The sequence below is a fragment of the Nocardioides sp. YIM B13467 genome, assembly GCF_042788075.1.
Classification (GTDB): domain Bacteria; phylum Actinomycetota; class Actinomycetes; order Propionibacteriales; family Nocardioidaceae; genus Nocardioides.
Map to the genome: position 1 here is coordinate 1 of NZ_JBHZPJ010000046.1, position 56,937 is coordinate 56,937.

Here is a 56,937-nt window from a genome sequence, read left to right on the forward strand (position 1 = left end):
AGGAAGCCGCCGATCACGGCACCCGCGCCGAGCGCGATCGCGGCCGGCCAGTCCACCGGGGCGAAGAAGACGTACGCGATCGCGGCGGTGCCGTTGGCCACGCCGGTGGCGACGTTCTTGACGGCGTTGGTGATTGCCAGGGCCTCGGTGCGCTCGAGCACCAGGACTGCCAGCGCGATGATCCCGACGCCGGCGCCGAAGTAGCCGCCGTAGATGCCGAGCACGAACACGATGACACCCCAGCCGAATCCGCGGGCGAGCGTACGTCGCCCCTCGACACCTGTCGACGAGTCCTGCCGTGGCGGACGCGCGGCCGNACGATCACAGCCCCTGGGCGACCCGGTAGAACACCTGGTTCCAGCGCACCTGGTCGGCGAAGCCGCGGCGGGTGGTGGACTCGTCGATGACCAGCAGCTCGGTGCGGGCGATGTTGGCGAAGACCTCGAAGGCCTCGATCCCGGCGGCGGTCGACATCACCGTGTGGTGCGCGCCGCCGGCGGTCAGCCAGGCCTCGGCCGAGGTCGCGAAGTCGGGACGCGGCGCCCAGACGGCACGCGCGACCGGCAGGTTGGGCAGCGCCTGCGTCGGCGGGACGACGTCGACCACGTTGGCGGTGAGCCGGAAGCGGTCGCGCATGTCGGCCAGCGAGACGACGACAGCACCCTCGCCGGCGTCGGCGTCGAACACCATCCGGACCGGGTCCTCGCGGTCGCCGATCCCCAGCGGGTGGATCTCGACGCGCGGGGTGGAGGTGGTCAGCGAGGGGCAGACCTCGAGCATGTGGGCGCCGAGGATCACCTCTGCGCCGGGGGTGAGGTCGTAGGTGTAGTCCTCCATCAGAGAGGCGCCACCGGGCAGCCCCTCCCCCATCACCTTCGCGGCGCGCACCAGGACCGCGGTCTTCCAGTCGCCCTCGGCGCCGAAGCCGTAGCCCTTGCTCATCAGCCGCTGCACGGCGATGCCGGGGAGCTGGCGCAGGCCGCCGAGGTCCTCGAAGTTGGTGGTGAACGCCTTCGCGTCGCGCTCCACCAGGAACGCCTCCATGGCGATCTCCTGACGAGCGGCGTAGCGCAGCGAGTCGTGGCGCTCGCCGCCCTTGCGGAGCTCGGGGACCACGTCGTAGAGGTCCTCGTACTCGGCGACGAGCGCGTCCACGGCCTCCTCCGACACCGCCTCGACGGCGGCGACCAGGTCGTTGACGCCCCAGGTGTTGACCGAGACGCCGAAGCGCAGCTCGGCCTCGGTCTTGTCGCCCTCGGTGACCGCGACGTTGCGCATGTTGTCGCCGAAGCGGACCAGGTTGAGCCCGTGGGTGGCGGCCCAGCCGGCGGCGCCGCGGACCCAGGTGCCGACACGGCGGGTGACTGCCGGATTGGAGACGTGGCCGACGACGGTGGTGCGGGCGACGCCGAGGCGGGTGGCGATGTAGGCGTACTCACGGTCGCCGTGGGCGGCCTGGTTGAGGTTCATGAAGTCCATGTCGATCTCCGACCAGGGGAGCTCGACGTTGGCCTGGGTGTGCAGGTGCAGGAGCGGCTTCTGGAGGGCGTCCAGACCGGAGATCCACATCTTGGCCGGGCTGAAGGTGTGCATCCAGGTGATGACGCCGAGGACGTTGTCGTCGGAGTTGGCCTCGAGCATCGCGCGGCGAATCGCAGCGGAGTCCTTCAGGACGGGCTTCCACACGACCTTCGCCGGTACGTCCGAGGAACCGTCGAGGGCGCGGGCGACCTCCTGGGACTGCTCGGCCACCTGACGAAGCGTCTCCTCGCCGTAGAGGTCCTGGCTGCCGGTGAAGAACCAGACCTCGCGGTCGCCATAGGGTTTCGACGCTGTGGGCTTGCTCATGTGGGGGTCCTTCCAGTGCTGAGATGTGGGTCGGGGCGGGCAGCTCAGTGCTGGCCGTAGACGTTCTGGTAGCGGTCGTAGAGCGAGTCGATGTGGCCCTGGTCGATCGGCAGCGGCTGCCCGAGCTGGCGCGCGATGTGCACCGTGCGGGCGACCTCCTCGCACATCACCGCGGCCTTGACCGCGGAGCGGCCGTCCTTGCCGATGGTGAAGGGACCGTGGTTCCGCATCAGCACCGCGGGGCTGCGCGACTCCCGCAGCGTCTCCACGATGCCGCGCCCGATCGAGTCGTCGCCGATGATCGCGAACGGGCCGACCGGGACCGGTCCGCCGAACTCGTCCGCCATCATCGTGAGCACGCAGGGGATCTCCTCCCCGCGGGCCGCCCAGGCGGTGGCGTAGGTGGAGTGGGTGTGGACCACTCCCCCGACCTCGGGCATGTTGGCATAGACGTACGCATGAGCGGCCGTGTCCGAGGACGGCGACCGCTCGCCCTCGACGAGGTTGCCGGCCAGGTCGCACACGACCATCGCCTCGGCGGTGATGTCCTCGTAGGCGACCCCGGAGGGCTTGATGACCAGCAGGTCCTCACCGTCCGGGTTCGGAACGCGCTCGGAGACGTTGCCTGCGGTCCACACGACCAGCTCCCAGCGGGGCAGCTCGGCGTGCAGCGCGGCGACGCGCTCCTTGGCGGCGTCGACGGCGGTGCGAAGAGCGGCGGGGACGCCCGTCATCACTGGTCTCCTTCTTCAGCGTCTCGTGCGCTGTCTGGGATTTCTGCGGTGGGGGCGAGCGAGGCCACGGCGGCGCGCTCGATGTCCAGGCCGGCCTCGTAGCGTTCGAGGTAGGTCCGGAACCCGGCGAGGTCGGCGGCGTCCGGCTCGACGACCTCGAGGTCGATGTCGCCGAAGACGCGCTCGGCGAGATAGGCGCTCAGGCTCAGGTCGCCCTCGGCCGCGGCGGCCCGGGCGTACGCAGCCAGGACCGCGATCCCCCAGGCACCGCCCTCGCCGGCGGTGCGGCCGACCGCGACCGGGGCGCCGATGGCCGCGGCGAGCAGCCGCTGCGCGACGCCGGCAGTGCGGAACAGGCCGCCGTGGGCGAACATCGCGTCGATCTCGACGCCCTCGTCGGCGAGGACGCGCATGCCGAGGGCGAGGGTGCCGAAGACTCCGTAGACCTGGGCGCGGGCGAACCCGGCGAGGTCGAGGCGGCTGCCGGGAGTGCGTACGAACAGCGGGCGGCCCTCGTCGAGGCCGGTGATCGGCTCGCCTGCCAGGTAGTTGTAGGCCAGCAGGCCGCCGCCGTCGGGCGAGCCCTTCAGCGCCGCGGTGAGCAGGGCGCCGAAGACGGCGTCGGGCTCGCAGGGGTGACCGAGCGCGGCGGCGAACTCACCGAAGACCCCGGCCCAGGCGTCGAGCTCGCTGGCGCCGTTGTTGCAGTGCACCATCGCGACCGGGTCGCCGGCCGGGGTGGTGACGATGTCGATGGCGTGGTGGACGGTGGCCAGCGGCGCCTCGAGGACGACCATCGCGAAGATCGAGGTGCCGGCGCTGACATTTCCGGTGCGCTTGGCGACGGAGTTGGTGGCGACCATCCCGGTGCCGGCGTCGCCCTCGGGCGGACACAGCGGGATGCCCGGCTGGAGCGTGCCGATGGGGTCGAGCAGTGCGGCGCCGTCGGGGGTGAGCCGGCCGGCGTCGGCGCCTGCCGGCAGGACCTGCGGGAGCAGCCCCTCGACCCGCAGACCGGGGCGCTTGGCGGCAGCCAGGTGACCGAGCTGCTCGAGCATCCGCTGGTCGTAGGTCCCGGTGGCCGGGTCGATGGGGAAGACGCCGGAGGCGTCACCGACGCCGAGCACGTGGTTGCCGGTCAGCGCCCGGTGGACGTAGCCGGCGAGCGTGGTCAGCGAGGCGATCTTGGGCAGGTGGGGCTCGTCGTCGAGGATCGCCTGGTAGAGGTGGGCGACCGACCAGCGCAGCGGGATGTTGGTGCCGAAGATCTCCGACAGCTCGGCCGCGGCGACGGCGGTGTTGGTGTTGCGCCACGTGCGGAAGGGCACCAGCAGCGCGCCGGCATCGTCGAAGGCGAGGTAGCCGTGCATCATCGCCGAGACGCCGATCGACCCGAATGTGGTCGGACGGGTGCCGTAGCGGCGCTCGACCTCGTCGCCGAGGGCGGCGACGGCGCCCTGTACGCCTGCCCAGACTGCCTCGAGCGAGTAGGTCCACAGGCCGTCGACGAGCTCGTTCTCCCACAGATGGGAGCCGGTGGCGAGGGTCGCGTGGTCGGGCCCGATCAGGCACGCCTTGATGGTGGTGGAGCCCAGCTCGATGCCGAGCGCCGTCTCTCCGAGGTCAGGCAGGCGGCCTGTTCGCTGCGTCATCACGGCTCCGTTTCTGCCCGACGGCTCGGGGTGGGGTTTCGAGGCGATGTGAACGCTAACATATGACGAGCGGGTTACCGGCGTGTTCCTGGCAGAGCTCTTTGCGGAAGCGCTAGTCGCGCGGGTGCGGCGCGGCCGAGGAACGCACGACCAGCTCGGGCTCCAGCAGCGGCGGCACCTCGACGCTCCCCTCGGCGATGGCCTTGATGGCCACCTCGACCGCGAGCTCGCCCAGTGAGGCGAAGTCCTGCCGGACCGTGGTCAGCGGCGGCCAGAGGTACGCGGCGTCCGGGACGTCGTCGAAGCCGACGACGCTCACGTCCTGCGGGACCCGGCGGCCGGCCTCGTGCAGGGCCCGGATCACCCCGAGCGCCATCGAGTCGTTGGCCGCGAAGACCGCGGTCACCGAGGGGTCCCGGGCGATCTCGGCCCCGGCCTCGTAACCGCTCTTGCTCGACCAGTCACCGAAGATCTCGGGCCCCGGTTGCACGCCGCTGTCCCGGAGCGCGGCCAGCCACCCCTCCCGGCGTTGGCGGGCGTCGATCCAGCCGACCGGACCGGCCACGTGGGCGATGTTGCGGTGGCCGATGTCCAGCAGATACTGCGTGGCCAGCACGGCTCCGGCGTGCTGGTCGATCCCCACCGAGCGCACTCCCGCCGGCGGATCGCTGTGGATCATCACGACCTCGACCGTCTCCGTGAGCTGGGCGACGAGGTCCTCGAACGACTGGTGCGAGACGCCGAGGAGCACGGCCTCGACCGCGTCGTCGAGGAGCGCCTCGATCGCGCGCTCCGCCGAGGTCGCCTCCAGGTGCGGCACCGGGCTCAGGATGATGTCGTAGCCGGCCCGCTGGCCGGCCTGGTGCACCGAGGCGGCCAGCGTGCCCGGTCCGTAGAGGTGCGGCTGGGTGTAGAGCAGGCCCAGCCGTCCCGACTTCCGCGTCACCAGAGCCCGCGCCGACTTGTTGCGCCGGTAGCCCAGCTCCTCGATCGCCGCCAGCACCCGGTCGCGGGTGTCGCCGCGTACGGCGTCGGAGCCGTTGACGACGCGGGACACGGTCTGGTGCGAGACCCCTGCCAGGGCCGCGACATCTGCCATGCTCGGCGCGTTCTTCGACTCCCCGTTGACCATGCGGTGATCCTAGGCGGGATCACCGCGGGCAGCGGGACTGCCTCAGTTCTCCTCGAGATCGGGAAGCCCGTGACGTGCTCGGGTGAGGGCCGCCGCGAGCGGGGCACAGCGGCCGCCGGGGACCAGCGACGCGAGCTCGTCCGGGTCCCCGGGCAGGCCGAGGTCGCGAGCCTGGTCGAGGAGCGGGCCGTCGAGGAAGGGTGACAGCTCGGGCCACACGTCCTGCACCTCACGGCAGAAGATCCGGGCGCCCACCGGGCCGATGCGGGGCGAGTCGGTCAGTGCGTCGATCAGCGCGTCGGCGCCGTCGGGCGAGGTCGGGCGGAGCCGGCGCAGGTCGCCGCGACAGGTCTCCAGCAGCCACCGCGCCTGCTCCTCGAGCTTGGTCGCGGTGCTCTCGTCGTAGCGGCGGTAGTGGGCCCGGCCGAGAGCGTCCACCCGCTGCTGCCAGGTCGAGTCGAGCAGCCGTTGCGGCGTACGCCATCCGGCGGCGGACAGCTCACGGGCCGCGGCCACCGCGATGTCGGTCGAGATCCGGGTCGAGGAGAGCATCGCCAGAACGAGGAGGCGATAGAGCGGGGACGGCTTGTCCCGGAGCCGGATGCCGGCCTCCTCGGCGTACGTCGTGCCGCCGGCGTCCAGCAGACGCCGCACCACGTCGCGGTCCCGTTTGCTCACCCTGTCGAGGTACCCGCCGCGAGCCGGGCCCATGCGCTGCCGCCGCAGGCTGGGATCGGCAGACCCTGGATAGATCCTGGTGGGCGTCCGAGGATGGATCCGACCCAAGAGCCTCTCTCCAGGAGCAGACCGATGCCACGTCGACCCATCGACATCACGATCCCCGACCTGTCCGGCAAGCGAGCCCTGGTCACCGGAGCCAGCGACGGCATGGGCCTGGTGATGGCCACCCGCCTGGCGGCGGCCGGCGCCGAGGTCGTGATGCCCGTACGCAACGCCAGCAAGGGTGAGAAGGCGCTGGCCACGATCCGCGGGCACATGCCGGAGGCCAAGATCTCGCTGCGCGACCTCGACCTGTCCTCGCTGTCGTCGGTGGCGGCGCTCTCCGAGACGCTGCTGGGCGAGGACCAGCCGTTCCACCTGATGATCAACAACGCCGGCGTGATGACGCCGCCGGAGCGGCAGACGACCGCCGACGGGTTCGAGCTCCAGTTCGGCACCAACCATCTCGGCCACTTCTCCCTCGTCGCCCGGATCCTGCCGCTGCTGCGAGCCGGGCAGGCCCGGGTGACGTCCCAGGTCAGCGTCGCCACGAGGCGCGGCGCGGTCAACTGGGAGGACCCCAACTGGGAGCAGAGCTATGAGGACATGAAGGCCTACAGCCAGTCCAAGATCGCTGTCGGTCTCTTCGGGCTCGAGCTGGACCGGCGCAGCCAGGCCAACGGCTGGGGCATCACCAGCAACCTCTCCCACCCCGGCGTCGCGCCGACCAACCTGCTGGCCGCGCGACCCGAGATCGGCCGCACGACGGACACCTTCTCCGTACGCATGATCCGCTGGCTCTCGGCCCGCGGGATCCTCCTCGGAACCCCCGAGACCGCCGCCCTTCCCGCGCTGCTGGCCGCCACCTCGCCCGAGGCGACCGGTGGCCGGCTCTACGGCCCCAGCGGCCCCGGCCACCTCGGTGGCGCCCCCGCCGAGCAGGCGCTCTACCGGCCGCTGGTCAGCACCGAGGACGCCACTCGGCTGTGGGAGATCTCCGAGAGCCTCACCCGGACCGCGCTCCCGACGTCCTGACCCGGCGGCGCGGGAGCCTTATGCTGCCGTCGTTCTCGGGCGCGGCCCGATGTCCATCGAACGGAGCCATGGATGCGCGTGCTGTTGTCGACGTACGGGTCGCGGGGAGACGTCGAGCCGCTGGTGGCGCTCGCGGTGCAGCTGCAGCGGAGAGGCGCTGAGGTACGGATGTGCGCGCCGCCGGACGAGGAGTTCGTCGACCTGTTGGCGCGGGAGGGTGTGCCGCACGTGCCGTTCCTCAAGCCGTGGCGGTCCTGGGAGCGTCCGCCGACCTCCGAGGAGCGGCACCAGCGGATCACAGACTTCATCTCGGCGCAGTACGAGACCGTCGCCGAGGCCGCTGCTGGCTGCGACGTGGTGGTTGCCACCGCGATGTCGCAGTTCGTCGCCCCCTCGGTCGCGGAGACGCTGGGCATTCCCTACCGCTACGTCCTGTTCTGCCCGGACGTCGTCGACGGCCTGGACGGACGCGGCTTCAACGAGCTGTTCAAGGAGCCGATCGACGCCCATCGGGCCGCGATCGGGCTGCCGCCCGTCAACGATGTCACCGAGTTCATGTTCACCACCCGTCCCCTCCTCGCTGCCGACCCGTCGCTCGGCCCGTGGCACGGGTCTTCCAGCCTCGGGGTCGTGCAGACCGGCGCCTGGACGCTCGAGGACGAACGCCCGCTCCCGGCCGACCTGCTGGGCTTCCTCGACAGCGGCGAGGAGGCGGTCTATGTCGGGTTCGGCAGCATGCGCACGGTCGGCGAGGAGAGTGTGCGGGTCGCGATCGAGGCCATCCGCGCCCACGGTCGGCGGGTGGTCATCGGGCGCGGCTGGGCCGGGCTGGACGTCATCGACGGTCGTGACGACTGCTTCGTCGTCGGCGAGGTCAACCACCAGCGGCTCTTCGGCAGGGTCGCCGCGGTCGTCCACCACGGTGGCGCGGGCACCATGACCACGGCCTACCGCGCCGGCGCCCCGCAGGTGGTCGTGCCCCAGGCCGGCGACCAGACCTACTGGGCCGGGCGGGTGGCCGAGCTCGGCATCGGGGTCGCCCACGACGGCGCCGCACCGACGGTCGGATCGCTCACCGCCGCTCTCGGCGCCGCGTTGGCGCCGGAGGTCCGAGCGCGGGCGACCGCTCTGTCTGCCGACGCCCGGGGCGACGGAGCGGCCGTGGCCGCGGAGCTGCTGCTCAGCGGCGAGGCCTGACCTCAACGACCGAGTACGTGACGCAGCGCCGCCTCCAGCGTCGGGTGACGGAACTGGTGCTGGCTCCCGAGAGCGGCTGGCTCGACGCGCTGGCTCGCCAGCGCCATCTCCTCCGCGCCCTCCTTGCCGAGCAGGAGCCGAGGGCCGAGGGTCGGCGTGGGCAGGAGCGCGGGCCGGTGGAGCACGTGCGCGAGCGTCTGCGCGTAGACCCGGCCGTTGACCGGCTCGGGGGCGACCGCGTTGACCGGGCCGACGAGCGTCTCGTCCAGGAGGGCGCGGTGGTAGACGTCGACCAGGTCGTCGATGCCGATCCAGCTCAGCCACTGCTCGCCGCTCCCGAGCCGGCCACCCAGACCGGCCGCGAACAGCGGTCGCTGCAGCCGCAACGCGCCCCCGGCGGGCGTCTGCACGATCCCGGTCCTGACCTGGGCCACCCGTGGCCCGTCCACCCTGCTCGCCGCCTCCCAGTCGGCGACCACGTCGGCGAGGAAGCCCGTGCCCCGCGCCGAGGCCTCGGTGAGGACCTCGTCGCCCCGGTCGGCGCCGTAGATCCCGATCGCGGAGGCGCTGACGAAGGTGCGTACGCCGCTGCGTGCCGCCGTCTCGGCGAGCCGTCGGGTCGGCTCGATCCGGGAGTCGCGGATGGCCGTCTTGTGCGCGGCGGTGAAGCGGCCCGCGATGGATGCCCCGGCCAGATGGACGACCGCGTCCACGCCGTCGAGCAGGTCCGGGCCGGGCGCCGACGGATCCCAGCGGCGCTGGTCGCCTCGGGCTCCGCTTCGGCCATGCTCGTCCTCCCCGGCAGGCGCATGACGGACCAGCCGGATCACCCGATGGCCACCCGTGGTGAGGAACGGGACCAGAGCCCGCCCGACGGTGCCGCTCGAGCCGGTGACCGCGATGGTGAGTGCCTTGCCCTCTGCGTACGTCCTGTGGTGGGCGGCGAGGTCGGCGACCAGCTGAGCGTGGCGGTAGCCGAGCATCCGGTCCACCATCCGCCCGAGCACGTTCGTCTCGACCCGGTCGGTGACCAGCGTCGCGTCGCCGTCGGCGGCGAACTCGTGCCGGTGGGTCCATGTCAGCGGCCGCAGCGAGGCGAGCCGGTCGGTGAACAGGTGGGGCGCGTCGTAGGCGTCAGGGTCGTGGCGGGCCACCCAGTCCACCCCGCGCCCCAGCGAGATCACCGCGGTCCCGTTGGCAAGATCCGTCGCCTCCACCCGCACCTCCCCCGGCGTCCACGGCGGCGTCAGCCGGCGGATCGCCCCCGGACGCCGATGCCACGCGAAGACCTCCTCGACCGGCGCCTCGACGCGCGTCGTCAGCGTGTGGACCCGGACCAGCGGGGACGTCATACCTGAAGCGTCGCGCGGATCGGCCGGACGTACAACCGGCACGCCGTCCGGCCTCAGACGCTGATGAAGTCCGGCCTCCGGCGTTCGAGGAAGGCCGACCGGCCCTCGGCGAACTGCCGGCCCGCGAGCAGCTCGACCTGGAGGTCGGCCTCGGCCGCGAGTACGCCGTCGAGGCTCTGGTCGGTCTGGGTGAGGATGTGCCGGGTGCCGGCGACCATCGGCGCCGAGAGCTCGGCCAGGCGCGAGGCCAGCTCGACCGCGTGGTCGAGGGCGGTGCCGTCGTCGACGACGGTCTCGACCGCTCCGATCCGCTCGGCCTCGGCCGCGTCGAAGGTGCGTACGGTCAGGAGCAGCTCGCGCGCTCTCCCCTGCCCGACGCGCCGCGGCAGCGTATAGGCGAGCCCAGTGTCGGGGCCGAGCCCGATCTTCCCGAAGGACGTCGAGAAGGTCGCCGAGCGGCCGGCGACGACGAGGTCACAGGCGGCTGCCAGCGCGAGGCCGAGCCCGTAGGCGCCGCCCTCGACCGCGGCGAGGACCGGTCGGTCGCCGGTGACCAGCTGACGTACGACGGCGTTGACGACCTCGAGCCGCTGCCGGGCGACGTCGCGGTCCTGCGACATCGACCGGATGTCGCCGCCCGCGGAGAACACCGAGCCCGCGCCGGTCAGGACGACGGCGCGCGCCTCCTGGTCGGCGGCCCGGAGCGCCGTCAGCAGGTCCAGCCGGTCGGCGAGGTCGAGCGCGTTGCGACGCTCGGGACGGTCGAGGGTGAGGATCCGGACGTGGCCGCGGTCCTCGACCCGGACCGCCCCGGTCCGCTGCTCCTCGCTCACCCCTGGAACTCCTTCACCATCTGCTTGGCGATGATCAGCTTCTGGATCTCGCTGGTGCCCTCGTAGAGCCGAAACAGCCGCGCGTCGCGGTAGAACCGCTCGACCGGCACCTCGCGCATGTAGCCGAGGCCGCCGTGGATCTGGACCGCGCGGTCGGCGATCCGGTCGACCGCCTCGGTGCAGAACAGCTTGCACAGCGACGGCGCCGTCCGCCGGTCGCTGCCGTCGTCCCAGCTGCGGGCAGCCTCGAGCACCATCGCGCGACCGGCGTACGCCTCGGTCCGGCTCTCGGCGAGCATCGCCTGGATCAGCTGGAACTCGGCCAGCTTCTGGCCGCCCTGGCTGTTGGTCGTGGCGTGGCGCAGGCTCTCCTCGATCAGCCGGTCCGCGAGACCGACGGTCAGTGCCGCGATGTGCAGCCGGCCCTTGGCCAGCGATCGCATCGCTGCGGAGAAGCCCTCACCCTCGACCTCGCCGACAAGGTTCTCGGCGGGCACCCGGACCCCGTCGAGGAAGATCTCCGACGTCACCGCACCGCGCTGGCCCATCTTGTGGTCCTTCGGACCGATGGTGACGCCGGGGGTGTCGGTCGGCACCACGAACACCGAGATGTTCTTCGCGCCCTCGTCGAGGTCGCCGGTGCGGGCGAACACCATCAGCAGGTCGGCCCAGATCGCGTTGGTGATGAAGCGCTTCTGCCCGTTGATGACGTACTCGTCGCCCTCGCGGACCGCGCGCGTGCGCAGTCCGCTCGGGTCGGAGCCGGCCTCGGGCTCGGTGAGCGCGAACGAGGCCACCAGCTCGCCGCTGGCCAGCCCGGGCAGGTACTGCTGCTTCTGCCGCTCGGTGCCGCAGTTGACCAGCACCTGACCGGCGATGCCGTTGTTGGTGCCGAACATTGAGCGGAACGACGGCGTGGTCCAACCGAGCTCCATCGCCAGCCGGACCTCCTCGGACATGGTGAAGCCGAGACCGCCGTACTCCTCCGGGATGGCATAGCCGAACAGCCCCATGGCCGCGGCCTGCTGCCGGAGCCGGTCCGGGATCTGGTCGGTCTCCTCGATCTCGTCCTCGGCCGTGACGACCTCCTTGCGGACGAACGCGCGGACGGCGTCGAGGATCGACGTGAACTCGTCGGGCTCCATGGGTGCTGCTCCTTCGTGCGGGACGGTCAAGGCGGGGTCAAGGCGTGGGAACGGGTACGTCGGCGGGCCGGCCGACCACGCCACCGGCGGCCAGCCGGTCGATCGCGCCGGCGTCGAGACCGAGCTCGGCGAGCACGGCATCGGTGTGGGCGCCGAGCTCCGGGATCGCGCCCATCGGCAGCTCGACGTCACGGAACGTCATCGGAGGCAGTACGCCGCGGACCGGCCCGGCAGGAGTGGCGACCTCGCGCCACCGGTCGCGACCGGCGAGCTGCGGGTGCTCGACCAGGCCGGACATGTCGTTGATCTGAGCCGCCGGAACGCCGGCGGCGGCGAGCCGGACGTCGAGGTCGGCGGTGGCGAAGCCACGGGTGTGCTCGGCGACGACCGCGTCGCACTCCTCACGGTGGGCGACCCGCAGCGGGTTGGTGGCCAGCCGGGGGTGGTCGGCGAGATCGGGCCGGTCGAAGACGTCGGTCACCAGCGCCCGCCAGCCGCGGTCGTTCTGGACCCCGATCAGGATCTCCCCGTCGGCGGTCGGGTAGGCGTCGTACGGTGCGATCGAGGCGTGGCTGAGCCCCATCCTCGGCACCTGGCGGCCGCCGTACATCTGCATGTACATCGGGTGCCCGAGCCACTCGACGGTCGCGTCGAACATCGACACGTCGACGATGCCGCCCTTGCCGGTGCGCTCGCGGCGGAACAGGGCCGCGACGATCGCCTGGCTCGTGTAGAGGCCGGCGGCGATGTCGGAGCTGGGCACGCCGGTCTTGGTCGCCGTCTCCGGGGTGCCGGTGACCGAGATCAGTCCGGACTCCGCCTGGATCAGCATGTCGTACGCCTTGCGGTCGCGCAGCGGGCCGCCGGTGCCGTAGCCGGAGATGCCGGCGACGACGAGTCTCGGGTGCCGTTCGGCGAGCTCGTCGGCGCCGAGCCCGAGCCGCTCGGCAGCTCCTGGCGCGGCGTTCTGCAGGAACACGTCGGCGCGGGCGACCAGCTGTCGCGCGAGCTCGGCGCCGTCGGGCGACTTGAGGTCGAGCGCCACCGACTCCTTGCCGCGGTTGAGCCAGACGAAGTGGGAGGCGAGGCCGTGCACCGCATGGTCGTAGTTGCGGGCGAAGTCACCCTCGCCGACCCGCTCGAGCTTGATCACGCGGGCGCCGAGGTCCGCGAGGTGACGGGTGGCGAGCGGGGCCGCGACGGCCTGCTCGAGGGCGACCACGGTGATGCCCTCCAGCGGCAGCAGGTCGCTGGCCAATTCGGTGGTCATGCAGAAAGCATCCCGCGACTTCTTATGCTCGTCCAATACCTAATCCTTGGATGATTGTTCCAAATGATGCAAGAGTTGTCCCTATGGACCTGCACCACCTCGAAGCCTTCCTGGCCGTCGCCGAGGAGCTCCACTTCGGCCGCGCGGCCGAGCGGCTGCACATCGCCCAGCCTCCGCTGAGCCGTACCATCAAGCAGCTCGAGCGCGACCTCGGCGCCCAGCTGTTCGACCGCACCACCCGGAGCGTCCGGCTGACCTCGGCCGGCGAGGCACTGGTCCGGCCCGCCCAGGAGGTGCTCGAGGGCCTGCGCACCGCGCGCCGGGCGGTCCGCTCGGCAGGCCGGGGCGAGACCGGCCGGGTCCGGATCGGGTTCGCCGGCCCCTCCTCCCACGTGCTCGTCGGCCAGCTCGGCCGGATCGTTCGCGAGCAGCACCCCGGGATCGAGCTGATGCTGCAGAGCACGACGTACAACTACGAGGCGCTCCGCTCGCTGCAGGACGGCGAGCTCGACCTGGCCATCGCGCGGTGGCGGATCGAGCCGCAGGGCCTGGCGCACCGCGTGATCGCGGTCGAGCACTACGTGCTCGCCGTCCCCGCCGGCCACCGGCTCGCCGGCCGCGGGGAGGTCAGCATGGCGGAGTGCCGGGACGAGCCGTTCGTGGCGCTGCCCGCCGACCCCGGCTCGAGCGTGCGCGACGCCTTCATCGAGACGGCGTCCCAGGCCGGGTTCGTGCCCAACATCGTGCAGACCGCGCCGGACAGCTGGACCGCGGTCGCGCTGGTCGCGGCCGGCGTCGGCATCACGTTCACGCTCGACACCGCGATCGCGAACGTCGTGCAGACCGGCATCGAGGTGGTCAGGATCAGCGAGTGCGACCGCCCCACGTTCCAGCAGCTCGCCTGGCGTCAGGAGGATCGGAGCCCGGCGCTGCACGCGGTGCTCCGCGCCTCGGAGGAGGCACTGCCGACACCGGAGCTGCCGTCGACCCCGCCCGCCTGATCATCGATCATTGGTCGGTCGCCACCTTCACCAGGCCGACCTGCGAAGCGGTGGCGACATGGCGACCGGCCGCGTCGAACAGCTCGCCGACGCCGTGGGCTCGCCCATGCGCGATCGACTCCACCCGGCAGTCGAACTGGTGCCAGCCGGTCAGGTCGGGGGCGGCATGGAACGTCAGCGCATGGGTCAGGCTGAGGATCCGGGCGCCAGGCTTGTGCCGTGCTGATCCGAGCGCCAGGAACGACGCCTCGAGGATGCTCATGTCACTCACGTAGGCGACCAGTGCCGCCCGCAGGACCGGGTCGTCCGGCAGCGGGCCGGTCGCCCGGAAGAAGGTGGTCTGCCGGTCGTTCGGCTCGGCGACGGTGAAGTACGGCGGGGCCACCGCGTGCCGGAAGTGGACCGGTCGGCGCAGCCGCCACCAGGGCGGGATCCGCTCGTCCGAGCCGAACCGGTCTGCCAGGTCCGGCAGCGTCTCGGGGTCGGGAGCGGGCGCCGGCCGGACGGAGCTGTAGGAGGGCAGGTCGGCACGGATCGTCGCCCACCGGGTGACCGCACCGAAGAGCTCCTCCCCCGTGTCGTCGAGCAGCCGGCTGCGCCGGGTCGCCAGCGACGGCGCGTCCGAGACGACCGAGACCTCCCAGTGCAGCGGCCGGTCCGTCGGCACTCCGCCGACGAAGTCGGCCTGCAGGCTGATGATCCGCTGGTCGGCCCCTACCCCTCGGCCGGCGGCGACCAGCGCCTGAGCCAGGAGGAGGCCACCGAAGAGCCTGCCTGCGGGATGCTTCTGCGGCTCCCCGACCCAGTGGCTGATCCGGTCGGTCGGCTTGTCGACGCAGCTCAGGTCGAGGAGGTCGAGCAGCTCGTCGAGGGTCACGGCAGCACGGGCGTCAGCGATAGGAGAGGCAGGGTCCACCCGGCTCATTGTGCCGTCGTTTGTCATCACTTTCGATATCTGTCTCGAACTATTCATACGTATCCGTCAACAGTGAGCGGCGGAAGAAGTATTGGAGTTCGGCATGCGGCTGGCGGCAGGCTGGGGCCACTGACCAATCCCCGTCCGCCCCCGAGGAGCACCCATGGCCGCGCCCGACAAGGTCACCGATCTCAGCTCGGCGGTGGCCGCCCACGTACGGGACGGCATGACGGTCGCGCTCGAGGGCTTCGGCCACCTGATCCCGTTCGCCGCGGGCCACGAGATCATCCGCCAGGGCCGTGGGGACCTGACGTTCTGCCGGATGACCCCCGACCTGCTGGCCGACCAGATGATCGCCGCCGGCTGCGTCTCCAAGCTCGTGGCCTCGTTCTTCGCCAGCGGCTCGGCCGGCTCCCTGCACGAGGTGCGGCGGCGGGTCGAGAACGCCGACCCGAGACCGCTCGAGGTGGAGGAGTACAGCCACTACGGCATGGTCTGCCGCTACCAGGCCGGCGCCGCCGGGCTGCCGTTCTTCCCGCTCCGCTCCTACGCCGGCAGCGACCTCCCGAAGCTCAACCCGCTGATTCGCAAGGTCTCCGATCCCTACGGCGGACCCGACATCTACGTCGTTCCGCCACTGCGACCGGACGTGACCATCATCCACGCCCAGCGCGCCGACCGCTCCGGCAACGTCCAGATGTGGGGCATCGTCGGGGCCCAGCAGGAGGCGGCGTACGCGGCCGAGACCGTGATCGCGACCGTCGAGGAGATCGTCGAGGAGGACGTGGTCCGCTCAGACCCGAACCGCACCGTGCTGCCGTCCCACGCGGTCACCGCAGTGGTGGAGTGCCCCGGCGGCGCGCACCCGTCCTACACACAGGGTCACTACGACCGCGACAACGCCTTCTACCGCGAGTGGACACCGATCAGCCGCGACCGCGAGGCGGTGCTCGGCTGGCTCGAGGAGTGGGTGCACCGGGTGCCGGACCGCGCCGCATACCTCGACAAGCTCGGAGCGGAGCGCTGGGAGGGTCTCGGCGTCGCGCCACGGCCGTCGCAACCCGTCGACTTCGGCCGCCGCCGGGTGGCCGGTCAGGAGGCCTCATGAGCTCCCCGCTCTCGGACGTGGCTCCGTCCAGCACCGAGTTCCTCGCCGGGGTCGCGGCCCGACAGCTCGTCGGCAAGCACCGGGTCTTCGCGGGCGTCGGGCTGCCGACGCTCGCCGTCGACCTGGCGCGCCGCACCGTGAACCCCGACGTCGAGCTGGTCTACGAGTCCGGTGTCTGCGGCGCGCAGCCGGAGGGCCTGGCGGAGGGCATCGCCGACTCGGTGCTGGTCTCCGGCGCCGCCGCAGTGCTGAGCATGCCCGCGCTCTTCGGCTACGTGCTGCAGCGCGGCCATGTCGACGTCGGCTTCCTCGGCGCCGCCCAGATAGACCGCTGGGGCAGCCTCAACACCAGCTTCATCGGCGACTGGGACAAGCCCGTCGTCCGGCTCCCCGGTGCCGGCGGCGCCGCGGAGGTCATGCCGAACGCCGGCGAGTGCATCGTCGTGCTGCGCCGCCACGACCCCGGCGCCCTTCCGGCGCAGCTCGACTTCTGCACCTCGCCCAGCCCGGTGCGCGCGTACGAGGAGGACCCCCGGATGGTGCCTCGCGGCCATGGGGTCTCGACCGTGATCACCCCGATGGCGGTGCTGCGCCGCCCCGACAAGCTCGGCGAGCTCGAGATCAGCGAGGTCCACCCCGGCCTCACCGTCGACGACGTCCGCGCCGCGACGGGGTGGGACATCGCCGTCGCCGATGACGTACGCGAGACCGCACGGCCAACCGTCGAGGAGGTCCGGCTGCTCCGCGAGGAGATCGACACGGTGCGGCTCTACCTCCGATGAGCCCGTCCAACGTCGCGTACGAACCGCGCCGGTCGGCGTACGTCGCCCTGCTGGCGTGCTCCACGCTCGGCACCCTGTCGAGCACGATCATCAGCGCGCCGATCAACGTGATCGCCCACGCGATCGGGGCCTCACCGCGAGGGATCGTCTTCGCGGTCAGCGCCTTCACCCTGGCGATGGTCGTCTTCGCCCCGGTCTCGGGCTGGATGTGCCAGCGGTTCGGCTCCCGGCGGGTGCTCGCCGGGTCGCTGCTGCTGATGGTGGCCGCACAGGCGGGCGCGGCGTTCAGCCAGGGGCTCGGGTTCCTGGTCGTGATGCGTGCCCTGCAGGGGGTCGCGTGCTCGGCGGTGCCGCCGGCGATCCAGCAGGTGCTCGGTCGGCACTGGGCCGGCAACCGGGCCCGGGTGATGGCCGCCTGGGCGGCCGCGATCGGCGTCGGCCAGGCGCTCGGGCCTCCCCTCGGTGGACTGGTCGCCGACACCCTCGGCTGGCGGTGGGTGTTCCTCACCCACGCCTCGCTCAGCGCCGTGCTGCTGGTGCTGTGCCTGACCGTGGTTCCCGACGTGCCTGCGTCGCACGCTCCGCTCCACGTCAGTGGGATGGCGACGCTCCTGGTCGGGATCGGCGCGCTCGTCGGCGCCGTCAGCTGGCTCGGGCAGCACGGCGAGATCGCGGTGGCCGCGGGGATGGCGGCGGTGGGTGTGCTCGCCCTGGCCGTGCACACCCAGCTCGGGCGCACCAGCGCCGGACCGTTCGTCCCTCCCGGCCTCCTCACCGAGCGGAGGTTCGTCGCGAGCACGATGGCCGCGGGCACGGTGATGGGCTGCCTCGGGGTAGCGATCGTCGCCACTCCCCTGCATCTGGGCCGCGACCTCGGCCTGGGCCCGGGACACATCGGCATCACCATGCTCGCGCTGGCCCTGGCGATGACGCTCGCGGCGCCGCTCTCCTCCCGGGTGACCGAACGGTTCACCGCCCGGCGCACGCTGCGCGGCGGGCTCGTGCTGCTCGCGCTCGGGCTGCTCGCCCTGCCGCTGGCCGCGACCGCCTCCGGGCCCGGCACGGTCGTCACGCTCACCGTGGCCGCGCTCGTGCTGACCGGCGCGGCGATCGGCGTCGTCCAGGCGACCTCCGCACTCGGGCTGATGACCTCACCGGCGGCCGCCGACGGTGTCGCGCTCGGGCTCCACAACATGCTCCGCTTCACCGGCCTCGCCGTCGGCTACTCCTGGGTCGCGATCGCCTACCCGACCGGAAACCTCTCCCTCGTCTACGGCGCCCCGGTCGCCGCGGTCGCCCTGACCTGGGCGATGGCCGGCCCCTCGGCCCCGTCCTCCGAGCCCTCCGCAGAAAGGGTGTTCCATGACCACCGCTGACCCCACGCCTGACCCCGCTCCCGGACCGCTAGCCGGCCTGCGGGTGGTCGAGGTGTCCAGCTTCGTCGCCACACCGCTGTGCGGCACCACCCTGGCGCAGCTCGGCGCGGAGGTGATCCGCGTCGAGCCGCTCGAGGGTGCGCCGGACCGGACTCGTTGGCCGCTCAGCGACGACGGCGCCAGCCTCTACTGGAACGGGCTCAACCCCGGCAAGAAGGCCATCGCCGTCGACTGCACCCACCCGGAGGGGCGGCAGCTGGTCGCGGACCTGGTCGTCTCGGGCGGACCGTCCGGCGGCATCGTGGTCACCAACACCGAGCGCTGGTCGGAGCTCGGGTACGCGGCGCTGCGCGCCCGCCGCGACGACGTCATCCATGTGCTCCTCACCGGTCGCCACGACGGCGGGACCGCCGTCGACTACACCGTGCAGGCCGGCACCGGCTTCCCGCTCGTGACCGGCCCGGAGGAGCATGCGGCGCCGGTGAACGGCGTGGTGCCGGCCTGGGACCTCGCGGCCGGGCTCCACCTCGCGACCGGGCTGCTGGCCGCCGAGCGCCGGCGCGCGGTCACCGGCGAGGGCGCCGAGGTGCGGGTCGCCCTGGAGGACGTCGCCCTCGCGACCGCCGGCAACCTCGGCTACCTGGCCGAGGCGCAGCTGCGGACGGAGGGTGAGCGCGGCTCGATCGGCAACCACGTCTACGGCACCTTCGGCCGCGACTTCACCACTGCGGACGGCGACCGCTTCATGCTGGTGGCTCTCACCCCACGGCAGTGGTCGGACCTGCTGGGCATCACCGGCCTCGCCGAGGCGGTGGCCGCGCTGGCCCGCGCGCTCGATGCCGACTTCTCCGACGAGGGCGCGCGGTTCCGGCACCGCACCGTGCTCGGCGGCCTGGTCGCCGCCTGGTTCGAGCAGCACGACACGGCGTACGTCACGAAGGCGCTGTCGAAGACCCGGATCCTGTGGTCGCCCTACCGCAGCTTCCGCGACCTCGCCGCCGACGACGCCCGGCTGCTGCGCGAGCACCCGCTGTTCTCGACGATCAGCCAGCCAGGCGTCGGCGAGCTGCTCGCGCCCGGTGCGCCGGTCACCATCGACGGCCACCGCAGCGCGGCACGGCCTGCGCCCGCCGTCGGGCAGGACACCGGCGACGTGCTCGCCGGCGCCCTCGGGCTGGCCGCCGAGCGGCTCGACGACCTGCTCACCCGCGGCGTCATCGGCACCCGGGAGGTGGTGGCGCGATGAGCCCCGCCGAGATCGCCGGGACCGCGTGCATCTGGCTCTTCGTCCCCGGGGACCGGCCGGAGCGGTTCGCCAAGGCTGCCGCAGCCGGCCCCGACATCGTGGTCGTCGACCTCGAGGACGCCGTCGCCCCGGCGCGCAAGGACGCGGCCCGCGCCCATGTCACCGACTGGCTCCCCCGGGCCGGCGTCACCGTCGCGGTGCGGATCAACGCCGCCGGCACCACCTGGCACGACGCCGACGTCGCCGCGCTCGCCGCCCTCGGCGGGCCGTCGCTGGTGGTGCTGCCAAAGGCCGACAGCCCCGAGACCGTGGCGGCGATCCTGGCCGCGCTTCCCGACGGCTCCGCCGTCGTGGCACTGATCGAGACCGCGCTCGGCGTCGCGCGAGCCATCGACCTCGCCCGCTCCCCCGGAGTCGTACGCCTCGCCTTCGGCAGCTACGACCTGGCCGCCGAGCTCGGCGTCGATCCCGACCACGCACCCGCCCTCGCGCCCGCGCGCGGCAACCTGGTGCTCGCCTCCGCCGTCGGCGGCCTGGCCGGCCCGATCGACGGGGTCACCGGCGACGTACGCGATCACGAGCGGCTGACCGCCGACGTCACCGCGGCCGCCGCCCTCGGCTTCGCCGGCAAGCTCTGCATCCACCCCGGCCAGGTGGCCCCCGCCGCCGCTGCCCTGGCGCCCAGCCCCGACGAGGTCGACTGGGCCGAGCGCGTCCTGGCCGCCGCGACCGAGGACGGCGTCACCCTCGTCGACGGCCGGATGGTCGATGCCCCCGTCGTCGCCCGCGCCCGCCGCATCGTCTCCCGCAACCGACCCACCCCAGGAGCAGCCAGATGAGCAGCCTGACCCCCGACGAGCAGGACATGGTCCGCCTCGTCGCCGACTTCGTCGACGAGCGCGTACGCCCCCGGGTGCGCGAGTTCGAGGCGGACGACATCTACCCCACAGAGCTCATCGAGGAGATGAAGAAGCTCGGCTTCTTCGGCCTCCTGGTGCCCGCCGAGCTCGGCGGCGTCGATGTGAGCACGGCCTGCTTCGCGCGGGTGACCGAGGAGCTCGCCCGTGGCTGGATGAGCCTGGCCGGCGCGATCGGCGGCCACTCGGTGATCAGCTATCTGGTGCGCCACTTCGGCACCCTGGAGCAGCAGGAGTCCTACCTGCCCCGGATGGCCGACGGCAGCCTGCGGGCCACGATGGCGCTGACCGAGCCGTCCGGCGGCAGCGACCTGCAGGGCATGCGTACGTTCGCCGACGCCGACGGCGACGAACTGGTCATCACCGGCTCGAAGACCTGGATCTCCAACGCCCAGCACGCCGGCCTGGTCGGGCTGCTCTGCGTCACCGACCGCTCCGCCTCGCCCACGCACCGGGGCATGAGCGTGGTGCTGGTCGAGCCCGGCGACGGGCTCACCGTCTCCGGCAAGATCCCCAAGCTCGGCTACCGCGGCGTCGAGGCCTGCGAGCTCACCTTCGACAGGATGCGCGTGCCCGCGACCGCGGTGCTCGGCGGCACACCCCACCTCGGCTGGGGCCACATGATGCGCGGCCTCGAGGTCGGCCGGATCCAGGTCGCCGCCCGCGCCGTCGGCGTCGGCCAGGCCGCGCTCGACGACGCCCTCTCCTACGCCCAGACCCGGGAGAGCTTCGGCAAGCCGATCTGGAAGCACCAGTCGGTCGGCAACCTGCTCGCCGACATGGGCACCAAGATGCGCGCCGCCCGGCTGATGACCCTCGACGCGGCCGAGCGGCTCGACGCCGGCGACCGCGCCGACATGGAGGCCGGGATGGCCAAGCTCTTCGCCTCGGAGGCGGCCATGCAGGTCGCCCTCGACGCGGTGCGGGTGCACGGCGGCTACGGCTACTCCAAGGAGTACGACGTCGAGCGCTACTTCCGCGACGCCCCACTGATGATCGTCGGCGAGGGCACCAACGAGATCCAGCGCAACGTGATCGCGGCCCAGCTGGTGGCGCGCGACCAGAAGGGAAAGAACTGACATGGCACTTCTCGAGAACCGGACCGCGGTCATCACCGGGGGCGCACAGGGCATCGGCCTCGCCGTCGCCGAGCGCTTCGTCGCGGAGGGGGCACGGGTGGTGCTCGCCGATCTCGACGGCGCCGCCGCCGAGGCCGCCGCCAAGGAGCTTGGACCGGACGTGGCCACCGGCGTGGCCTGCGACGTGGTGAGCGCCGATGACGTCGAACGCTCGCTGGAGACCGCGGTCGCGACGTACGGCTCGCTCGACATCGTCGTCAACAACGCCGGCATCACCCGCGACGCGACGATGCGGAAGATGACCGAGGACCAGTTCGACCAGGTCATCGCGGTGCACCTCAAGGGCTGCTGGCACGGCACCCGGCTCGCCGCCGCCCGGATGCGCGAGCAGAAGTCCGGCGCGATCGTGAACATCTCCTCGATCTCCGGCAAGGTCGGCATGGTCGGGCAGACCAACTACTCGGCCGCGAAGGCCGGCATCGTCGGCCTCACCAAGGCCGCGGCCAAGGAGATGGCCCACCACGGGGTTCGGGTCAACGCGATCCAGCCGGGGCTGATCCGGTCGGCGATGACCGAGGCGATGCCGCAGCGGATCTGGGACGAGAAGATGGCCGAGATCCCGATGGGCCGCGCCGGTGAGCCGGCCGAGATCGCCAACGTCGCGCTCTTCTACGCCTCCTCGCTCTCCTCGTACATGACCGGCACGGTCGCCGAGGTGACCGGCGGAAGGTTCATGTGAGCTGGCGTCCGCACCGGGTGACGTCGACCGAGGCCCTCGACGCGGGTCCGGTCGCCGCCCTCGGCGCTCTCCTCGACAGCGGCGCCCCGGTGCCGGCGGCTGGCGACGTACTTCCGCCGCTGTGGCACTGGGTGGCGCTGCCGCGCTGGCCGGCGTCGTCGGTCATCGGCGTCGACGGTCACCCGCGCCGCGGCGACTTCCTGCCGCCGATCGACCTGCCTCGGCGGATGTTCGCCGGCGGCGAGGTGACGTTCCACGGCGACCTCCGGGTCGACACCGAGGTCGTCCGCGAGTCCGAGGTCGTCTCGGTCGAGGAGAAGTCCGGCCGCAGCGGCCGCTTGGCGATCGTCACGGTGGTCACCCGGCTCCTCGACGCGGAGCGGGACGACCTGCTCGTGGAGGAGCGGCAGGACCTGATCTACCGCGATGCCGCACCGGCGCCGACGTCGTTCCCGGACCCCGAGCCCGCCTCGGCGATCGCACCGGCCGGCCCACCGCTGGTGGCCGAGGACGACGGCTGGCGGTTCGTCACCGACCCGACGCTGCTCATGAGGTTCAGCGCGGCGACCGCCAACCCGCACCGGATCCACTACGACTGGCCCTACGCCACCCGGGTCGAGGGCTATCCCGGGCTGGTGGTGCACGGCCCGCTCTCGACCCTCGTGCTCGCCGAGGCCCTTCGGCTGGCCCACCCCGACCGCGTCGTACGCCACCTGCTGCATCGCAACACCGCTCCCCTGTTCTGCGGCGACCCTGCCCAGGTCCGGGTCGACCGCCCCAACCCCGACACAACGCCCGACTCTGTCGAGGTCGCGCTGCGGCGCCCCGACGACACCGTGCTGGCCGACCTGACCGCCGACCTGACCCCCTCATCCCCGAAAGGCACCAACCATGAGTGACACTCGCCGCGACGTGGTCATCTGCGAACCCGTACGCACCCCGATCGGCCGCTACGGCGGCGCCTTCAAGGATCTGAGCCCGGTCGACCTCGGCGTCACCGCGCTGCAGGGGCTGCTCGCCCGCACCGGCATCGACCCGGAGCGGATCGACGACGTCATCCTCGGCCACTGCTACCCCAACGCCGAGGCACCGGCGATCGGGCGGGTGGTCGGACTCGACGCCGGGCTCCCGGTCACCGTCGGCGGTCAGCAGGTCGACCGACGCTGCGGCTCCGGGCTGCAGGCCGTCGCCAACGCGGTGATGCAGGTGGCCTCCGGCGCCAGCGAGATCGTGGTGGCCGGCGGCGCGGAGTCGATGAGCAACGTCGCCTTCTACTCCCTCGACATGCGCTGGGGCGGCGCGCGCACCGGCGTGCAGATCCACGACGGCCTCACCCGCGGCCGGCAGACCCCGGGCGGGCGGTTCCACCCGGTGCCCGGCGGCATGCTCGAGACCGCCGAGAACCTGCGCCGGGAGTACGCCATCGGCCGCGAGGAGCAGGACCGGCTCGCCGTCAGCTCCCACCAGCGCGCAGTCGCCGCCCAGCAGAGCGGTGTCTTCGCCGAGGAGATCGTGCCGGTCACCGTCCCGTCCCGGAAGGGCGATGTCATCGTCGACACCGACGAGCACCCCCGCGCCGACACCACTCTCGAGTCGCTCGCGAAGCTGCGGCCCATCCTCGGCTCTTCCGACCCCGAGGCGACCGTCACCGCCGGCAACGCCAGCGGCCAGAACGACGCCGCGGCCATGTGCCTGGTCACGACCGCCGACCTGGCCGAGAGCCTCGGCCTGCGGCCGCTGGTCCGGCTCGTGTCCTGGGCCGCCGCCGGCGTACGTCCTGACGTGATGGGCATCGGCCCCGTCCCCGCCACCGAGGCGGCCCTCGCCAAGGCTGGTCTGACCCTGGCCGACATCGACGTCATCGAGCTCAACGAGGCCTTCGCCGCCCAGGCGCTGGCGGTGATGCGCGAGTGGAAGTTCACCGACGAGGACCTCGAGCGCACCAACGTCCGCGGCTCCGGCATCTCCCTCGGCCACCCGGTCGGCGCCACCGGCGTACGGATGCTCGGCACGCTCGCCCGCGAGCTGCACCGCCGCGAGGCCCGCTACGGCCTCGAGACCATGTGCATCGGCGGCGGCCAGGGCCTCGCCGCCGTCTTCGAGCGGGTGGTCTGATGCGTACATTCACCTCGATCGCGGCGATCGAGGCCGCCGTCGGCGAGGAGCTCGGCACCACGGACTGGGTGCAGATGACCCAGGAGCGCGTGGACCGCTTCGCGGAGCTCAGCGGCGACCAGCAGTGGATCCACGTCGACGTCGAGCGTGCCACCGCCTCCGCCTTCGGCGGCACCATCGCGCACGGCTACCTCACGCTGTCGATGCTGCCGGCCTTCGCCGCCGAGCTCTACACCATCGACACCGGGTCCGCCCGGCTCAACTACGGCCTCGAGAAGGTGCGGTTCCCCGCGCCGGTCAAGGTCGGCACGAAGATCCGGGCCACACCGCGGATCAAGGACGTCCGGGCGGTCCCGGCCGGGACCCAGGTGCTGGTCGCCTGGACCGTCGATGCGGAGGGCACCGAGCGACCGGTCTGCGTCGCGGAGAGCATCACGCTGGTCCTTCCCTGACGCCGCACGAGTGCCGCCGATCGTCCCGTCGGGAGATCGGCGGCCTTGGCATGCCCGGGACACCATTGGGCTCATGAGTGATATCAATGCCATCTAGATTTGGTGTTGGACGCGCAATGGCACGGGTTCTTAGTGTGAACGCGGTCACACAGCATTCCGGTGCGTGACGACACACAATCCCCGGAGGAGCAGTCCCCATGACCCAGTCAACGCGCGTCCCCGACGAACGGATGGCCCGCAAGGCGGGCATCGCCGCCTTCGTCGGCACCACCATCGAGTGGTACGACTTCTACATCTACGGCACCGCGTCCGCTCTGGTCTTCGGGCCGCTGTTCTTCAGCAACGCCGAGCCCGCGGTCGCCACCCTGCTCTCCTTCGCGACGTTCGCCGTGGGCTTCCTGACCCGGCCGCTCGGCGGCGTGGTCTTCGGCCATCTCGGTGACCGGATCGGTCGCAAACGCTCCTTGATCTTGACGCTGCTGCTCATGGGTGTCACCACGGTCGGCGTCGGCCTGCTGCCGACGCACGCGGCCATCGGTGCCGCCGCACCGGTGCTGCTGATCGTGCTCCGGCTGCTGCAGGGCCTCGCCGTGGGCGGTGAGTGGGGCGGCGCGGTGCTGATCGCGACCGAGCACACCCGCCCCGACCGCGGCTTCCTGTTCGGCGCCTTCGCCCAGCAGGGCTCCCCCGCCGGCCGGATCCTGGCCACTCTCAGCTTCCTCGCCGTGACCGGCCTGCTCCCCGACGACGCGCTGCTCGAGTGGGCCTGGCGACTGCCGTTCCTGGCGTCGGCCGCGCTGGTCGTGGTCGGACTCGTGATCAGGCTCAGCCTCGAGGAGTCCCCGGCGATGAAGGATCTCCAGGAGCGCAACGAGGTCGTCCGGGTCCCGGTGGTCGAGCTGTTCCGCAGCAACTCCCGTGAGCTGACCCTCGGCGTCTTCGGCATCCTGTGCGTCTTCGTGGTCGTCTACGCCCGCGACACCTTCGCGCTCTCCTGGGCGACCACCCACCTCGGCTTCGAGAAGGACTCCTTCCTCACCATCATCCTGATCGCCAGCGTCGTGCAGTTCTTCGTGCAGCCGTTCGGCGCGGTGCTCGCCACCCGCTGGAACCCGCGCACCCTGGTCACCGTCCTGCTCGCCCTCGAGATTCCCGCGCTCGCGCTCATGTTCGTGCTGATGGGCACCGGGAACTGGACCCTCGCGATGATCGGCGCGGTGATGGCCACCATCCCCGACGTGATGTTCTACGCGGTCATGGCGGGCATGCTCGCCCAGGCCTTCCCGGCCCGGGTCCGCTACACCGGCATCTCGGTGACGTACGGCCTCTCCGGCGCCCTGTGCGGGACCACGCCGATGATCCTGCAGTGGCTCCTCGACACCTCCGGCAGCATCGCCGTGCCCGTCGCCTTCGGAGTCGTGACCACCGTGATCTCCCTGGTGTGCTCCCGCGCACTGCTCAGCCGGGGCGCCGCCGAGAGCGCCGAAGAGTCCACGACGGTGACCGCGGCACGCTGAGCCGCGGTCAGCGCCGGATCGTCACCTGGCGGCGCCCAGCGAGCTACGTGCGAGCTGGGCGACGCGCTGGTTGCTGATCCCGGTCTCCGCCGCGATCCGCCCGAACGACCAGCCGCGGCGCCTCAACAGCCGTACGGCCCGCGCACTCTCGTCGTTCAGATCCTCGAGGTGCCTGTCGACCTGGCAGCGCTGGTTCTCGAGATCACGAAGCGTCGCGGCCAGGTCGTCCGGCAGATCGGCAATGGCCCGGCGGGTCGGGGATCCGCCCGGTGCCAGCGCGTCGGGCGGGTTGAACGCCCACAGCGTGTAGTCGTCGGCCCACCGGATGAACCTGGCCATGCGGCTCTCGCGGTGGAACGTGTTCGGGACGTCGACGTGTCCCATGGGACGTGTCACCTCAGCTGTCATCTCCGGCTCCTTCACGTGGTCGGGCACAGGTGGGGGAAGGTCCTCGCCATCCATGATCCGGGGCCGGGATGACCGAGCCGTTGAGGTCCGGTAACGGGCAGGTAAGGGCGACCGAGCCAGCTCAGTCCGGCGGCGGCAGATCCAGCGTGTGCGCGACCCCGCCATCGATGTCCCTGAGTCGTACGGTCATCACCCGCGAGTCGCTGTCGATGCTGACCTCGCCGAAGTACTGGTAGCCGAATCCGGGATTGCTGACCTCCAGCGAGGGTGCTCCCTGGGAGAAGACGACCTCGGGCCCGAAGGTGCTGTCGACCGGGTTGGGCACCGGCTCGACCCCGACCGCGGCGTTGAGCGGTCCGGAGACGAACTCCCAGAACGGGTCGAAGTCGGTGAAGGCGGCACGCGACGGCTGGTAGTGGTGCGCCGCGGTGTAGTGCACGTCGCCGGTGAGCCAGACCATCCCGGTGATCCGGTTCCGCTTGGCGTACGACAGGAGCTCGGCGATCTCGAGCTCCCTGCCGAGCGGGTTGCCGTGGTCGCCTTGGGCGAGCGCCTCGACCGCCGCGCCGTCGGGGACGACGAGACTCAGCGGCATGTCCGCGGCGAGCACCTTCCAAGTCGCGCGCGAGGCCTTCAGCTGCTCCTTCAGCCAGGCGAGCTGCCGGCGGCCGAACACGCCGCCGTCGCTGACCGTCTCCAGGCCGGGAGTGTTCGGGTCCTTGTACGAGCGCATGTCGATCACGAACACGTCGAGGAGCTCGCCGTAGCGCTGGACCCGGTAGATACGGCCGTCGTCGTCGCTGCCCGTGCGGGTCGGCAGATACTCGTGGAAGGCGCGCCGGGCCCGGGCAGCGAGCACGTCGACCCGTTTCTCCGTGTAGCGGGAGTCGTCGAGGATCTCCCCCGGGTACCAGTTGTTGACGACCTCGTGGTCGTCCCAAGAGTTGATCTGGGCGACCTCGGCGTTGAACCGGCGCAGGTTGTCGTCCAGCAGGTTGTACCGATAGTTGCCCCGATACTCGTCGAGGGTCTCGGCGACCTTCGACTTCGCCGGTGTGACGAGGTTGCGCCACACGGTGCCGTCCGAGAGCGGCTTCTCGCTCGGGATCACGCCGTCGGCGTAGATCAGGTCTCCGGAGCAGAGGAAGAAGTCCGGGTCGAGCCGTCGCATCGACTCGAAGATCCGGTAGCCACCTCGGGAGGGGTTGATCCCCCATCCCTGGCCACCGAGATCGGCGGACCACACGAAGCGGATGTCGGAGCTCCCGACGGGTGCCGTACACAGCCGCCCGACCTGCGGCTCGCCGGTCACGCTGTCATCGTCGGGATCAGCGAGGACGACGCGGTAGTGGACGTCCTGTCCGGCGGGAAGGCCTCGCAGAAGGGTCTTCCCGGTCAGGTCGGTCCGGGTGCCGAGAAGCGGACCTCGTACGCGACGAACCCTCCGGAACGTCTCCGTCGGGCTGATGTCGACGTACATCCGGGCGATGCGGTCGGCACGCGCCCAGACGACGGCGGCGGAGGCCGACACGTCACCGGACTGGATGCCGTCGGTGAGCACCGGTCGCCCGGATCGCGCCAACAGCGGCGCGGCGGCCGAGCGATCGGGCAGCAGCAGGGCGGACCCGGCGGCGGCTCCACCGAGGAGAAGCGAGCGGCGACCGAGGGGTGAGAGCTGAGGCATGGCGACTCCGTGCGGGTCAGGGGGAGGTGAGCTCGCCGCACGTCGGTGCGGTCGCGGAGAAGCCGACCAGCGCTCGGCGTCGCTGCGATGAACCAGCCCGGCAGCGGCCTCTCACGGAGGGTCTCCACAGACCCACGGCCGACGCGCGACCCGCCATTGACCTGCGCCGATTGGGTTCCGGCATCGATCGATCGAAAGACCCGAACGGTTCACCGAAGCGACACGCTCCATTGATCGGCGCGCGCCACGCTCATCGCGACTCTCCTGGAGGCGAGATGGACATCAGGCTGCTGGAGTCGTTCCTGGCGATCGCCGAGGAGCGTCACTTCGGACGCGCGGCAGCCAGGCTGCACCTCGCCCAGCCGACCCTGAGCCAGCACCTCCAGCGGCTCGAACGGTCGGTGGGCGCGAAGCTGGTCGATCGGTCCTCGCACGCCGTGGACCTCACCGACGCCGGCCGTGCCTTCGAGCCGGATGCGCGTGCCGTTCTCGCCCATCTCGGCAGGGCCACGAGGTCCGCCCGCGATGCCGTCGAGGGGCATGCCGGGTCGCTCGAGGTGGGATTCAACTTCCCGGCCGGGCATCACGTGCTTCCGGCTGCTCTCCGCAGGCTGCGACAGGAGCACCCGGGGATCCGGGTCGACCTCGAGGAGTTGCGCTCCGGCCCTCAGCTCACGGCCCTGGCAGAACGCCGACTCGACGTGGGCCTGGTCTACGGGCGCCCGACGGCGCCCGACATCCGGTCCCACCACCTGATGACCCTCCGCCTGTGCGGCGTGGTCGGGCCGACCCACCAGTGGGCCCACCGGCCGGCCGCACCGTTCGCGGAGCTCGCTCGGCACCCGTGCGTCATGTTCGAGCGCCGCCAGTCCCCCGCCATGTACGACGTCATCCAGCAGGCTTCGGCCCGGGCCGGTATCGAGCTGGACATCGCGGAGATGGCGGACGATCCGGCAGCGACCGGGGTCCTGGTCAGCGCACACCAGCTGATCACCTTCGCCTCGGAGTCACGCGCCGTCCTGCTCGCCCGTTCAGGCACCGGGCTCACACCGGTCCGACTGCACAGCCCCGTTCCGAAACTGGATCTCTACGCCGCCTGGCGCGCCGACAACGACTCGCCCCTGCTGAGGTTCTTCCTCGGCACCCTCAGGACCGCTCAACAACCGGACGCGTAACCGACCGGCACCAACCTGATGCTCGGCGACACCTACGTCGCCGTCGCGGCGGGGCTGCAACATGCCCGAAACCCATGGCGACTAGCGTGCAGCCATGACGCGGGTGATCGAGCAGCAGTCGCGCGTGATCCACGGGTACAAACGCGCGTACCGAATCGGCGGTGACGGCTCCGCGATCATGTTCATCCACGGGATCGGCGACAGCTCGCGGACCTGGGACGACGTGCTGCCCATGTTCGCCGAGAACCATCTGGTCATCGCTCCCGATCTCCTCGGTCACGGCGATTCCGACAAGCCGCGCGCCGACTACTCGATCGGCGGGTTCGCCAACGGCATGCGCGACCTCCTGTCCGTGCTGGACGTGGAGCGAGTCACCCTCGTCGGCCATTCGCTCGGCGGCGGTGTCGCGATGCAGCTCGCCTATCAGTACCCGCAGCTGGTCGAGCGGATCGTGTTGGTGTCCAACGGCGGCTCCGGACGCGGTGTCTCGACCTGGCTGCGACTCGCCACCTTGCCGTTGGCGCCAGAGCTGCTCAAGCTGCTGAGGCTGCCGATCTCGCGGATCGGGTTGTCTGCCTCCCTCGGCCTGCTGCGCCGCATCGACCACGACCTGGGCGTCGATGTCTTGGACCTCGCCAGGATCGTCGACGCGCTGCCCGACCCTCACTCCCGCCAGGCGTTCGCCCGAACCCTGCGCGCCGTCGTCGACTGGCACGGCCAGGTCGTCACGATGCTCGATCGCAGCTACCTGGTCGAGGACATCCCGACGCTGATGATCTGGGGCGACCGCGACGGAGTCGTCCCCTTCCGACACTCCGGGCAGGCTCGGCTGGCGATGCCGCACGCAATGCTCGAAGTGTTCCACGGCGCCGGCCACTTCCCGTTCCGGTCCGACCCCGGGCGCTTCGTGATGACCGTCGAGCAGTTCATCCGCTCCACCGCACCCGCGACCTGGGACCAGCAGGTATGGCAGACGCGGCTGCGCAACGGCCCCGAACCGGGAGACCATCTTCATACGTGGACGGGCATCTGACCCGCGCACTACTCTGCGGACATGAACGACGTTGCCGCGCCTGATGCCACCACCAGAGGGGTGCGCGAGGTGAAGTCCGCCGCCCGCACGGTGGAGATCCTCGAGTTCCTCGCCGCGCGCCAGAACCGCCCGGTGCGGCTGCGCGAGCTGAGCGAGGCGCTCGGGGTTCCCCGCAGCAGCCTGCACGCCCTGCTCCGTACGCTCGCCAAGCACGGCTGGGTACGCAGCGACGCCACGGGCACGCTCTACGGCATCGGCATCCGGGCCCTGCTGGCCGGCACCAGCTATCTCGACACCGACCCCTACCTCCCGCAGGTGACCCCGTTCCTCGTCGAGCTCCGCGAGCAGCTCGACGAGACGTTCCACTTCGGGCGTCTCGACGGCACCGACGTGGTCTACCTCGCCACCCGCGAGTCGTCGCAGTACCTCCGCCCCTACAGCCGGGTCGGTCGCAGGCTCCCCGCCTACTCCACCTCGCTGGGCAAGGCGGTCCTGGCCGCGCAGCCCGAGGACGAGGTCGCCGACCACCTGCCGGCCGAGCTCGCGCCGCTCACCCCGCACACGATCACCGACCGGGGCGCACTGGCCGCCGAGCTCGACGCGACCCGCCGGCGCGGCTACGCGATCGACAACGAGGAGAACACCCTCGGGCTGCGCTGCATCGCCGTCGCCCTGGATTACGACGAGGCGGTCTCCGACGCGATCAGCGCGTCCATCCCGATCGCCCGGCTCACCCCGGAGCGGGAGGCCGAGGTCATCGCCGCCCTGCGCCAGGCGGCGGACCGGATCGTCCGTGTGGTCGGCCCGATCCGCAGCTCTCTCGCCTGGACCTGACTTCATATATCGAACCTTGTCCACGGATGTAGACGCATGACACAATCGCGGACGTGCCCTCCGCCTCTCCCACCACGCCGTTGAACGTGCTGGTGACCGAGCCGATCATGGCCCGGTTCACCGACGTGCTGACCCGGAAGGGCGCCTCACCGCACGAGTGGACGTTCGCCTGGGGAGACGACCCCCGGCTCGCCGAGGCCGCCGCGGCCGCCGACGTGCTGGTCTGCTCCTCGACGACGCCGGAGCTGCTGGCCACGATGCCCCGGCTCCGGCTGGTGCACGTGACCGGTGCCGGCGTGGACCGGATCCCGCTCGCGGCGCTGCCCGGCGACGTACGTCTGGCCAACACCTACCACCACGGCCGCTCCATCGCCGAGCACGTGATGATGGTGTCGATGATGCTGCTGCGCGGCGTTCTCCGGTCCGAGGCCGACATGCGCCGCGGCGTGTGGAGCAACGCGATCGTCTCCGGCGACTACCCCTTCGGCGGCGTGCTGGCCGGCCGTACCCTGGGCATCGTCGGCTTCGGCGAGATCGGCTCCAGCGTCGCCCGGCTCGGCTCCGCGATGGGGATGAGGGTCCGAGCCGTACGCCGCAACCCCGACGCCCCGCTGCCCGAGGGCGTCGAGCTGGACTGGGTCGGGCCCGACTCCGCCCTGCACGACCTGCTGGCCACCTCCGACGTGGTCGTCGTGACCGTGCCGCTGAGCGATGCGACCCGCGGGCTCATCGATGCCGCCGCCCTCGCCGCGATGCGGCCCAGCGCCGTGCTGGTCAACGTCGCCCGCGGCGCCGTGGTCGACGAGCAGGCGCTCCACGACGCGCTCACCGCCGGCACGATCGCCGGGGCCGGCATCGACGTGTGGTGGCGCAACCCCCGCGACCCCGACGCTCCGCCGCCCTCGCACCTCGACTTCACGGAACTGCCGAACGTCGTGCTGACCCCGCACCAGTCAGGACACACCGCCGAGGTGTTCGCCGGCCGCGCGCAGGACATCACCGACAACGTCGACGCGCTCGCCGACGGCCGGCCGCTGCGCAACCCGGTGACCAGGAGCTAGCCGAGGAGCTGGTCGACCACCAGCACGACGGCACCGAAGATCGACACCGCGATCGCCGTACGCCGCAACCGCACCGGCGACATCACCCGGTTGAGCAACAGCGACAGCCCCCATCCGACGAACGGAGCCGGCACGAGCGCCGCGGTGACCAGCAGGGTGCGCTGGTCGACGGACCCGGTGGCGGCCAGCGCGAGGAACGACAGCACCGAGCCGACGAGGAAGAACGTGCTCATCGAGCTGCGCAGCACCGCACCGTGCTTCTGCTGCCAGACCAGCGCCATCGGCGGGCCGCCGATCGAGGTGGCGGTGCCGAGCAGTCCCGAGGCCGCGCCCGCGGTGACGAGGTTGCGGCGTACCGGTCGCGGCTGCCAGCCCAGCGAGTTGAGGGCGACTCCGACCAGCACGACGCCGGCCAGCAGCAGGGCGAGGCCCCGTTCGGGCAGCGCCGCGACGAGCAGCGCTCCCGCGATCGTCCCGGGCACCCGGCCGAACAGCGCCCACCCGGTGCCACCGAGGTCGATGTGCTGTCGTTCGGTGACGACGACCATCACCGTGACCACGAAGGCGAGCATCACCAGCGTTCCGGGCAGCAGCCCCGGATCGACCAGGGCGACGACCGGGGCGGCGAGCATGCCCATGCCGAAGCCGATGGACGCCTGGAGCGCCGAGGCCAGGACGACGGCGATGGCGATGAGCGCGAAGGATCCGAGCGAGAGTCCCATCAGCCCGCCTGGGCCGCGGCCATCTCCTGCTCCTCCGCCCCCAGTGGATGGAAGCACTCAGCGGTGTGACCGCCGTCGACCGGGTCGACGGCGAGCGGCGGGAGCGCGGTGGCGCACTCGTCGGTCGCCTTCCAGCAGCGGGTCCGGAACCGGCAGCCGGACGGCGGGTTGAGCGGCGAGGGGATCTCGCCGGACAGGATGATCTGCTCGCGCCGGCGCTCGTGGTCGAGCGAGGGCGCCGCCGACAGGAGCGCCCCGGTGTAGGGGTGCTGGGGCCGCTCGAACGTCGACTCGGTCTCGCCCTGCTCGACGATCCGGCCCAGGTACATCACCACGACCCGGTCGGCGACGTGCCGCACCACCGACAGGTCGTGCGAGATGAACAGGTACGCCACCCCGAGCTCCTGCTGCAGGTCGTTGAGCAGGTTCAGCACCTGTGCCTGCACCGACAGGTCGAGCGCGGAGACCGGTTCGTCGCAGACGATCACGTCGGGGTTGAGCGCGAGCGCGCGGGCGATGCCGAGACGCTGCCGCTGGCCGCCGGAGAACTCCTGCGGATACTTCCCGGCGTCGCCGGGCCGCAGCCCGACCAGGTCCAGCAGCTCGCGCACCCGCGCCGCCCGCTCACGCGAGGTCTTGTGGAGACCGGTGTGGGTACGCCACGGCTCGCTGACGATGTCGCCCGCCGACATCCTGGCGTTGAGCGATGCGAAGGGGTCCTGGAACACCATCTGCACCCGGCGCCGGAACGCCAGCAGGTCGGCGCCCTTGGTCGTCGTCGGGTCGACCCCGTCGAAGCGTACGGAGCCGCCGTCGGGGGTCTCCAGCATGAGCAGCGTGCGGGCCAGCGTGGACTTGCCGCAGCCGGACTCTCCCACCAGGCCGAGGGTCTCGCCCCGGTGCAGGTCGAGGGTCACGCCGTCGAGCGCTCGCAGCTCCTTGCGCTTTCCGGCGTGGCGTACCGGGAAGATCTTGGTGAGGTCGCGGACCTCGAGAAGCGGTGCGGAGCTCATCGGTTCACCTCGTCGGGGAAGTGGCAGGCGGAAAGGTGGCCGGGGGCGACCTCACGGGCCACGGGCCGCTCCTCGCGGCAGCGGTCGCGCGCGATCGGGCAGCGGTCCTGGTAGACGCAGCCGGCCGGGATCGCGGCCAGCTCGGGCGGCGAACCGCCGATCGACTTGAGCTCCGCACCGCGCTCGGCGTGCACAGGCACCGACTCCAGCAGGCCGGCGGTGTAGGGGTGCTTCGGGGAGCCGAAGACCTCCTCGACCAGGCCCTGCTCGACCACGTTGCCGGCGTACATCACCACCACCCGGTCGGCCTGCTCGAAGACCAGAGCGAGGTCGTGGGTGATCAGCACGACCGCCATGTCGCGCTCCTCGCGCAGGTCCTTGAGCAGACTCATGATCTGGGCCTGGACCGTGACGTCGAGCGCGGTGGTCGGCTCGTCGGCGAGCAGCACGGCCGGCGACAGTGCCACGCCGATCGCGATCAGCAGCCGCTGCCGCATGCCGCCGGAGAACTGGTGCGGGTAGGAGTCGATCCGGGTCTCCGGCTCGGGGATGCCGACCCGGCGCATCAGCTCGATGGCCTCCTTGCGGGCGGCCTTCTTGGACAGGCCACGGTGGATCCGGAACGGCTCGGCCAGCTGCGTACCCACGGTGTAGACGGGGTTGAGCGCGGTGAGGGCGTCCTGGAAGACGATCGCCAGCTCCTTGCCGGCGATGTCGCGCCGGCGCCTCGCCGAGGCGGTCCGCAGGTCGGTGGTGCCACCGTCACCGGTGATACGAACGGCACCCTCGGTCACGTCGGCGACCGGCTCCAGCAGGCCGACGACCGCGGTGGCGGTCATCGACTTGCCGCAGCCCGACTCCCCGAGCAGCGCGAGGGTCTCGCCCCGGCGCGCTTGGAAGGTCACCTTGTCGACGGCTCGGACGACACCGTGGGGCGTGCGGATGTCGACGCTCATGCCGTCGACGTCGAGGGCGATGGCCTTCTCGGTCAGAGTGCTGGTCACTGGGCGTCCTCCGTAGCGGTCGGGGTGACGGTGGGGGTGACGGTCGGGGTGGCGCGGCGACGCTGCCGCCGCGGGACGGTGAGCCGCCACCGCTGAGCGGGATCGGTGGCCAGCCGCACCCACGCGGCGAGCACGGCGGCGGACACCGTCGCGATCACGATGGCCAGGCCCGGGAAGAACGAGAGCCACCATGCGGTCTGCAGGTAGTTCTGCCCCTGGGCGACCATCAGACCCCAGCTGACGTCGGGTGCCTGGATGCCGATGCCGAGGAAGCTCAGCGACGACTCGGCGAGCATGACGTAGCAGAAGTCGAGCGTGGCGACCGTCAGCAGCGTCGGCAGCACGATCGGGAAGACGTGACGGCGGATGATGCTGAAGCTCCCGGCGCCGAACGTACGGGCCGCGTCGACGAAGACCCGGCTCTGCAGCTCGGCCGACTCGGCCCGTGCGGTGCGCAGGTAGATCGGGATGCGGGTGATCGCCAGCACGATGACGATGTTGCGGGGGCTGGGCGAGTAGACGTAGAGGACGACGACCGCCATCAGCAGCGACGGGAAGCTCAGGATCACATCGGCGATCCGCATCACGAGGGTCTCGCGCCAGCCGCGGTGGTAGCCGGCCCACATGCCGATCACCGAGCCCACGACCAGCGAGATCAGCACCGCCGGGATGGCCACGCCGAGGGTCGTCCGGGTCGCGACGATGATCCGGGCCAGGATGCTGCGCCCGAGCGAGTCCGTGCCGAGGACGTAGAGCCAGCCGTCGAGCTCGAGCGGCGCCTTGTTGCCTCGGGTCAGATCCTGGGCGTTGGCCTCGCTGCCGAGCAGGACCGGCCCGAAGACCGCCACGAGCAGGATGAGGCAGAGGATCACGGCGGCCACGGTCGCGACCTTGTCGCGCAGCAGCATCCGCCAGTAGCTCACCCTGCCGGAGCGGCTCGGGGCTTCAACGGAGTCGGTGGTGGTGGAGCTCATCGGTTCTCCTCTCTCACACCATCGCCTTGTCGCGCACACGGGCGTCGAGCAGGGCGTAGCAGATGTCGATGGCGATGTTGAGCAGGAAGATCGTCACCGCGGTGAGCAGCACGGCCGCCTGCAGGATGGCGAAGTCGCGACCGGTGATCGAGTCGATCATCAGCTTGCCGATGCCGGGCCAGCCGAAGATCGACTCCACGACCACGGCACCGTTGACCAGCCCGACCGCCAGGTCGCCGGCCACGGTCAGCGCCGGGGCGGCGGCGTTGCGCAGGGCGTGGTGAGCGACGACCCGACGGCTGTCGGCACCCTTGCTGCGTGCCAGCCGGACGTACGGCGCGGACAGGGCCGCCACCATCGCGCCCCGCACCACCTGGGTGAGCACGCCGACGGGGCGCAGCAGCAGGGTCGCGATCGGCAGGACCCAGGAGAGCGGCCCGGCGTCGACACCCGAGGTCGGCAGCACCCCGAGCATCACGGCGAAGACCCAGACCCCCATGATGGCGAGCCAGAAGTCGGGGACGCTCGCGGCCGTCATCGACAGGAACGACGCGAACCGGTCGGCCAGCGAGTTCGGACGGTACGCCGCCCACGAGCCGATCACGACGGCGAGGACGACCGCGATCAGCATCGTGGTGATCGCCAGCTGGAGCGTCGCGGGGAAGGCCCGCAACGCCATCGCGGCCGCGGACTCACCCGTGCTCAGCGAGGTGCCGAAGTCGAGGCGAAGGATGCCCTGGAGGTAGTCGACCAGCTGCTGCCAGACCGGCAGGTCGAGGCCGTTGACCGCGCGGAAGGTCTCCTTCTGGGCCTCGGTGGCGTTCTCCGGCAGGTACAGGCTGGCCGGGTCGCCGGTGAGGCGGGCCAGGAAGAACACTCCGAGCAGCACCACGACGAGCGGCAGCAGCGAGGTGAGGGCTCGCTTGCGGAGGAACGTCACCATCGATGACCTCCTGGGTGAGTCGCGGCCGGGATCACTTGGCCGGCTTCATCTCGGTCACGCGCATCTCGTCGCCGGTAGCCGAGTTGGGCTCGTACTCGACGTTGTCCGACTCGCCGATGATGCCGGTCATGTGTGCGATGTAGGCGAACTGCGAGACCTTCTCCGGCTCGTCGGCGAAGATCCCGGCGAACGCGGCCTGGCGGTCATCACCCTCGGCCTTGTCGGCGGCCCCGATCTGGGCGTCGAACTCCGGGGTGCCGAACGTCGACTGGGCGCCGTCGCTGAGCATGTACTGGTCGACGGAGAACTGGGCGTCACCGGCCTGGTTGCCATGCTGGACCAGGATGATGTACGGCCCGGTGTTCTCGGGGAACGGGCGGGACTGGTACTCGACCGACGCGGCCGTGTCCATCATCTCGATGGAGACGTTGAGACCGATGTCCTCGAGCGCCTTCTGGACGACCTCGACGGTCTCGCCGACCTTGGGGAAGAGGCCGTTGCGGGAGATCAGCCGGATCTTGGTGTCGGTCGGCACGCCGTCGGCCTTCGCCTCGGCGATGAGCGACTTCGCCTTCTCCGGGTCGTACGGCCACGCCTCCAAGTCCGGGTTGTGGCCCACGACGCCCTCGGGCACCAGCTGGGAGGCGACCTCGGCGTAGCCCTCGAAGAGGCTGTCGACGATGGACTCGCGGTCGATCGCGTAGTTGATCGCCTGGCGCACCCGGATGTCGTCGAGCGGAGCGTACGTACCGGTCGAGCGCAGCGCGGTCGTCTCGTTGTTCGGGTAGCGGACCGCGGCGTCGCCGGAGAGGTCCTCGGGCGCGAGCCCGGTGGCGATGTCGGCCTCGTTGTTGGTGATCATCGCGGCGCGCACGCTGCCCTCCTCACGCCACTGGTACTCCGCCAACTTGTAGGCAGGGGCGTCGCCCCAGTAGGTGTCGTTGACCGCGAGGGTCAGCTTGGTGCCGTTCTGCCAGTCCTCGATCTTGTAGGGGCCGGTGCCGATCGGCTCGCGCACCTTGGCGGTGTCGCTCGTCGACGCGGGCACGACCTCGATGAAGGAGAGGCGCAGCGGAAGGATCGGGTCGGCCTCTGCGGTGGTCACCTCGAGGTGGGTGGCGTCGACGGCCTCGGCCTGGAGCTCGTCGTCACCGAAGACGTACCCCTCGACGTTGCAGCCGAAGGTGCCGTTGACCGCGCGGTCGATGGAGTGCGCGGCGGCCTCGGCGTCGAAGGCGGAGCCGTCGGAGAACTTCACGCCCTCACGCAGCGTGAAGGTCCACTTGGTCGGCTCGGTCTGCTCCCACTCGGTGGCGAGCAGCGGCTGGAGCTCGCCGGAGGCGGGGTCACGCTCGACCAGCGGCTCGGTGATGTTGGAGCGTACGACGACGCCCGTCGAGGTCAGGTTGGCATCGCACGGTTCGAGGGTCGGCGGCTCCTGCGGAAGCACGATCCGGACCGTGTCACCGGCGGCGCCGGCACTGTCGGAGTTGGCGACGCCACACGCCGAGAGGGTGAGCGAGACAGCCATGAGCGAGGCGCTTGCGAGTCCGAAGCGGGACCGCAGCGAGGGACGAAAGTTCATGCGACTGTTCCTCCAGTCGATCGGCGACATCTACATATGTGGACGTCGTTGTCATTCGTGGATGAACCGTACGAGCGAGTTTTGTGTGACGTCAAGCACGTCAGGCAATGCTCATGAGGCATCGAGCGATGCCGTCACGATGTTGGACGCGTATCGCTTCCGCTACCTAGCCTCGGGATCTCCGACGTCGTCGAAACCCTTGAGGAGACCCCATGGGCCGCTACTCCCCCACCGAGCTCCGTGACGCCCTCGGCGCCGGCCTGCTGTCGTTCCCGGTGACGCACGCGACCGCCGACCACGCCTTCGACGAGGACGGCTACCGCGCCCATCTGCAACACCTCGACGGCTTCGACGTCGCCGGCCTCTTCGCCGCGGGCGGCACCGGTGAGTTCTTCTCCCTGACCCACGACGAGGTGTCCCGGGTCCTGCGGGCCACCGTCGAGGAGGTCGGGGACGGCACCCCGGTGATGGGCGCGGCCGGCTACGGCACCTCACAGACCGTCGCGATGGCGCAGCGCGCCGAGGCGGACGGCGCCGACGGCATCCTGCTGCTGCCGCCCTACCTCACCGAGCTGCCGGGTCGCGGCCTGTACGAGCACGTCGCCCGCGTCTGCGCCGCGACCTCGCTCGGCGTGATCGTCTACCACCGCGCCAATGCCCGCTACGACGCCGACACCATCGTCCGTCTCGCCGAGGAGTTCCCGAACCTCATCGGCTTCAAGGACGGGGTCTGCGACATCGACCTGCTCGCCACCCTCAACGCGCGCCTCGGCGACCGCCTGCTCTACGTCGGAGGCCTGCCCACCGCCGAGACGTACGCCCTGCCCTACCTGGAGCTCGGCGTCAGCACCTACTCCTCGGCGATCTTCAACTTCGCGCCGCAGTGGGCGGTCGAGTTCTACGCCGCCGTCCGCAACCGCGACCGCGAGGATGTGCTCGCCCGGCTCCGCGACTTCGTGGTTCCCTACATCGCGATCCGCGACCGTGGAGCCGGCTACGGCGTCTCGATCGTCAAGGCCGGTCTCACCGCGGCCGGCCGGCCGGCCGGTCCCGTACGTCCCCCACTGACCGACCTCACCGAGGACGAGTTGGCTGAGCTGACCACCCTCGTCAAGACCGTCATCTGACGGCCACCCGATCGACAGGAGAAACCGTGACCCGCCGAATCCTCCAGGTAGGACCGCTCAAGCCGTCGCTGGCCGCCACCCTCACCGACCGCTACGACGCCCTGGTGCTGCCCGACGACGACAGCCGCGCCGCTTTCCTCGCCGAGCACGGGACCTCGATCGGCGCCGTGGTGACCACCGGGCGCACCGGCGTACCGGCCGAGCTGATGGCGCAGCTGCCCGGGCTCGGCGCCGTCGTCAACTTCGGGGTCGGCTACGACACCACCGACGTCGAGACCGCGGCCGCACGTGGCGTACTGGTCTCCAACACCCCCGACGTGCTGACCGACTGCGTAGCCGACACCGCGATCGGTCTCACCATCGACACCCTGCGCCGGCTCAGCGCGGCCGACCGGTTCGTACGCCGCGGCGACTGGCCCGAGGTCGTCACCTACCCTCTGGCTCGTAAGGTCTCGGGCAAGCGGGTCGGGATCCTGGGTCTGGGCCGGATCGGCCAGGCCATCGCGACCCGGTTCGAGGCGTTCGGCTGCCCGATCTCCTACCACTCCCGCCGTGAGGTCCCCGGCTCCCCCTACACCTACGCCGCCTCGCCCGCGCAGCTCGCCGCCGACGTCGACATCCTGGTCCTCGCCACCTCCGGCGGCAGCGGTACGCAGCACCTCGTCGACCGCAAGGTGCTCGAGGCGCTCGGGCCCGAGGGCTACCTGATCAACATCGCGCGTGGCTCCGTGGTCGACCAGGACGCGCTGGTCGAGCTGCTCCTCGAGGGTGGCATCGCCGGCGCCGGCCTTGACGTCTACACCGAGGAGCCCGCGGTCCCCGCGGAGCTGATGGACCTCGACAACGTGGTGCTCCTCCCCCACCTGGCCAGCGGCACCGTCGAGACGCGTGCCGCCATGGAGCAGCTGACCCTCGACAACCTCGACCGCTGGCTCGCCGACGGCACCGTCCTCACTCCGGTGCCGGAGGTGACGCCTCGGGGCGCAGCGCGATCTCGGTGATGCGGTTGCCGTTCCGGGCGGTCACCTCCAGGGTGCCGTCCCGGAGCGCCAGCACCTCCCCGACCTGCGGGATGTGCCCCAGCCGAGCGATGAGATAGCCCGCTACGGTCTCGTAGGCGCCGTCCTCGAGCTCGATGCCGGTGGTGTCCGCGAAGTCCTCGATCGTCATCGCGCCATCGATCCGGGACAGGTCACCATGGTCGCGGATGCGAGCCTCGCCGTGGTCGTACTCGTCACGGATGTCGCCGATCATCTCCTCGACGAGATCCTCGAGGGTCACGATTCCGTCGGTGCCGCCGTACTCGTCCACGACCATCGCCAGATGGGTGCCGCCCTCGCGCATCGTGGCGACCGACGGGATCACCCGCTTGCTCCCCGGCAGCGAGAGCACCGGTCGGCAGATGTCCCGGATCGTGCGCTCGTCCGTCGCGACGACACCGAGCAGGTCGCGCACGTGCAGGAAACCGAGGATGTCGTCGAAGCCCTCGCCGGTCACCGGGTAGCGGGAGTAGGGCAGGTCACGCACGGTCTCGGCTGCCGCGGGAAGCGGCATCGAGGCGGGCATGAAGGTGACGTCGCCGCGCGGACGCATCACCTCCCTCAGTGTCGTCTCGGTGGTGGCGAACACGTCACGCAGGATCCGGCGCTCCTCCTCCTCGAGGTCTCGGTTGGTGGAGACCATCTCGCGCAGCTCCTCCTCCGAGACCTGCTCGGCGGAGGCCTTGGGGTCACCACCGAGCAGCCGTACGACGGCGTCGGTGGAGACCGAGAGCAGCCAGATCACCGGCCGCATCACGGTGGCGAACCGGTCCAGCACGGGCGCGACGGCCAGCGAGATGCCGGCGGCCTTCTGCAATGCCAGTCGCTTGGGCACGAGCTCTCCCAGCACCAGGGAGAGATAGGCGATGAACAGGGTCAGCACGATCAGCGCCGTGGTCTCGGCGAGCGCCTCGGTCAGGCCGAGTCGCTCGAGGTAGGGCGCGACGTCCGGGGCGATCGCCGACCCGCCGTAGGCCGCGGAGAGGAAGCCGGCGACGGTCACGCCGATCTGCACCGCGGCCAGGAAGCGGTTGGGGTCGCGGGCCACCTCCGCCACCCGTGCTCCACGTGCGCCCTTGCGCTCGAGCGCGGTCAGCTGGCTCTCACGCAGCGACACCAGCGCCAGCTCGGTCGCGGCGAAGACGCCGCCGACCAGCACGAACACCAGCACCAGCCCGAGGCTGAGGAACGTCTGGCTGTCCATCAGGCCCGCTCACCGTCCGATGTGAATCCAGGTGAGCGGTAGGAACTTCGAGGCCTCTTCACAGAGATGAATCTACAGGCCTGCCGTTGGGCAGGCGTGGGCCGGACGGACGGACGAGCAGATCACCAAGCGTGGCCAGGGACTCTCGATTTTGTGGATTGCAGTACGTTCATAATAGTATGACCGTAATATAAAACCACTGGCACCCTGGAAGGAGACTCACCTCATGGCGAGATACAGCCCCGAACACAAGGAAGCGACACGGCGCCGGATGATCGAGACCGCGGGCCGCCGGTTCAAGAGCGACGGCATCGACGGCTCCGGCATCGCGACCCTGGTCGCCGACGCCGGACTGACCAACGGAGCCTTCTACGGTCACTTCGATTCCAAGGACGATCTGGTCGCCTCGGTCGTGGCCCAGCAACTCGCCGACCAGGTCGCCGTCGTCGACGCGCTGCCCGCCGGCCCCGCGTCGCTCGATGCCTACCTCCGCGAGTACCTCTCCCCGGCCCACCGCGACAATCTCGCCGACGGCTGCCCGTCAGCCGCCCTTCTGGACGAGATCGGGCGCTGCGGCGAAAGCACCCGAGACGCCTACACCGAGGGCGCCCGCTCGATGATCGAGGCGATCTCGCGCCACCTCGACGAGGGCGACGCCCAGCAGACCGACGAGCGTGCGATCGGCATCTTCACGCTCCTGGTCGGCTCCCTGCAGCTGGCTCGCGCCGTCACCGACACCGACTTGTCCGACCGCATCCTCGCCGCGGCCTATACCCAAGCCATGACCACCGCGGGAGCCCGTTCAGGCCCCGCGACAACACCCATCCAGGAGTCACCGTGAAAGCCTTCGTCGTCACCCACTACGGCCCCGACGGAGTCGAGGCAGCCGATGTCCCGGCGCCGACGGTCGGACCGCGCGACGTCCTGGTCGACGTACGCGCCGCGAGCATCAACCCGCTCGACAACAAGGTCCGCGACGGGGAGTTCAAACAGCTGCTGAAGTACAAGCCGCCTTTCACCCTCGGCCACGACGTCGCCGGCGTGATCACCCAGGTCGGATCGGAGGTCCGTGACTTCCAGGTCGGCGACGAGATCTACGCCCGGCCGCGCGACCTGCGCATCGGCACCTTCGCCGAGCAGATCGCCATCGACGCCGACGACATCGCCCTCAAGCCGACGTCGTTGTCGTTCGAGGAAGCTGCCGCCGTACCCCTGGTCGCGCTCACCGCATGGCAGGCCATGGTCGACCGGGCCCACGTCAGGCCCGGCCAGAAGGTCCTGGTCCACGCCGGTGCAGGCGGCCTCGGGTCCACCGCCATCCAGGTCGCCAAGCACCTCGGCGCCCGCGTCGCCACCACCGCCGGCACCAAGGACATCGAGAGGGTTCGCGCGCTGGGCGCCGACGAGGTCGTCGACTACACCAGCACCGACTTCGCCGAGGTCCTGTCCGGTTACGACGTCGTGCTCGACTCCCTCGGGACCGCGAGCCTCGAGAAGTCGCTGACCGTCTTGAAGCCGGGCGGCCTGGCCATCAGCGTGGTCGGACCACCCGACCCCGACTTCGCGGCCAAGCTGGGCCAGCCACTCCTCAAGCCTGTCCTGGCGCTGATGAGCCGCAAGATCCGCTCCCGCGCCAAGAAGCTCGGCGTGCGCTACTCGTTCCTCCTCATGGAAGCGAACGGCACCCAACTCAAGACCCTCACCGCGCTCTACGAGGACGGCACGCTCCGGCCGGTCCTCGACCGCACCTTTCCCTTCGCCGACACGATCGACGCGATGACGTACCTCGACCAGGGCAAGGCCAAGGGCAAGATCGTGGTCACCCGATGAGCCGCGGAGTCCCACACACCGTGAGCCGTACGTGTCGCGCCTGACCGGCAACCGCAAGGTCATGGACCGCATGCAGAAGCGCGCGGGTGATCTCACGATGTCGTGAACAGACGTGGACCACGCGCTCACGTCACGCCACCCCGACAACCGTCAGCGACACATTGCTCGCCTTCGTCAACCAAGTACTGAACAGGATCCCGATGAACACCACCAGCAACGAGCCCGTCATCACCACCTACGAGCAGGCCCCGACCCGCTCCGTCACCGTCGGCGACGTGACGTACGCCTACCGCGAGCTCGGCCCCAAGGGCGGCATCCCCGTCGTCTTCTTCGTCCACCTCGCCGCGACCCTGGACAACTGGGACCCCCGCATCATCGACCCCATCGCCGCGAAACGACACGTCATCACCTTCGACCAGCGCGGCGTCGGCGCCTCGACCGGAGAAGTCCCCGGCACCATCGAGGAAGCCGCCGAGCACGCCTACGAGTTCATCACCGCGCTCGGTCTCGAGAAGATCGACATCTTCTCCTTCTCGATGGGCGGCATGATCGCCCAGGACCTGATCCTCGAGCACCCCGACCTGGTCCGCAGGCTCGTGCTGACCGGCACCGGGCCGCGCGGCGGCAAGGACATCGAGAAGGTCGCCGGAGTCACCTACCGGGACATCCTCCGGGCGACGCTGACCAGGTCGGACCCCAAGGAGTTCCTCTTCTTCAACCGAGACGCGACCGGAAAGTCGGCCGCGAAAGCGTTCATCAAGCGGCTCCAGGAACGCACCGTCGACCGCGACCGGCCCGCCAGCATCAAGGCGCTGCGGACCCAGCTGAAGGCGATCCAGAAGTACGGTCGCTCCGCCCCGTCGGACCTGTCGGCGCTCACCCTGCCGACCCTGATCGCCAACGGCGACCACGACCGGATGGTGCCCACGGCTCTCTCCGAGGACCTCCATCGCCGCATCAAGGGCAGCCAGCTGATCATCTACCCCAACTCCGGTCACGGCGGGATCTTCCAGTTCCACGAGAAGTTCGCCCCGGTCGCCGCCGACTTCCTCACCGACTGACCTCCGCACCGGTGCGGACGTGCGGGTCCAAGGGGCATGCCCCTTGGACCAGCACGGAAGAGTCACCTCAGAGTTGGCTGATCACCGCCCGGGNGGCCGCCGCAGTCAGTTGCCTAGGTCAGGTGGAGCAATGGAACACCGGAGCGCCGAGCCTCCGAAGGGTCCGACCGGTCCGCCGCCGTCCTGGCGGCCGCCTCCTCCGCCCGCCCCTCCGCCCGCCCCTCGGGTCGCGGCGGAGCCACCCCGAGCCACGCCCAGCAGGCCGGGTGCACGTCGTGCGGCCCCCAAGCCAGCCTCGGCCGGTGCCTGGCTCGCGAAGGCTGAGCCCGCCAAGACCTGGGTGGCGGAGAAGTGGGCCGCGGCCAGGAGGCCGACCTCCACGGGTTCGATGCCCCGGACCTCCACGCAGACGAGTTGGCGACGTTGGGGGAAGGTCACCGCGAAGGTGGCGCTGGTCGGGTTCTTGGCCATCGCGCTGATCGGGTCGGTGACGGCGATCGTGGCCTACAACCGGATCAAGGTGCCGGACCCCAACGCCGCGTTCGAGGTCGAGACCTCGTTCGTCTACTACGGCAACGGCAAGACCGAGCTCGGCCGCTACCAGGACGGCGACCAGAACCGGATCAAGCTCGACGCCGACGAGATCCCGGAGACCGTCAAGCACGCCGTGGTGGCCGCGGAGGATCGTACGTTCTACGAGAACAGCGGCGTCGACGTGAGGGGCATCGTGCGGGCCGCGTTCTCCAACACCACCGAGGGCACCTCGGGTGGCGCCTCCACGATCACCCAGCAGTACGTCAAGAACTACTACCTCAGCGCCGAGCGCTCCTACTCGCGCAAGCTGAAGGAAGCGGTCATCGCCCTGAAGCTGACCAGGCAGAAGAGCAAGGACCAGATCCTCACCGACTACCTCAACACGATCTACTTCAACCGCGGCGCCTACGGCATCGAGGCGGCCGCGAAGGCCTACTTCGCGAAGTCCACCAAGGACCTGTCGCTGCAGGAGACGGCGGCGCTCGCGGCCATCCTCAACAACCCCGCCGGCTTCGACCCCGCCAGCAGCACCTTCCGTGGCGAGGAGAAGCTGCTCGGCCGCTACCAGTACGTCCTCTCCGGCATGGTCGACCTCGGCTACCTGAAGCAGGCCGACGCCGACAAGGTGAAGGACGCGCTGCCGAAGTTCCCCGCGAAGACGGTGCCGAGCCGGCTCGGCGGCCAGCGCGGCCACGCGCTCACCATGATCAAGGCCGAGCTGCTCGGCCTCACCGACGCCCAGGGCAAGCCGCTGTTCACCGAGGAGAAGATCGACAGCGGCGGCCTTCGGATCACCTCCACCCTCTCGCCGAAGGTGATGAAGGCGTCGGCGTCCGCGGCGAAGACCGTGAAGCCGAAGAACCGCAGGGCGTACGTCAAGGACGACCCCGAGCAGAAGAACGCCCTGCACGTGGCGACCGCCTCGGTGGACGTCGCCTCCGGTGCGTTGCTCGGCTTCTACGGTGGTCAGGACTACCTCGACAGCCAGCACAACTGGGCCGCGACCGGTGGTCACGCCGGGTCGACGATGAAGGCCTTCGCCACCGCGGCGGCGATCGCGAAGGGCTACTCGCTGAACTCGACGTGGGCGGGTGACTCGCCGTTCACGACCTACGCCGGCTCCGAGGTCGTCAACGAGGGTGAGCAGGCCGGGATCGCGGACGGGATGGACTACGGCCAGCACATCACCATGCTCAAGGCGATGGAGCAGTCGGTGAACACGGCCTACATCGACATGACCGAGTCGATGGGTGGGCCCGAGGAGGGCCGCAAGGCGATCTACGACACCGCGGTCGCCGCGGGGGTCGCCCCGGCGAAGGCGGACCCGAAGTTCCCGGGGATCCCCAGCACCACGACCGACTTCGACCACAAGACCGATGACCGGATCGCCCTCGGCCGCGCCAACGTCAGCCCGATCAACATGGCCAACGCCTACGCCACGATCGCCAACGGCGGCTACCGCCACGACGTACACGTGGTGAAGAAGGTCCGCGACCGTGCCGGCAACGTCCTCTACAGCTGGAACGGTCGGAAGAACGCCCGGCACGCGATCTCCGAGGACATCGCCGCCGACGTGACGTACGCGATGCAGGGTGTGGTGCAGAGCGGCTCGGGCCAGAAGGCCCAGAGCATCGGCCGCCCGGTGGCGGGCAAGACCGGCACCGGCACCTGCACCAACGAGCAGTACGTCTGCTCGTCGTGGTTCGTCGGGTTCACCCCGCAGATCGCCACCGCCGTGCGCTACTCGCGCGGCAACGGCGAGGGGAAGCTCGACGGCGGCTGGATGCCGTCCTACTTCGGCGCCGACTATCCCACCGAGACCTGGGCGGCCATCATGGCGAAGGCCATGGAGGGCAAGGAGGTCGAGAACTTCCCCGCACCCGTCTACGTCGACGGCCAGGATCCCGAGACCGGACACGAGGAGGAGCTGATCGCTCCGCCCGCCCCGCCGGAGAAGGACAAGGAGAAGTGCGACCCGGTCTCGGAGTTCTTCGGCACCTGCGAAGGTGACGGCGGGGGCGGCTGGGGAGGCGGCGGCAAGCCCTGGGAAGGCCGTCCATGAGGTGAGTTGAGGCGTACGCCTCAGGCGTTTCGCGACACTTGTGCATTTATTAACGGGTGTCTAGGATCACGCCCATGGAGTTCGAGCTGGCCGCGGCCACCCCAGCCAAGGATCGTCGCGTCCGGCGTTCGCGGGCGGCACTGATCCAGGCCGCAATCGCGCTGGTCACCGAACGGGGCACGGCGGCGATTCCGATCTCCGACATCGCGGCGGCGGCGGACGTGAGTCGGCAGCTGGTGTACCAGCACTTCGGCGATCGCGACGCCCTGCTGCTCGAAGCCGCGCTCGACCTGGCCAGGACAGAGCTGCTGCCACGTTTCGCGGACGTGGCGTCACCGGAAGGGCGCGAGCGAGCGCTGGCCCTGACTCGGCACTTCGCCGAGCATCGCGTCTTCTACCGGGCGATGCTCAACAGCTCCAGCGCCTACGCGCTGACCAAGGCACTCAGCGGCCTGATCATCCCGGTCAACCGACGTGCCATCGATGCGCAGTTCGCCGAGGAGTACGACCCGCAGCAGCTCGATGACCTGGCGGTCTTCGTCACCGGCGGCGGGGCGACCGTCGTCAACGCCTGGGTGACCGACGCGGACGACCCGCTCGACCCCGAGGACCTCGCCGACCGCCTCATCGGACTGCTCGGCGTCATCACCGGCGCGTTGCGCCGAACCGCTGCTTCCGAGAAGGAGACCGACCGATGAGCCTGGTCAGCCACATCATCCAGCGCCAGATGAAGCTTCCCGAGCCGCTGACGCGGCGGGTCGTCGTCGACCGTGACCTGAGCGTGCCGATGCGCGACGGCGTGGAGCTGCTGGCCGATCGCTGGACGCCGAAGGGCGGCGCGGAGGGCCTGCCGACCGCGCTCATCCGGTGTCCGTACGGCCGCTCTGGCTTCTTCGGCGCGATCATGGCCCGCCCGCTCGCCGAGCGCGGGTACCAGGTGCTGATCCAGAGCGTCCGCGGCGGCTTCGGCTCCGGTGGCGTCATGGATCCCATGCTCCAGGAGCGCGAGGACGGCCTGGACACGTTGGACTGGGTGATCGAGCAGCCGTGGTTCGGCGACTCCATGGTGCTGGTCGGCATCAGCTACCTGGGCTATGTGCAGTGGGCGGTTGCCGACAGCCTGCCGCCGCAGGTCAAGGCCATGATCCCGGTGGTCACCGAGTCGGCGCTGACGAGTGAGTTCATGCGCGCCGACGGTCGTTCGCTGGAGTTGCCGCTCGAGTGGGGCGCGCTGGTCGCCACCCAGGAGCGCCCCTTCGCGATGTTCCGCAGGAACGCCCAGACCAAGAAGACTGCCGCTGCCCTGCACGTGCTGCCCCTGCAGGACATGGACGTCGCGGCCACGGGCCGGCGTTCGCAGTACATCCAGGACGTTCTCGCCCATGATGCCGACGATCCGCACTGGGACGGCATCGACCACCGCCATCGGGTCGCCGGCACGCGTGTCCCGGTCAGTTCCATCGGCGGCTGGTACGACGTCTTCCTCCCGGGTCAGCTGCGGGACTTCGCGATTCTTCAGGACGCCGACAAGCCGGCCCGGCTCACCGTCGGGCCCTGGACCCATGTGGACCTGACGATTCCTGGAGCAGCCGAAGCGGTCGACTTCGGCCTGGCGTACGCGCGCGGCGAGGAGCCGGCCGATCGGGCGCCGGTGCGGCTGTTCGTGATGGGCGAGGACGCCTGGCGCGACTTCGAGTCCTGGCCGCCGAAGGGCTATGAGCCGCAGCACTTCCACCTCCAGAGTGATGGCGGTCTGTCGGTGAGCGCCCCGGACGACTCGGATCCCGACAGCTATCACTACGACCCGGCCGATCCGACCCCGGCGGCCGGGGGCATCAGCATCAGCAGCGGCGGCCGCGTCGACAACGGTGCCGTGGAGGCCCGGTCCGACGTGCTGACCTACACCACAACGGTGCTCGACGAGGACGTCGAGGTCGTCGGCGAGGTGAGTGCCGAGATCTGGTTCCGGTCGAGCCTGGCGTACGCCGACGTCTTCGTGCGGCTCTGCGATGTCGACGAAGAGGGACGCTCCCACAATGTCTGCGACGGACTCACCAGTCTGACGAGCGCCGATGAGCTCACCTGCGCGACCGTGCGGCTCTGGCCCACGGCGCACCGGTTCAAGCGCGGCCACCGGATCCGTGTGCAGGTCTCCAGCGGCGCGTTCCCGCGCTACGCCCGTAATCCCGGGACCGGGGAGCCGCTCGCCACCGCCACGACGCTCCTGGCTGCCGACCAGACGGTCCACCACGATCCAGGGCATCCTTCGGCGCTGATCCTGCCGGTTCGCGCCGTTTCGACCACGTAGCATCCAATATGTAGGACAAGCGTCCATTGTTCGAGACGTACGCCTTGCGGGGCGCTCTCCGTCTCCGGCACCATCATCGGCGAAGGTCACGACTGCCAGCGCGAAGCCCCGGCTTGCTGGCGGGCAACCCTCCCACGCGGTGGGGTGCTCCGGGTGACGACCAGGCCCTCGCCGAGGTGGCGCGGGCAAGCGCGTGCTTCGCCGGGTAGCCCTGGGGAGCCATGACCCGAAGGGTGCCCCCATGTCCCTGCTTCCGCTCGTCGGCTCGAACACGCAGGTCCCGCTGCTGGACGGAACGACCACGACGTACGCCAACCTCGATGTCGCCGCGTCGGCGCCGGCCCTGCAGAGCGTGGTCGACCGGGTGGCCGAGGTCCTGCCCTGGTATGCCTCGGTGCATCGCGGCGCCGGCTACCTGTCCCAGGTCTCGACCGCCCTCTACGAGGAGTCGCGCGCGACGATCGGCGCCTATGTCGGCGCCCGCGAGGACGACGTCACCGTCATCACTCGCAACACCACCGACTCGGTGAACCTGCTGGCCGGCTGCGTACCGGGCCGGGTGCTCGTACTCGACATCGAGCACCACGCCAACCTGCTCCCGTGGCGCCGCGTCGAGGCCGGTGTGACCGTGGTCGCCGGCGGCGACACCCTCGCCGGCACCATCGACGCCCTCGCCGGCGAGCTGGACCGGGACAGCTTCGCCCTGGTCGCGATCACCGGCGCCTCCAACGTCACCGGCGAGGCGCTGCCGGTCGCTGAGATCGTCACCCTGGCGCACGCCCACGGCGCCCGGGTCCTCGTCGACGGCGCCCAGCTGCTCGCCCACCGTCACTTCTCGCTGGCCGCGACCGGCGCCGACTACGTCGTCCTCTCCGGCCACAAGCTCTACGCCCCCTACGGCGCCGGCGCCCTGGTCGGGCGCCGCGACTGGCTCGACGTCGGCACCCCCTATCTCGCTGGGGGAGGCGCCGTCGACGACGTTGAGGTGGGGGAGACCACCTGGCAGCCCGCCCCCGCACGCCACGAGGGCGGCTCGCCCAACGTCATCGGCGCCGCCGCGCTGGCCGCTGCCTGTACGACTCTCGGCGGCCTCGAGCCCGCCGAGCTGGACCGCCACGAGGCGTCACTGAGGGGGCGCCTCGTGGCCGGCCTGTCCGCGCTGGAGGGTGTCGATGTGCTGCGCTTGTGGCCCGACTCCGAGGAGCCCGTCGGCGTGGTGACGTTCACGGTCGACGGCATCGAGCCTGGTCGGGTCGCGGCCTACCTCTCCGCCGAGCACGGTCTGGGCGTACGCGACGGCCGGTTCTGCGCCCAGCCGCTCCTCAAGCGCCTCGGGCTCACCGGCGGCGCGGTCCGCGCGAGCATCGGGATCGGCACCTCGGCCGCCGACGTGGACCGGCTGGTGGCCGGCGTACGTTCTCTTCTCGCGGGTGACGTCCGGGGCGACTACGTCCTCGTCGACGGGGCCTGGACGCTCGCCGAGGACCCGCGCCCGCTCGTCGGACCGGCCGGTCTGACCCGCCTGGCCGACACCGCCGGCTCGTGCGGAGCGGCCGTCTAGCGGGGATGATTCGGGGCGCTCACGGCGTTGAGGAATTGTGAGCGAAAGAGTGCATGGAGAGCGGAAGGTTCGCGGCGGCAAGCTGGTCGTCGTCGACGCGACAGTCTCCGCTGACACGATCATCGACGTCGTCCTCTCGGGCGACTTCTTCCTGGAGCCCGACGAGGCGCTGGGCTGGCTGACCGAGGCGCTGGAGGGACAGCCCGTCGACGTCTCCCTCGACCAGCTGACCGCGGTTCTCGACGTCTCCGCCCGTGACGCCGAGCTGGTCGGCTTCGGCACCCGCGACGTCGCCCTGACGGTGCTGAGGGCGCTGGGCCGGGCCACGACTTGGGACGACCTCGACCTCGAGATCGTCGAGACCGGGCCGCTGGCGCCGCGGATGCAGATGGCGCTCGACGAGGTCATCGTCCGCCAGGTCGCCGAGGGTCGCCGCGCCCCCAACCTGAGGTTCTGGGACTGGGCCAGCAGCGCGGTCGTGATCGGCAGCTACCAGTCGATCTCCAACGAGGTCGACGAGGCCGCCGCCGAGCGTCACGGCATCGAGGTCGTACGCCGCGTCTCGGGTGGCGGCGCCATGTTCATCGAGCCGGGCAACACGATCACCTACAGCCTCGCCGTCCCCGACACGCTCGTGGCCGGCATGTCCTTCCAGGAGTCGTACGCCTTCCTCGACGAGTGGGTGCTGCGCGGCCTGCGCAGCGTCGGCATCGAGGCCGCCTACGCCGGTCTCAACGACATCGCCTCGCCGGTCGGCAAGATCGCCGGCGCCGCGCAGAAGCGGATCCCCGGCGGCGTCCTGCACCACGTCACGATGGCCTACGACATCGACGCCGACAAGATGCTCGAGGTGCTCCGGATCGGCCGGGAGAAGATGTCCGACAAGGGCACCCGGAGCGCCGCCAAGCGCGTCGACCCGATCCGTTCCCAGACCGGGCTGAGCCGCGAGAAGGTCATCAACGCCCTGCTGGCGGAGTTCGAGCAGAGCTTCGGGGCGGCGTACCTCGGCCTCGACCGGGCCACGATCGACGAGGCCGCGGCCTTGGTCGAGAGCAAGCACGGCACGCGGGAATGGATCAACCGAGTGCCGTAGTCTCGAAATCGTTCTGAGGCCCGGCGACTGCGTCGCCGGGCCTCAAAGATTTGGACTCCGCTGCTCGGAGCGTTCCTTGGATGAGATGGGGGGGTCCTCATTCACGACCGACATCACGAGCAGCGGAGCGCCGCCAGTCTGGCACGCTCAGATGGGCCCTCGCAATAGGTGAACGCCCCTCCGAGCCTATTTTCTGTCGGTCGATCTGCAGGGCGGAACACATGGACTATGGAAAGTACTAGACCAGAGGATTTGGACCGTACTTTCCGGGTCCTCTGACCCAGGCAGGCCATGCTCGCGGACGGGGTCGCGAATGACGGTGGCCGCCATGGTCGGCTACCCTTGACACATGCAGATGTCTGTCCTGCTTCTTAGGCAGCCGCGCTGACCCTGAGGGACACACCCCGGTCACGCGGCTAGCCCTCCATGTGGGGGCCCTTTTTCATTCATGGAGCTTTGTTCCAGAAGCAGTCTTGACGCACGACACTCGACAAGGACGAAAGACCAATGACGCAGGAGCAGGCCGAGCAGACGACGTACGACGTCACCGAGCTGCAGGACAAGTGGCGCCCTATCTGGGAGAAGCTGGAGCCGTTCAAGGCGGGTCAGCGAGAAGGGGCCGAGAAGCGCTACGCGCTCACGATGTTCCCCTACCCCTCCGGCGACCTGCACATGGGCCACGCCGAGGTGACCGCGCTGCACGACGTGATCGCCCGCTACTGGTGGCTGAAGGGCTTCGACGTCCTGAACCCGATCGGCTGGGACTCCTTCGGCCTGCCCGCCGAGAACGCCGCGATCAAGCGCAACGAGAACCCCGCCGGCTGGACCTACGCCAACATCGAGACCCAGGCGGAGTCGTTCAAGCGCTACGGCATCTCCTTCGACTGGTCGCGCCGTCTGCACACCTCCGACCCGGAGTACTACAAGTGGACGCAGTGGATCTTCCTGAAGCTGTACGAGGCCGGCCTGGCCTACCGCAAGAAGTCGCCGGTCAACTGGTGCCCCAACGACCAGACCGTGCTGGCCAACGAGCAGGTCGTCAACGGCGAGTGCGAGCGCTGCGGCGCGGTGGTCACCAAGCGTGACCTGACGCAGTGGTACTTCAAGACCACGGCCTACGCCGAGGAGCTCTACAACGGCCTGGACCAGCTGCAGGACACCTGGATCGGCAAGGTCGTCAACATGCAGCGCAACTGGATCGGCCGGTCCGAGGGCGCGCACGTCGACTTCGAGATCTCGCTGACGGACGGCACCAAGAAGTCGGTCACCGTCTTCACGACCCGTCCCGACACGCTGTACGGCGCGACCTTCATGGTCGTCGCCGCCGACGCCGACCTGGCCAAGGAGATCGTGGCCCCGGAGCAGGCTGCTGCGCTGGAGGGCTACCTGGAGGACGTACGCAAGGCCTCCGACATCGACCGGCTGGCGACCGACCGTCCCAAGACCGGTGTCGACCTGGGCGTCACCGCGACCAACCCCGTCAACGGCGAGCAGATCCCGGTGTGGGCGGCCGACTACGTGCTGGCCGACTACGGCACCGGCGCCGTGATGGCCGTCCCGGCCCACGACCAGCGCGACCTGGACTTCGCCAAGGCGTTCTCGCTGCCGGTGCGCCGCGTGGTGGACGTGCCGGGTGCGGAGAACCCCGAGGAGACGTACGTCGCGACCGCGGGTGACGGTGCGTACGTGAACTCGCCGGAGCTGGAGGGCGTCGCCGACAAGGCGAGCGGCATCCACAAGATCATCGAGAAGCTGGAGGCCGAGGGCCACGGCAAGGGCACGATCAACTACCGGCTGCGTGACTGGCTGCTGTCGCGGCAGCGCTACTGGGGCGCGCCGATCCCGATCATCCACTGCCCGGTCGACGGCGAGGTGCCGGTGCCCGAGGCCCAGCTGCCGGTGCAGCTGCCCGATCTGGCTGGCGCTGACCTGAAGCCGAAGGGCGTCTCGCCGCTGGCCGCGGCCTCGGAGTGGGTCAACGTGACCTGCCCGAAGTGTGGTGGGCCCGCGACGCGCGACTCGGACACGATGGACACCTTCGTGGACTCGTCGTGGTACTTCCTGCGCTACCTGTCGCCGACCGACGAGACCCAGGCCTTCTCCTCCGAGCTGGCCCGCGAGTGGGGTCCGGTCGACTTCTACCTGGGCGGCGACGAGCACGCGGTGCTGCACCTGCTGTACTCGCGGTTCTTCACCAAGGCGCTGCGCGACATCGGCCTGATCGACTGGGACGAGCCGTTCACGTCCTACCTGTCCCAGGGCAAGGTCATCAACGGCGGCAAGAAGATGTCGAAGTCGCTGGGCAACGGTGTGAACCTGTCGGACGTGCTGGAGGAGTTCGGTGTCGACGCGACCCGGCTGACCCTGGTCTTCGCCTCCCCGCCGGAGGACAACATCGACTGGGCCGACGTCTCGCCGGCGGGTTCGGTGAAGTTCCTGCAGCGGGCCTGGCGCCTGGCCGGGGACGTGACGTCCTCCCCGGGTGTCGACGTCTCCGGTGGGGACGTCGCGCTGCGGCGTACGACTCACAAGACCGTCGCCGAGGCCGAGCAGCTGATCGAGTCCTACCGGTTCAACGTGGTGGTGGCTCGGGTGATGGAGCTGGTCAATGCGACCCGGAAGGCGATCGACTCCGGCGTCGGTCCTGCCGACCCCGCCGTACGTGAGGCCGCGGAGACGGTCGCGATCCTGCTCTCGCTGGTCGCGCCCTACACCGCCGAGGAGATGTGGGAGCGCCTGGGGCACGAGCCGACGGTTGCGCGGGTCGCGTGGCCGACGGTTGAGCCCCACCTGCTCGTGGAGGACTCCGTGACCGCCGTCGTGCAGATCAAGGGCAAGGTGCGTGCGCGCCTGGAGGTCTCGCCCTCGATCTCCGAGGCCGACCTGGAGGCTGCGGCGCTGGCCGACCCGGCGATCGCGGCCGCGATCGAGGGTCAGACGGTGCGCAAGGTCATCGTCCGCGCGCCGAAGCTCGTCAACATCGTCGTCTGATCGGCTCGGCTCACGCTGTCGAGGCGACGGGTCGATCTGTAGGCTTCTGACATGGCCCGGGTAGCGATCGTGACCGACTCGACCGCGATGCTTCCATCCGATCTCGGGGATGCCGCGGAGCTGATCACATCGGTGCCGTTGCAGGTGATCGTGGATGGGACGTCGTACGACGACGGGGTGGAGGAGACGTCGCCCGAAGCGCTGCTGACGGCGTTGGCGGCGCACAAGACGGTGACGACCTCGAGGCCCTCGCCGGCGCTGCTGGCGGAGGTCTACGAAAAGCTCGCGGCGCAGGGCTTCGAGGAGATCGTCTCCATCCACCTCTCCGCGGAGCTGAGCGCGACGTGCGAGTCCTCGATGCTCGCGGCGCGGGAGGCTCCGGTGCCGGTGACCACCGTGGACACGCGGGTTGTCGGACCCGCGGTCGGGTTCGCCGTGATGGCCGCCGCGGCGGTGGCCGGACGCGGCGGGAGCGCTGCCGAGGCGCGCGAGGCCGCGCTGGCGCGGGTCGCAGCGACGCGTTCCTACTTCTACGTCGACACGCTCGAGTACCTGCGCCGGGGCGGGCGGATCGGAGCCGCTGCTGCCCTGCTCGGGACGGCGCTGGCGGTCAAGCCGCTGCTCACGATCGAGGACGGGCGGGTCGTGCCGCACGAGCGGGTGCGTACGGCCGAGCGGGCGATCGCGCGGCTGCAGGCGCTCGGGGTCGAGGCGGGTGAGGATGCCGACGCCGTCGAGATCGTCGTCGCTCACCTGGGCAGTGCTGACCGGGCGGCCGCGATGACCGAGGGGCTCTGCGCCGAGCTGAACGGCAAGATCAACGGCGACGTACGCGTCGGGGTGCTGGGCGCGGTGCTCGGTGCGCATGTCGGACCGGGGTGTGTGGCGGTCGTCGTGGGGCCCAAGCTCTGATTCTGGGCCCGTTCTTGGGCCGGTTACCGTCCACAGGGACGGTTGAGGATCGGGTTGTCCACAGGCGTTGAGAACGCGCTCGGAAGTGTCGGCGCGGGCGCATAGCTTCGGCGTCATGCGGACCCGACCGACCTCTGATCACTCCGATGCCGTCGCCCGGCGACTGGAGCAGCTGCGCGCCGAGCTCGACCCGCCGGGGGAGGAGGACGAGGGCGAGGAGGACTGGCAGCCGCCGTGGTGGGACGGGCCGAGAGCGACCGACACCGCGGAGCTGGATCCGTTGGTGCCGGTCCCGGGGCGCCACGCGTCTCGGCGTCAGGTCGTGATCTCGCCTGATGCGGTGCTGCCCGAGCCGCTGCGTGGGCGGGTGAGCCTCGGTCCTTGGCATCTCGTCGTGGTCTCGCTGGTGCTGGTCGCCGGGTTGGCGGTGGCCTGCTGGTGGATGATCCGCGCCGACCCGGAGGTGGTGCCGGCCGCCCGAGCCTCGCCCTCGGCCTCCCCGCTGGTCGCGCTGCCGACCGACTCGGTGGCGCCCGGGAGCACGACCGCGGTGCCATCGGGCGGGGCGTCGGCCGGAACGGTGACGGTCGACGTGGAGGGCAAGGTGCCCAA

52 protein-coding genes, 2 pseudogenes and 1 riboswitch (1 of these 55 only partly in view) are annotated in these 56,937 nt (G+C 70.7%); of the genes and pseudogenes, 31 read left to right on the top strand and 23 right to left on the bottom strand.

The window, feature by feature from the left end:
• The 6 genes from ACFX43_RS07340 to ACFX43_RS07365 form a co-directional block, all read right to left on the bottom strand.
• Positions 1-230, bottom strand: a 230-nt coding sequence (locus ACFX43_RS07340) for a TSUP family transporter (protein ID WP_378818866.1), incomplete at its 3' end; no start/stop codon positions are given.
• A gap of 91 nt (positions 231-321) precedes the next feature.
• Complete coding sequence (gene araA / locus ACFX43_RS07345; RefSeq protein WP_378818869.1) at positions 322-1,848, bottom strand: L-arabinose isomerase; 1,527 nt, start codon at positions 1,846-1,848, stop codon at positions 322-324.
• Between the two features lie 44 nt (positions 1,849-1,892).
• Complete coding sequence (locus tag ACFX43_RS07350) at positions 1,893-2,582, bottom strand: L-ribulose-5-phosphate 4-epimerase (protein WP_355018884.1); 690 nt, start codon at positions 2,580-2,582, stop codon at positions 1,893-1,895.
• Entirely contained in the window at positions 2,582-4,234 is a 1,653-nt protein-coding gene (locus tag ACFX43_RS07355) for a xylulokinase (protein ID WP_378818871.1), read from the bottom strand. Before ACFX43_RS07355 ends, ACFX43_RS07350 begins: the two co-directional genes overlap by 1 nt.
• A 112-nt stretch (positions 4,235-4,346) precedes the next feature.
• Entirely contained in the window at positions 4,347-5,366 is a 1,020-nt protein-coding gene (locus tag ACFX43_RS07360; protein WP_378818874.1) for a LacI family DNA-binding transcriptional regulator, read from the bottom strand.
• Between the two features lie 42 nt (positions 5,367-5,408).
• Positions 5,409-6,044, bottom strand: a complete 636-nt coding sequence (locus tag ACFX43_RS07365) for an endonuclease (RefSeq protein WP_378818877.1) — start codon at positions 6,042-6,044, stop codon at positions 5,409-5,411.
• A gap of 132 nt (positions 6,045-6,176) precedes the next feature.
• Here ACFX43_RS07365 and ACFX43_RS07370 point away from each other — a divergent pair, with 132 nt between their 5' ends.
• Both ACFX43_RS07370 and ACFX43_RS07375 read left to right on the top strand, forming a co-directional pair.
• Positions 6,177-7,121: an SDR family oxidoreductase gene (locus ACFX43_RS07370; protein WP_378818879.1), complete on the top strand. Its 945-nt coding sequence runs from the start codon at positions 6,177-6,179 to the stop codon at positions 7,119-7,121.
• A gap of 72 nt (positions 7,122-7,193) precedes the next feature.
• Complete coding sequence (locus tag ACFX43_RS07375; RefSeq protein ID WP_378818882.1) at positions 7,194-8,318, top strand: glycosyltransferase; 1,125 nt, start codon at positions 7,194-7,196, stop codon at positions 8,316-8,318.
• 2 nt (positions 8,319-8,320) lie between these two features.
• On the opposite strand, the gene ACFX43_RS07380 is transcribed toward ACFX43_RS07375, so the two are convergent.
• From ACFX43_RS07380 to ACFX43_RS07395, 4 genes are all read right to left on the bottom strand, one after another.
• Entirely contained in the window at positions 8,321-9,220 is a 900-nt protein-coding gene (locus ACFX43_RS07380) for a TIGR01777 family oxidoreductase (protein ID WP_378840768.1), read from the bottom strand.
• 503 nt (positions 9,221-9,723) lie between these two features.
• On the bottom strand, positions 9,724-10,503 hold the full coding sequence (locus ACFX43_RS07385) for an enoyl-CoA hydratase/isomerase family protein (RefSeq protein WP_378818885.1): 780 nt from the start codon (positions 10,501-10,503) through the stop codon (positions 9,724-9,726).
• Positions 10,500-11,648 (bottom strand): acyl-CoA dehydrogenase family protein, encoded by a 1,149-nt coding sequence (locus ACFX43_RS07390; protein WP_378818887.1) that lies wholly within the window; start codon positions 11,646-11,648, stop codon positions 10,500-10,502. The genes ACFX43_RS07385 and ACFX43_RS07390 overlap by 4 nt, the downstream gene beginning before the upstream one ends.
• Before the next feature lie 37 nt (positions 11,649-11,685).
• A complete protein-coding gene (locus ACFX43_RS07395; RefSeq protein ID WP_378818890.1) occupies positions 11,686-12,918 on the bottom strand; it encodes a CaiB/BaiF CoA transferase family protein in 1,233 nt (410 codons plus the stop codon).
• A gap of 83 nt (positions 12,919-13,001) precedes the next feature.
• On the opposite strand from ACFX43_RS07395, the gene ACFX43_RS07400 reads away from it, so the two are divergent.
• The gene (locus tag ACFX43_RS07400) at positions 13,002-13,919 is read left to right on the top strand and encodes a LysR substrate-binding domain-containing protein (RefSeq protein ID WP_350659837.1); all 918 of its coding nucleotides are present in this window, start codon (positions 13,002-13,004) and stop codon (positions 13,917-13,919) included.
• 7 nt (positions 13,920-13,926) lie between these two features.
• On the opposite strand, the gene ACFX43_RS07405 is transcribed toward ACFX43_RS07400, so the two are convergent.
• Positions 13,927-14,835, bottom strand: a complete 909-nt coding sequence (locus ACFX43_RS07405; protein ID WP_378818893.1) for an acyl-CoA thioesterase — start codon at positions 14,833-14,835, stop codon at positions 13,927-13,929.
• Between the two features lie 163 nt (positions 14,836-14,998).
• Between ACFX43_RS07405 and ACFX43_RS07410 the strand changes: the two genes are divergently transcribed.
• The 11 genes from ACFX43_RS07410 (at position 14,999) to ACFX43_RS07460 (ending at position 26,166) form a co-directional block, all read left to right on the top strand.
• Positions 14,999-15,943 carry a CoA transferase subunit A gene (locus ACFX43_RS07410; protein ID WP_378818896.1) on the top strand — a complete coding sequence of 315 codons (945 nt, stop codon included), beginning with the start codon at positions 14,999-15,001 and terminating at the stop codon, positions 15,941-15,943.
• Positions 15,940-16,725 (top strand): CoA-transferase subunit beta, encoded by a 786-nt coding sequence (locus tag ACFX43_RS07415; RefSeq protein ID WP_378818898.1) that lies wholly within the window; start codon positions 15,940-15,942, stop codon positions 16,723-16,725. The genes ACFX43_RS07410 and ACFX43_RS07415 overlap by 4 nt, the downstream gene beginning before the upstream one ends.
• Positions 16,722-18,101, top strand: coding sequence for an MFS transporter (locus ACFX43_RS07420; protein WP_378818901.1), 1,380 nt, complete (start codon positions 16,722-16,724; stop codon positions 18,099-18,101). Before ACFX43_RS07415 ends, ACFX43_RS07420 begins: the two co-directional genes overlap by 4 nt.
• Complete coding sequence (locus tag ACFX43_RS07425) at positions 18,088-19,347, top strand: CoA transferase (RefSeq protein WP_378818903.1); 1,260 nt, start codon at positions 18,088-18,090, stop codon at positions 19,345-19,347. The genes ACFX43_RS07420 and ACFX43_RS07425 overlap by 14 nt, the downstream gene beginning before the upstream one ends.
• The gene (locus ACFX43_RS07430) at positions 19,344-20,186 is read left to right on the top strand and encodes an HpcH/HpaI aldolase/citrate lyase family protein (RefSeq protein WP_378818906.1); all 843 of its coding nucleotides are present in this window, start codon (positions 19,344-19,346) and stop codon (positions 20,184-20,186) included. The genes ACFX43_RS07425 and ACFX43_RS07430 overlap by 4 nt, the downstream gene beginning before the upstream one ends.
• Entirely contained in the window at positions 20,183-21,343 is a 1,161-nt protein-coding gene (locus ACFX43_RS07435; RefSeq protein ID WP_378818909.1) for an acyl-CoA dehydrogenase family protein, read from the top strand. Before ACFX43_RS07430 ends, ACFX43_RS07435 begins: the two co-directional genes overlap by 4 nt.
• Before the next feature lies 1 nt (position 21,344).
• Positions 21,345-22,082, top strand: coding sequence for a 3-oxoacyl-ACP reductase FabG (gene fabG / locus ACFX43_RS07440; protein WP_378818912.1), 738 nt, complete (start codon positions 21,345-21,347; stop codon positions 22,080-22,082).
• Positions 22,079-22,981, top strand: a complete 903-nt coding sequence (locus ACFX43_RS07445) for a MaoC family dehydratase N-terminal domain-containing protein (RefSeq protein ID WP_378818914.1) — start codon at positions 22,079-22,081, stop codon at positions 22,979-22,981. The genes fabG and ACFX43_RS07445 overlap by 4 nt, the downstream gene beginning before the upstream one ends.
• A complete protein-coding gene (locus ACFX43_RS07450; protein ID WP_378818916.1) occupies positions 22,974-24,197 on the top strand; it encodes an acetyl-CoA C-acetyltransferase in 1,224 nt (407 codons plus the stop codon). The genes ACFX43_RS07445 and ACFX43_RS07450 overlap by 8 nt, the downstream gene beginning before the upstream one ends.
• Entirely contained in the window at positions 24,197-24,649 is a 453-nt protein-coding gene (locus tag ACFX43_RS07455; protein WP_378818919.1) for a MaoC family dehydratase, read from the top strand. The genes ACFX43_RS07450 and ACFX43_RS07455 overlap by 1 nt, the downstream gene beginning before the upstream one ends.
• A 197-nt stretch (positions 24,650-24,846) precedes the next feature.
• Positions 24,847-26,166: an MFS transporter gene (locus ACFX43_RS07460; RefSeq protein WP_378818922.1), complete on the top strand. Its 1,320-nt coding sequence runs from the start codon at positions 24,847-24,849 to the stop codon at positions 26,164-26,166.
• A gap of 21 nt (positions 26,167-26,187) precedes the next feature.
• Here the strand turns inward: ACFX43_RS07460 and ACFX43_RS07465 are convergent, their stop codons facing one another.
• Positions 26,188-26,574: a hypothetical protein gene (locus tag ACFX43_RS07465; RefSeq protein WP_378818924.1), complete on the bottom strand. Its 387-nt coding sequence runs from the start codon at positions 26,572-26,574 to the stop codon at positions 26,188-26,190.
• Positions 26,575-26,695: 121 nt separating this feature from the next.
• On the bottom strand, positions 26,696-28,258 hold the full coding sequence (locus ACFX43_RS07470) for an alkaline phosphatase D family protein (RefSeq protein ID WP_378818927.1): 1,563 nt from the start codon (positions 28,256-28,258) through the stop codon (positions 26,696-26,698).
• A gap of 275 nt (positions 28,259-28,533) precedes the next feature.
• Between ACFX43_RS07470 and ACFX43_RS07475 the strand changes: the two genes are divergently transcribed.
• The 4 genes from ACFX43_RS07475 (at position 28,534) to ACFX43_RS07490 (ending at position 32,361) form a co-directional block, all read left to right on the top strand.
• Positions 28,534-29,433 carry a LysR family transcriptional regulator gene (locus ACFX43_RS07475; protein WP_378818930.1) on the top strand — a complete coding sequence of 300 codons (900 nt, stop codon included), beginning with the start codon at positions 28,534-28,536 and terminating at the stop codon, positions 29,431-29,433.
• A gap of 94 nt (positions 29,434-29,527) precedes the next feature.
• Positions 29,528-30,466, top strand: a complete 939-nt coding sequence (locus ACFX43_RS07480) for an alpha/beta fold hydrolase (protein ID WP_378818932.1) — start codon at positions 29,528-29,530, stop codon at positions 30,464-30,466.
• 21 nt (positions 30,467-30,487) lie between these two features.
• Positions 30,488-31,300 (top strand): IclR family transcriptional regulator, encoded by an 813-nt coding sequence (locus ACFX43_RS07485; RefSeq protein WP_378818935.1) that lies wholly within the window; start codon positions 30,488-30,490, stop codon positions 31,298-31,300.
• A gap of 53 nt (positions 31,301-31,353) precedes the next feature.
• Positions 31,354-32,361 (top strand): 2-hydroxyacid dehydrogenase, encoded by a 1,008-nt coding sequence (locus ACFX43_RS07490; protein ID WP_378818937.1) that lies wholly within the window; start codon positions 31,354-31,356, stop codon positions 32,359-32,361.
• Here the strand turns inward: ACFX43_RS07490 and ACFX43_RS07495 are convergent.
• The 6 genes from ACFX43_RS07495 to ACFX43_RS07520 are packed head-to-tail and all read right to left on the bottom strand — an operon-like array spanning position 32,358 to position 38,602.
• Positions 32,358-33,083, bottom strand: a complete 726-nt coding sequence (locus tag ACFX43_RS07495; RefSeq protein ID WP_378818940.1) for a sulfite exporter TauE/SafE family protein — start codon at positions 33,081-33,083, stop codon at positions 32,358-32,360. The two genes, ACFX43_RS07490 and ACFX43_RS07495, sit on opposite strands and share 4 nt — an antisense overlap.
• Positions 33,083-34,096, bottom strand: a complete 1,014-nt coding sequence (locus ACFX43_RS07500; protein WP_378818943.1) for an ABC transporter ATP-binding protein — start codon at positions 34,094-34,096, stop codon at positions 33,083-33,085. The genes ACFX43_RS07495 and ACFX43_RS07500 overlap by 1 nt, the downstream gene beginning before the upstream one ends.
• Positions 34,093-35,052, bottom strand: coding sequence for an ABC transporter ATP-binding protein (locus ACFX43_RS07505; RefSeq protein ID WP_378840772.1), 960 nt, complete (start codon positions 35,050-35,052; stop codon positions 34,093-34,095). The genes ACFX43_RS07500 and ACFX43_RS07505 overlap by 4 nt, the downstream gene beginning before the upstream one ends.
• A gap of 44 nt (positions 35,053-35,096) precedes the next feature.
• Entirely contained in the window at positions 35,097-36,074 is a 978-nt protein-coding gene (locus ACFX43_RS07510; RefSeq protein ID WP_378818946.1) for an ABC transporter permease, read from the bottom strand.
• A 13-nt stretch (positions 36,075-36,087) separates the two neighbouring features.
• A complete protein-coding gene (locus tag ACFX43_RS07515) occupies positions 36,088-37,017 on the bottom strand; it encodes an ABC transporter permease (protein WP_378818949.1) in 930 nt (309 codons plus the stop codon).
• 31 nt (positions 37,018-37,048) lie between these two features.
• A complete protein-coding gene (locus ACFX43_RS07520; RefSeq protein WP_378818952.1) occupies positions 37,049-38,602 on the bottom strand; it encodes an ABC transporter substrate-binding protein in 1,554 nt (517 codons plus the stop codon).
• A gap of 212 nt (positions 38,603-38,814) precedes the next feature.
• On the opposite strand from ACFX43_RS07520, the gene kdgD reads away from it, so the two are divergent.
• Complete coding sequence (gene kdgD / locus ACFX43_RS07525) at positions 38,815-39,729, top strand: 5-dehydro-4-deoxyglucarate dehydratase (RefSeq protein WP_378818955.1); 915 nt, start codon at positions 38,815-38,817, stop codon at positions 39,727-39,729.
• Positions 39,730-39,755: 26 nt separating this feature from the next.
• A complete protein-coding gene (locus tag ACFX43_RS07530) occupies positions 39,756-40,730 on the top strand; it encodes a 2-hydroxyacid dehydrogenase (RefSeq protein ID WP_378818958.1) in 975 nt (324 codons plus the stop codon).
• Here ACFX43_RS07530 and ACFX43_RS07535 read toward each other — a convergent pair.
• The 4 genes and pseudogenes from ACFX43_RS07535 to ACFX43_RS07550 form a co-directional block, all read right to left on the bottom strand.
• Positions 40,681-40,983 carry a transporter associated domain-containing protein gene (locus ACFX43_RS07535; protein WP_378840780.1) on the bottom strand — a complete coding sequence of 101 codons (303 nt, stop codon included), beginning with the start codon at positions 40,981-40,983 and terminating at the stop codon, positions 40,681-40,683. The genes ACFX43_RS07530 and ACFX43_RS07535 overlap by 50 nt on opposite strands.
• Before the next feature lie 6 nt (positions 40,984-40,989).
• Positions 40,990-41,124, bottom strand: a pseudogene (locus ACFX43_RS07540) (hypothetical protein); the annotation flags it as partial.
• Positions 41,091-41,168: a hypothetical protein gene (locus tag ACFX43_RS07545; protein ID WP_378840784.1), complete on the bottom strand. Its 78-nt coding sequence runs from the start codon at positions 41,166-41,168 to the stop codon at positions 41,091-41,093. The gene ACFX43_RS07545 and the pseudogene ACFX43_RS07540, both read right to left, overlap by 34 nt.
• A 4-nt stretch (positions 41,169-41,172) precedes the next feature.
• A pseudogene (locus ACFX43_RS07550) lies at positions 41,173-41,973 on the bottom strand (hemolysin family protein); the annotation flags it as partial.
• 226 nt (positions 41,974-42,199) lie between these two features.
• Here ACFX43_RS07550 and ACFX43_RS07555 point away from each other — a divergent pair.
• From ACFX43_RS07555 to ACFX43_RS07605, 11 genes are all read left to right on the top strand, one after another.
• Positions 42,200-42,814: a TetR/AcrR family transcriptional regulator gene (locus ACFX43_RS07555; RefSeq protein ID WP_378818960.1), complete on the top strand. Its 615-nt coding sequence runs from the start codon at positions 42,200-42,202 to the stop codon at positions 42,812-42,814.
• Entirely contained in the window at positions 42,811-43,803 is a 993-nt protein-coding gene (locus ACFX43_RS07560; RefSeq protein ID WP_378818963.1) for an NADP-dependent oxidoreductase, read from the top strand. The genes ACFX43_RS07555 and ACFX43_RS07560 overlap by 4 nt, the downstream gene beginning before the upstream one ends.
• A gap of 200 nt (positions 43,804-44,003) precedes the next feature.
• Entirely contained in the window at positions 44,004-44,864 is an 861-nt protein-coding gene (locus tag ACFX43_RS07565) for an alpha/beta fold hydrolase (protein ID WP_378818966.1), read from the top strand.
• A gap of 388 nt (positions 44,865-45,252) precedes the next feature.
• Positions 45,253-47,460: a transglycosylase domain-containing protein gene (locus ACFX43_RS07570; RefSeq protein WP_378818969.1), complete on the top strand. Its 2,208-nt coding sequence runs from the start codon at positions 45,253-45,255 to the stop codon at positions 47,458-47,460.
• A 74-nt stretch (positions 47,461-47,534) separates the two neighbouring features.
• Positions 47,535-48,158, top strand: coding sequence for a TetR-like C-terminal domain-containing protein (locus tag ACFX43_RS07575; RefSeq protein ID WP_378818971.1), 624 nt, complete (start codon positions 47,535-47,537; stop codon positions 48,156-48,158).
• A complete protein-coding gene (locus tag ACFX43_RS07580; protein WP_378818973.1) occupies positions 48,155-49,768 on the top strand; it encodes a CocE/NonD family hydrolase in 1,614 nt (537 codons plus the stop codon). Before ACFX43_RS07575 ends, ACFX43_RS07580 begins: the two co-directional genes overlap by 4 nt.
• Before the next feature lie 84 nt (positions 49,769-49,852).
• Positions 49,853-49,966, top strand: a riboswitch (SAM riboswitch).
• 43 nt (positions 49,967-50,009) lie between these two features.
• On the top strand, positions 50,010-51,329 hold the full coding sequence (locus tag ACFX43_RS07585; protein WP_378818976.1) for an aminotransferase class V-fold PLP-dependent enzyme: 1,320 nt from the start codon (positions 50,010-50,012) through the stop codon (positions 51,327-51,329).
• A 49-nt stretch (positions 51,330-51,378) separates the two neighbouring features.
• Complete coding sequence (locus ACFX43_RS07590; protein WP_378818978.1) at positions 51,379-52,422, top strand: biotin/lipoate A/B protein ligase family protein; 1,044 nt, start codon at positions 51,379-51,381, stop codon at positions 52,420-52,422.
• 507 nt (positions 52,423-52,929) lie between these two features.
• The gene (gene leuS / locus ACFX43_RS07595) at positions 52,930-55,413 is read left to right on the top strand and encodes a leucine--tRNA ligase (RefSeq protein WP_378818981.1); all 2,484 of its coding nucleotides are present in this window, start codon (positions 52,930-52,932) and stop codon (positions 55,411-55,413) included.
• A gap of 51 nt (positions 55,414-55,464) precedes the next feature.
• Positions 55,465-56,325 carry a DegV family protein gene (locus ACFX43_RS07600; protein WP_378818983.1) on the top strand — a complete coding sequence of 287 codons (861 nt, stop codon included), beginning with the start codon at positions 55,465-55,467 and terminating at the stop codon, positions 56,323-56,325.
• Between the two features lie 115 nt (positions 56,326-56,440).
• A protein-coding gene (locus ACFX43_RS07605) for a helix-hairpin-helix domain-containing protein (protein WP_378818985.1) crosses the window boundary here: on the top strand, positions 56,441-56,937 show its 5' portion. The gene runs 394 nt beyond the window's last position; the window shows 497 of its 891 coding nt (coding positions 1-497); its start codon is at positions 56,441-56,443; its stop codon lies beyond the right edge, outside the window.

Coding starts and splice junctions, on each gene's coding strand:
- ACFX43_RS07400 (WP_350659837.1), top strand. CDS start 13,002: ATGGACCTGCACCACCTCGAAGCCTTCCTGGCCGTCGCCGAGGAGCTC.
- ACFX43_RS07355 (WP_378818871.1), bottom strand. CDS start 4,234: ATGACGCAGCGAACAGGCCGCCTGCCTGACCTCGGAGAGACGGCGCTC.
- ACFX43_RS07455 (WP_378818919.1), top strand. CDS start 24,197: ATGCGTACATTCACCTCGATCGCGGCGATCGAGGCCGCCGTCGGCGAG.
- fabG (WP_378818912.1), top strand. CDS start 21,345: ATGGCACTTCTCGAGAACCGGACCGCGGTCATCACCGGGGGCGCACAG.
- ACFX43_RS07435 (WP_378818909.1), top strand. CDS start 20,183: ATGAGCAGCCTGACCCCCGACGAGCAGGACATGGTCCGCCTCGTCGCC.
- ACFX43_RS07500 (WP_378818943.1), bottom strand. CDS start 34,096: ATGAGCTCCGCACCGCTTCTCGAGGTCCGCGACCTCACCAAGATCTTC.
- ACFX43_RS07585 (WP_378818976.1), top strand. CDS start 50,010: ATGTCCCTGCTTCCGCTCGTCGGCTCGAACACGCAGGTCCCGCTGCTG.
- kdgD (WP_378818955.1), top strand. CDS start 38,815: ATGGGCCGCTACTCCCCCACCGAGCTCCGTGACGCCCTCGGCGCCGGC.
- ACFX43_RS07430 (WP_378818906.1), top strand. CDS start 19,344: ATGAGCCCCGCCGAGATCGCCGGGACCGCGTGCATCTGGCTCTTCGTC.
- ACFX43_RS07375 (WP_378818882.1), top strand. CDS start 7,194: ATGCGCGTGCTGTTGTCGACGTACGGGTCGCGGGGAGACGTCGAGCCG.
- ACFX43_RS07575 (WP_378818971.1), top strand. CDS start 47,535: ATGGAGTTCGAGCTGGCCGCGGCCACCCCAGCCAAGGATCGTCGCGTC.
- ACFX43_RS07570 (WP_378818969.1), top strand. CDS start 45,253: ATGCCCCGGACCTCCACGCAGACGAGTTGGCGACGTTGGGGGAAGGTC.
- ACFX43_RS07410 (WP_378818896.1), top strand. CDS start 14,999: ATGGCCGCGCCCGACAAGGTCACCGATCTCAGCTCGGCGGTGGCCGCC.
- ACFX43_RS07370 (WP_378818879.1), top strand. CDS start 6,177: ATGCCACGTCGACCCATCGACATCACGATCCCCGACCTGTCCGGCAAG.
- ACFX43_RS07420 (WP_378818901.1), top strand. CDS start 16,722: ATGAGCCCGTCCAACGTCGCGTACGAACCGCGCCGGTCGGCGTACGTC.
- ACFX43_RS07565 (WP_378818966.1), top strand. CDS start 44,004: ATGAACACCACCAGCAACGAGCCCGTCATCACCACCTACGAGCAGGCC.
- ACFX43_RS07480 (WP_378818932.1), top strand. CDS start 29,528: ATGACGCGGGTGATCGAGCAGCAGTCGCGCGTGATCCACGGGTACAAA.
- ACFX43_RS07520 (WP_378818952.1), bottom strand. CDS start 38,602: ATGAACTTTCGTCCCTCGCTGCGGTCCCGCTTCGGACTCGCAAGCGCC.
- ACFX43_RS07360 (WP_378818874.1), bottom strand. CDS start 5,366: ATGGTCAACGGGGAGTCGAAGAACGCGCCGAGCATGGCAGATGTCGCG.
- ACFX43_RS07600 (WP_378818983.1), top strand. CDS start 55,465: ATGGCCCGGGTAGCGATCGTGACCGACTCGACCGCGATGCTTCCATCC.
- ACFX43_RS07450 (WP_378818916.1), top strand. CDS start 22,974: ATGAGTGACACTCGCCGCGACGTGGTCATCTGCGAACCCGTACGCACC.
- ACFX43_RS07415 (WP_378818898.1), top strand. CDS start 15,940: ATGAGCTCCCCGCTCTCGGACGTGGCTCCGTCCAGCACCGAGTTCCTC.
- ACFX43_RS07515 (WP_378818949.1), bottom strand. CDS start 37,017: ATGGTGACGTTCCTCCGCAAGCGAGCCCTCACCTCGCTGCTGCCGCTC.
- ACFX43_RS07505 (WP_378840772.1), bottom strand. CDS start 35,052: ATGAGCGTCGACATCCGCACGCCCCACGGTGTCGTCCGAGCCGTCGAC.
- araA (WP_378818869.1), bottom strand. CDS start 1,848: ATGAGCAAGCCCACAGCGTCGAAACCCTATGGCGACCGCGAGGTCTGG.
- ACFX43_RS07475 (WP_378818930.1), top strand. CDS start 28,534: ATGGACATCAGGCTGCTGGAGTCGTTCCTGGCGATCGCCGAGGAGCGT.
- ACFX43_RS07350 (WP_355018884.1), bottom strand. CDS start 2,582: ATGACGGGCGTCCCCGCCGCTCTTCGCACCGCCGTCGACGCCGCCAAG.
- ACFX43_RS07395 (WP_378818890.1), bottom strand. CDS start 12,918: ATGACCACCGAATTGGCCAGCGACCTGCTGCCGCTGGAGGGCATCACC.
- ACFX43_RS07485 (WP_378818935.1), top strand. CDS start 30,488: ATGAACGACGTTGCCGCGCCTGATGCCACCACCAGAGGGGTGCGCGAG.
- ACFX43_RS07580 (WP_378818973.1), top strand. CDS start 48,155: ATGAGCCTGGTCAGCCACATCATCCAGCGCCAGATGAAGCTTCCCGAG.
- ACFX43_RS07460 (WP_378818922.1), top strand. CDS start 24,847: ATGACCCAGTCAACGCGCGTCCCCGACGAACGGATGGCCCGCAAGGCG.
- ACFX43_RS07470 (WP_378818927.1), bottom strand. CDS start 28,258: ATGCCTCAGCTCTCACCCCTCGGTCGCCGCTCGCTTCTCCTCGGTGGA.
- leuS (WP_378818981.1), top strand. CDS start 52,930: ATGACGCAGGAGCAGGCCGAGCAGACGACGTACGACGTCACCGAGCTG.
- ACFX43_RS07535 (WP_378840780.1), bottom strand. CDS start 40,983: ATGATCGGCGACATCCGTGACGAGTACGACCACGGCGAGGCTCGCATC.
- ACFX43_RS07495 (WP_378818940.1), bottom strand. CDS start 33,083: ATGGGACTCTCGCTCGGATCCTTCGCGCTCATCGCCATCGCCGTCGTC.
- ACFX43_RS07425 (WP_378818903.1), top strand. CDS start 18,088: ATGACCACCGCTGACCCCACGCCTGACCCCGCTCCCGGACCGCTAGCC.
- ACFX43_RS07555 (WP_378818960.1), top strand. CDS start 42,200: ATGGCGAGATACAGCCCCGAACACAAGGAAGCGACACGGCGCCGGATG.
- ACFX43_RS07465 (WP_378818924.1), bottom strand. CDS start 26,574: ATGACAGCTGAGGTGACACGTCCCATGGGACACGTCGACGTCCCGAAC.
- ACFX43_RS07510 (WP_378818946.1), bottom strand. CDS start 36,074: ATGAGCTCCACCACCACCGACTCCGTTGAAGCCCCGAGCCGCTCCGGC.
- ACFX43_RS07390 (WP_378818887.1), bottom strand. CDS start 11,648: ATGGAGCCCGACGAGTTCACGTCGATCCTCGACGCCGTCCGCGCGTTC.